The 57,671-nt window shown below is 50.7% G+C and carries 53 protein-coding genes and 2 pseudogenes (2 of these 55 cut by a window edge); 25 read left to right on the top strand and 30 right to left on the bottom strand.

Features of this window, described 5'->3' with window-relative positions:
• From ACWAU4_RS15325 to rlmM, 6 genes are all read left to right on the top strand, one after another.
• Positions 1-14: the 3' portion of a transcriptional regulator GcvA gene (locus ACWAU4_RS15325; protein ID WP_025012011.1), read on the top strand. It extends 898 nt beyond the left edge of the window; only the last 14 of its 912 coding nucleotides appear in the window; its start codon lies beyond the left edge, outside the window; the stop codon is at positions 12-14.
• Between the two features lie 76 nt (positions 15-90).
• Positions 91-726 carry an imm11 family protein gene (locus ACWAU4_RS15320; protein ID WP_044734882.1) on the top strand — a complete coding sequence of 212 codons (636 nt, stop codon included), beginning with the start codon at positions 91-93 and terminating at the stop codon, positions 724-726.
• A gap of 6 nt (positions 727-732) precedes the next feature.
• Positions 733-1,224, top strand: coding sequence for a hypothetical protein (locus tag ACWAU4_RS15315; RefSeq protein WP_025887271.1), 492 nt, complete (start codon positions 733-735; stop codon positions 1,222-1,224).
• A 123-nt stretch (positions 1,225-1,347) separates the two neighbouring features.
• The gene (locus ACWAU4_RS15310; protein WP_208124941.1) at positions 1,348-1,992 is read left to right on the top strand and encodes an alpha/beta fold hydrolase; all 645 of its coding nucleotides are present in this window, start codon (positions 1,348-1,350) and stop codon (positions 1,990-1,992) included.
• 2 nt (positions 1,993-1,994) lie between these two features.
• On the top strand, positions 1,995-2,384 hold the full coding sequence (locus ACWAU4_RS15305; protein WP_025887273.1) for a DUF423 domain-containing protein: 390 nt from the start codon (positions 1,995-1,997) through the stop codon (positions 2,382-2,384).
• Positions 2,385-2,753: 369 nt separating this feature from the next.
• Positions 2,754-3,836: a 23S rRNA (cytidine(2498)-2'-O)-methyltransferase RlmM gene (rlmM, locus tag ACWAU4_RS15300; RefSeq protein WP_107352811.1), complete on the top strand. Its 1,083-nt coding sequence runs from the start codon at positions 2,754-2,756 to the stop codon at positions 3,834-3,836.
• A 37-nt stretch (positions 3,837-3,873) separates the two neighbouring features.
• Here the strand turns inward: rlmM and ACWAU4_RS15295 are convergent, their stop codons facing one another.
• A complete protein-coding gene (locus ACWAU4_RS15295; protein WP_025012006.1) occupies positions 3,874-4,182 on the bottom strand; it encodes a hypothetical protein in 309 nt (102 codons plus the stop codon).
• 265 nt (positions 4,183-4,447) lie between these two features.
• On the opposite strand from ACWAU4_RS15295, the gene ACWAU4_RS15290 reads away from it, so the two are divergent.
• Positions 4,448-5,701 carry a valine--pyruvate transaminase gene (locus tag ACWAU4_RS15290; protein WP_025012005.1) on the top strand — a complete coding sequence of 418 codons (1,254 nt, stop codon included), beginning with the start codon at positions 4,448-4,450 and terminating at the stop codon, positions 5,699-5,701.
• A 357-nt stretch (positions 5,702-6,058) separates the two neighbouring features.
• On the opposite strand, the gene ACWAU4_RS15285 is transcribed toward ACWAU4_RS15290, so the two are convergent.
• From ACWAU4_RS15285 to ACWAU4_RS15275, 3 genes are all read right to left on the bottom strand, one after another.
• Complete coding sequence (locus ACWAU4_RS15285) at positions 6,059-6,634, bottom strand: hypothetical protein (RefSeq protein WP_208124940.1); 576 nt, start codon at positions 6,632-6,634, stop codon at positions 6,059-6,061.
• 101 nt (positions 6,635-6,735) lie between these two features.
• Complete coding sequence (locus tag ACWAU4_RS15280) at positions 6,736-7,200, bottom strand: hypothetical protein (RefSeq protein ID WP_025890172.1); 465 nt, start codon at positions 7,198-7,200, stop codon at positions 6,736-6,738.
• Between the two features lie 63 nt (positions 7,201-7,263).
• A complete protein-coding gene (locus tag ACWAU4_RS15275) occupies positions 7,264-7,548 on the bottom strand; it encodes a DUF6881 domain-containing protein (RefSeq protein WP_025890171.1) in 285 nt (94 codons plus the stop codon).
• 121 nt (positions 7,549-7,669) lie between these two features.
• On the opposite strand from ACWAU4_RS15275, the pseudogene ACWAU4_RS15270 reads away from it, so the two are divergent.
• Positions 7,670-8,284 (top strand): annotated as a pseudogene (locus ACWAU4_RS15270) (IS4 family transposase); the annotation flags it as partial.
• Between the two features lie 96 nt (positions 8,285-8,380).
• Positions 8,381-9,456 (top strand): IS3 family transposase gene (locus tag ACWAU4_RS15265; protein ID WP_208124939.1). Its coding sequence is split into 2 segments (ribosomal slippage): positions 8,381-8,630 and positions 8,630-9,456, totalling 1,077 coding nucleotides; the frame shifts between segments, so codons are not numbered across the junction.
• Positions 9,457-9,770: 314 nt separating this feature from the next.
• Here the strand turns inward: ACWAU4_RS15265 and ACWAU4_RS15260 are convergent.
• Complete coding sequence (locus ACWAU4_RS15260; RefSeq protein WP_159352934.1) at positions 9,771-10,748, bottom strand: transposase; 978 nt, start codon at positions 10,746-10,748, stop codon at positions 9,771-9,773.
• A gap of 88 nt (positions 10,749-10,836) precedes the next feature.
• On the opposite strand from ACWAU4_RS15260, the pseudogene avtA reads away from it, so the two are divergent.
• Positions 10,837-11,091 (top strand): annotated as a pseudogene (gene avtA, locus ACWAU4_RS15255) (valine--pyruvate transaminase); the annotation flags it as partial.
• 302 nt (positions 11,092-11,393) lie between these two features.
• On the opposite strand, the gene ACWAU4_RS15250 reads toward avtA, so the two are convergent.
• The 3 genes from ACWAU4_RS15250 to ACWAU4_RS15240 form a co-directional block, all read right to left on the bottom strand.
• Entirely contained in the window at positions 11,394-11,963 is a 570-nt protein-coding gene (locus ACWAU4_RS15250; RefSeq protein ID WP_044735888.1) for a hypothetical protein, read from the bottom strand.
• 90 nt (positions 11,964-12,053) lie between these two features.
• Positions 12,054-13,670, bottom strand: a complete 1,617-nt coding sequence (locus tag ACWAU4_RS15245; protein ID WP_208124938.1) for an ATP-dependent nuclease — start codon at positions 13,668-13,670, stop codon at positions 12,054-12,056.
• Positions 13,671-15,819: 2,149 nt separating this feature from the next.
• Positions 15,820-16,827: an isocitrate dehydrogenase gene (locus ACWAU4_RS15240; protein ID WP_025011991.1), complete on the bottom strand. Its 1,008-nt coding sequence runs from the start codon at positions 16,825-16,827 to the stop codon at positions 15,820-15,822.
• A 255-nt stretch (positions 16,828-17,082) separates the two neighbouring features.
• Between ACWAU4_RS15240 and ACWAU4_RS15235 the strand changes: the two genes are divergently transcribed.
• Positions 17,083-19,935 carry a S9 family peptidase gene (locus tag ACWAU4_RS15235; protein ID WP_454290318.1) on the top strand — a complete coding sequence of 951 codons (2,853 nt, stop codon included), beginning with the start codon at positions 17,083-17,085 and terminating at the stop codon, positions 19,933-19,935.
• A gap of 495 nt (positions 19,936-20,430) precedes the next feature.
• Here ACWAU4_RS15235 and ACWAU4_RS15230 read toward each other — a convergent pair whose 3' ends face one another.
• From ACWAU4_RS15230 to ACWAU4_RS15185, 10 genes are all read right to left on the bottom strand, one after another.
• The gene (locus ACWAU4_RS15230) at positions 20,431-20,997 is read right to left on the bottom strand and encodes an imm11 family protein (protein WP_208129229.1); all 567 of its coding nucleotides are present in this window, start codon (positions 20,995-20,997) and stop codon (positions 20,431-20,433) included.
• A 690-nt stretch (positions 20,998-21,687) separates the two neighbouring features.
• A complete protein-coding gene (locus ACWAU4_RS15225; protein ID WP_025889106.1) occupies positions 21,688-22,107 on the bottom strand; it encodes a DUF3192 domain-containing protein in 420 nt (139 codons plus the stop codon).
• A gap of 181 nt (positions 22,108-22,288) precedes the next feature.
• Complete coding sequence (locus ACWAU4_RS15220) at positions 22,289-22,564, bottom strand: hypothetical protein (protein WP_304716377.1); 276 nt, start codon at positions 22,562-22,564, stop codon at positions 22,289-22,291.
• Positions 22,565-22,570: 6 nt separating this feature from the next.
• Positions 22,571-22,855, bottom strand: a complete 285-nt coding sequence (locus ACWAU4_RS15215; protein ID WP_454290317.1) for a hypothetical protein — start codon at positions 22,853-22,855, stop codon at positions 22,571-22,573.
• A gap of 50 nt (positions 22,856-22,905) precedes the next feature.
• The gene (locus ACWAU4_RS15210; protein WP_454290316.1) at positions 22,906-23,445 is read right to left on the bottom strand and encodes a hypothetical protein; all 540 of its coding nucleotides are present in this window, start codon (positions 23,443-23,445) and stop codon (positions 22,906-22,908) included.
• 115 nt (positions 23,446-23,560) lie between these two features.
• Positions 23,561-23,977 (bottom strand): DUF3192 domain-containing protein, encoded by a 417-nt coding sequence (locus ACWAU4_RS15205; RefSeq protein ID WP_101059837.1) that lies wholly within the window; start codon positions 23,975-23,977, stop codon positions 23,561-23,563.
• 20 nt (positions 23,978-23,997) lie between these two features.
• The gene (gene xni / locus ACWAU4_RS15200; protein ID WP_190532677.1) at positions 23,998-24,780 is read right to left on the bottom strand and encodes a flap endonuclease Xni; all 783 of its coding nucleotides are present in this window, start codon (positions 24,778-24,780) and stop codon (positions 23,998-24,000) included.
• Complete coding sequence (gene ppnN / locus ACWAU4_RS15195; RefSeq protein WP_025011997.1) at positions 24,777-26,132, bottom strand: nucleotide 5'-monophosphate nucleosidase PpnN; 1,356 nt, start codon at positions 26,130-26,132, stop codon at positions 24,777-24,779. Before ppnN ends, xni begins: the two co-directional genes overlap by 4 nt.
• Positions 26,133-26,167: 35 nt before the next feature.
• The gene (locus ACWAU4_RS15190) at positions 26,168-27,724 is read right to left on the bottom strand and encodes a GGDEF domain-containing protein (RefSeq protein ID WP_025889111.1); all 1,557 of its coding nucleotides are present in this window, start codon (positions 27,722-27,724) and stop codon (positions 26,168-26,170) included.
• Between the two features lie 160 nt (positions 27,725-27,884).
• The gene (locus ACWAU4_RS15185) at positions 27,885-30,032 is read right to left on the bottom strand and encodes a tetratricopeptide repeat protein (protein ID WP_221055281.1); all 2,148 of its coding nucleotides are present in this window, start codon (positions 30,030-30,032) and stop codon (positions 27,885-27,887) included.
• 128 nt (positions 30,033-30,160) lie between these two features.
• On the opposite strand from ACWAU4_RS15185, the gene ACWAU4_RS15180 reads away from it, so the two are divergent.
• Positions 30,161-31,975 carry a M61 family metallopeptidase gene (locus ACWAU4_RS15180; protein ID WP_422790463.1) on the top strand — a complete coding sequence of 605 codons (1,815 nt, stop codon included), beginning with the start codon at positions 30,161-30,163 and terminating at the stop codon, positions 31,973-31,975.
• A gap of 60 nt (positions 31,976-32,035) precedes the next feature.
• Here ACWAU4_RS15180 and ACWAU4_RS15175 read toward each other — a convergent pair whose 3' ends face one another.
• The gene (locus ACWAU4_RS15175) at positions 32,036-33,223 is read right to left on the bottom strand and encodes an MFS transporter (protein WP_083390402.1); all 1,188 of its coding nucleotides are present in this window, start codon (positions 33,221-33,223) and stop codon (positions 32,036-32,038) included.
• Between the two features lie 93 nt (positions 33,224-33,316).
• Here ACWAU4_RS15175 and ACWAU4_RS15170 point away from each other — a divergent pair, with 93 nt between their 5' ends.
• Entirely contained in the window at positions 33,317-34,204 is an 888-nt protein-coding gene (locus ACWAU4_RS15170) for a LysR family transcriptional regulator (protein ID WP_071239249.1), read from the top strand.
• A gap of 50 nt (positions 34,205-34,254) precedes the next feature.
• Here the strand turns inward: ACWAU4_RS15170 and rdgC are convergent, their stop codons facing one another.
• Positions 34,255-35,166 (bottom strand): recombination-associated protein RdgC, encoded by a 912-nt coding sequence (gene rdgC, locus ACWAU4_RS15165; RefSeq protein ID WP_025889123.1) that lies wholly within the window; start codon positions 35,164-35,166, stop codon positions 34,255-34,257.
• Between the two features lie 292 nt (positions 35,167-35,458).
• Between rdgC and ACWAU4_RS15160 the strand changes: the two genes are divergently transcribed.
• The 4 genes from ACWAU4_RS15160 to ACWAU4_RS15145 all read left to right on the top strand — a co-directional run bounded on the left by ACWAU4_RS15160 (position 35,459) and on the right by ACWAU4_RS15145 (position 40,306).
• Positions 35,459-36,391, top strand: a complete 933-nt coding sequence (locus tag ACWAU4_RS15160) for a porin (protein ID WP_054745024.1) — start codon at positions 35,459-35,461, stop codon at positions 36,389-36,391.
• Positions 36,392-36,897: 506 nt separating this feature from the next.
• Complete coding sequence (gene phoB / locus ACWAU4_RS15155; RefSeq protein ID WP_025011640.1) at positions 36,898-37,587, top strand: phosphate regulon transcriptional regulator PhoB; 690 nt, start codon at positions 36,898-36,900, stop codon at positions 37,585-37,587.
• Between the two features lie 74 nt (positions 37,588-37,661).
• On the top strand, positions 37,662-38,963 hold the full coding sequence (phoR, locus tag ACWAU4_RS15150; RefSeq protein WP_208124929.1) for a phosphate regulon sensor histidine kinase PhoR: 1,302 nt from the start codon (positions 37,662-37,664) through the stop codon (positions 38,961-38,963).
• A gap of 371 nt (positions 38,964-39,334) precedes the next feature.
• Positions 39,335-40,306, top strand: a complete 972-nt coding sequence (locus tag ACWAU4_RS15145; protein ID WP_028781002.1) for a PstS family phosphate ABC transporter substrate-binding protein — start codon at positions 39,335-39,337, stop codon at positions 40,304-40,306.
• A gap of 47 nt (positions 40,307-40,353) precedes the next feature.
• Here ACWAU4_RS15145 and ACWAU4_RS15140 read toward each other — a convergent pair whose 3' ends face one another.
• Positions 40,354-41,256 carry a LysR family transcriptional regulator gene (locus tag ACWAU4_RS15140; RefSeq protein ID WP_025011643.1) on the bottom strand — a complete coding sequence of 301 codons (903 nt, stop codon included), beginning with the start codon at positions 41,254-41,256 and terminating at the stop codon, positions 40,354-40,356.
• 222 nt (positions 41,257-41,478) lie between these two features.
• Here ACWAU4_RS15140 and ACWAU4_RS15135 point away from each other — a divergent pair, with 222 nt between their 5' ends.
• The 3 genes from ACWAU4_RS15135 (at position 41,479) to ACWAU4_RS15125 (ending at position 44,642) form a co-directional block, all read left to right on the top strand.
• Entirely contained in the window at positions 41,479-42,432 is a 954-nt protein-coding gene (locus ACWAU4_RS15135; protein ID WP_028781001.1) for an AEC family transporter, read from the top strand.
• A 92-nt stretch (positions 42,433-42,524) separates the two neighbouring features.
• Positions 42,525-44,186, top strand: a complete 1,662-nt coding sequence (gene recN / locus ACWAU4_RS15130; RefSeq protein ID WP_093983584.1) for a DNA repair protein RecN — start codon at positions 42,525-42,527, stop codon at positions 44,184-44,186.
• Positions 44,187-44,444: 258 nt separating this feature from the next.
• Entirely contained in the window at positions 44,445-44,642 is a 198-nt protein-coding gene (locus tag ACWAU4_RS15125; RefSeq protein WP_052658105.1) for a hypothetical protein, read from the top strand.
• On the opposite strand, the gene ACWAU4_RS15120 is transcribed toward ACWAU4_RS15125, so the two are convergent.
• Genes ACWAU4_RS15120 through ACWAU4_RS15110 form a run of 3 tightly spaced genes read right to left on the bottom strand, consistent with a single transcriptional unit; the run spans position 44,639 to position 46,363 of the window.
• The gene (locus ACWAU4_RS15120; RefSeq protein WP_044734864.1) at positions 44,639-44,854 is read right to left on the bottom strand and encodes a hypothetical protein; all 216 of its coding nucleotides are present in this window, start codon (positions 44,852-44,854) and stop codon (positions 44,639-44,641) included. The two genes, ACWAU4_RS15125 and ACWAU4_RS15120, sit on opposite strands and share 4 nt — an antisense overlap.
• Before the next feature lie 16 nt (positions 44,855-44,870).
• Complete coding sequence (locus tag ACWAU4_RS15115; protein WP_044734863.1) at positions 44,871-45,134, bottom strand: hypothetical protein; 264 nt, start codon at positions 45,132-45,134, stop codon at positions 44,871-44,873.
• Between the two features lie 14 nt (positions 45,135-45,148).
• Positions 45,149-46,363 carry a hypothetical protein gene (locus tag ACWAU4_RS15110; protein WP_202880034.1) on the bottom strand — a complete coding sequence of 405 codons (1,215 nt, stop codon included), beginning with the start codon at positions 46,361-46,363 and terminating at the stop codon, positions 45,149-45,151.
• 194 nt (positions 46,364-46,557) lie between these two features.
• Here ACWAU4_RS15110 and ACWAU4_RS15105 point away from each other — a divergent pair, with 194 nt between their 5' ends.
• Together ACWAU4_RS15105 and ACWAU4_RS15100 are read left to right on the top strand one after the other, a co-directional pair.
• The gene (locus tag ACWAU4_RS15105) at positions 46,558-47,040 is read left to right on the top strand and encodes an AHH domain-containing protein (RefSeq protein WP_208124928.1); all 483 of its coding nucleotides are present in this window, start codon (positions 46,558-46,560) and stop codon (positions 47,038-47,040) included.
• 2 nt (positions 47,041-47,042) lie between these two features.
• A complete protein-coding gene (locus tag ACWAU4_RS15100) occupies positions 47,043-47,633 on the top strand; it encodes a hypothetical protein (RefSeq protein WP_045283866.1) in 591 nt (196 codons plus the stop codon).
• Positions 47,634-47,778: 145 nt separating this feature from the next.
• Here the strand turns inward: ACWAU4_RS15100 and ACWAU4_RS15095 are convergent, their stop codons facing one another.
• From ACWAU4_RS15095 to barA, 5 genes are all read right to left on the bottom strand, one after another.
• The gene (locus tag ACWAU4_RS15095) at positions 47,779-48,420 is read right to left on the bottom strand and encodes an imm11 family protein (protein WP_208124927.1); all 642 of its coding nucleotides are present in this window, start codon (positions 48,418-48,420) and stop codon (positions 47,779-47,781) included.
• A 32-nt stretch (positions 48,421-48,452) separates the two neighbouring features.
• A complete protein-coding gene (locus tag ACWAU4_RS15090; RefSeq protein ID WP_052678930.1) occupies positions 48,453-48,788 on the bottom strand; it encodes a hypothetical protein in 336 nt (111 codons plus the stop codon).
• Between the two features lie 267 nt (positions 48,789-49,055).
• Positions 49,056-49,430, bottom strand: coding sequence for a DUF3319 domain-containing protein (locus tag ACWAU4_RS15085; RefSeq protein WP_107005307.1), 375 nt, complete (start codon positions 49,428-49,430; stop codon positions 49,056-49,058).
• A gap of 1 nt (position 49,431) precedes the next feature.
• Positions 49,432-50,031, bottom strand: a complete 600-nt coding sequence (locus ACWAU4_RS15080; RefSeq protein ID WP_028781512.1) for a YjaG family protein — start codon at positions 50,029-50,031, stop codon at positions 49,432-49,434.
• A complete protein-coding gene (gene barA, locus ACWAU4_RS15075; protein ID WP_025011654.1) occupies positions 50,021-52,804 on the bottom strand; it encodes a two-component sensor histidine kinase BarA in 2,784 nt (927 codons plus the stop codon). The genes ACWAU4_RS15080 and barA overlap by 11 nt, the downstream gene beginning before the upstream one ends.
• A gap of 99 nt (positions 52,805-52,903) precedes the next feature.
• Between barA and rlmD the strand changes: the two genes are divergently transcribed.
• The 3 genes from rlmD (at position 52,904) to mazG (ending at position 57,510) form a co-directional block, all read left to right on the top strand.
• Positions 52,904-54,241 (top strand): 23S rRNA (uracil(1939)-C(5))-methyltransferase RlmD, encoded by a 1,338-nt coding sequence (gene rlmD / locus ACWAU4_RS15070; RefSeq protein WP_107005308.1) that lies wholly within the window; start codon positions 52,904-52,906, stop codon positions 54,239-54,241.
• 126 nt (positions 54,242-54,367) lie between these two features.
• Positions 54,368-56,578 carry a GTP diphosphokinase gene (relA, locus tag ACWAU4_RS15065; RefSeq protein ID WP_044734857.1) on the top strand — a complete coding sequence of 737 codons (2,211 nt, stop codon included), beginning with the start codon at positions 54,368-54,370 and terminating at the stop codon, positions 56,576-56,578.
• Positions 56,579-56,700: 122 nt separating this feature from the next.
• A complete protein-coding gene (gene mazG, locus ACWAU4_RS15060; RefSeq protein ID WP_311043268.1) occupies positions 56,701-57,510 on the top strand; it encodes a nucleoside triphosphate pyrophosphohydrolase in 810 nt (269 codons plus the stop codon).
• Positions 57,511-57,636: 126 nt separating this feature from the next.
• Here mazG and ACWAU4_RS15055 read toward each other — a convergent pair whose 3' ends face one another.
• A protein-coding gene (locus ACWAU4_RS15055; protein WP_232786079.1) for a hypothetical protein crosses the window boundary here: on the bottom strand, positions 57,637-57,671 show its final stretch. The gene runs 112 nt beyond the window's last position; only the last 35 of its 147 coding nucleotides appear in the window; its start codon lies beyond the right edge, outside the window; it ends in the stop codon at positions 57,637-57,639.

Here is a 57,671-nt window from a genome sequence, read left to right as displayed (position 1 = left end):
TGTTACCGGGATAAGTCGGTAACACGTTTCTCTGCATATACAGGAAGGCACTACAAAGAAGTGAAAGCTTGCAGTTTATAGGGAACTTTGATGGAACTGGCTTACATAAACGAAAACACGGAAGAGAGTGATGCCATGTTTAGTTGCTCTGATAACAGAGGGCACCTGTACGAAGACATGGACTACATTCCAGTGAGCGCATTGAGTGCGGTTATTTGGGAGGATGAAGACAGTTATTCAGAAGCTGTTTTCGATATCACAAATTCAGGGGATTTAAGCGTTACCAAACCTATAGCAGACGTTTTTATGAGCTTTGACCCATATGGCGTCGCTTTTTTGCCCAATAAATTACAGTGCATGGATGGTCTGTCGACTCAGCAGCGATATATTATCGCGATAAATAACGAGTTGGATGTATTGGATGAAGACAAGTCAGTTATAAAAAACGTTATCAGGCATTATGATCCCAAAAAGCACGGCTACGATGTGCCATTGGAAGAGCAGAAGCCTTTTCATTCAATCATAGTTAGTAAATTGTATCTTGATCGAGAAAAACTCGAGTCTTATCCCATGAACCGCAGACACATTTTCAGGGTTAAAGGTACCAATAGCTTTTTCTTTTCTTCAGAAGTATATGATGAACTCTATAATATCGCTCTACAGGGGTTAGCTTGTGGACTGACCGCTTTTAAGTTTGATGTCGATGATGAAGCACCAAGGAGATAATAGTAAGTGAAAGATGAATACTCGATACTCACTAAACAAAATATGGATACTTTCCCATTCCAACAAACACCTGCACCAGTAGGTGCTGCAGCACCGGATCTGTTATTGGAAATGACCTTTTCTCCAAAGCTGTTCATTATTGGTGATATAGCATCCAAACTGGAGCCATTGGTGCAGCATGGTGTTGAATGGCTGGATGCTCGTGTTGACAATTCGCCAAGTCAACCTTCGGATGAACAACTCGAGGTATATGACAACTATCGAATGCCTTATATCCAGCAGACGTACAGATTGACTGATAAAGAAAAGCAATTTGGTAAGTTGAATTGGTTAGATACTGATTCGACAGAGTTCGATTTTTCTAAACTGGAAAATATCCCTGTGGAACAAAGGTTGATATTTAAACTGGAAGAGGACTTTGGCTTGGTGTTTATTCATAAAAGTGTGATTGATTTATTGAAAGAACATGTAAAAACGGTATGGGTAAGAGATATATAATTACCGTTTGTTCGTTTTCTACGCTATTTTTTAATAAATTGATTTGTCAGGGAAGTACGGTATTTAATATTGTGGTTTATTCGAATCCAAGCATGAAAATTATTGTATCTTCGGACAGGGCTGATGATGAATTTGAATACTAACTGGCTGCTGGATAAAGGTAAAAACAGTGACACTCTGGTGTTGTTCGCCCATGGCGCCGGTGCCGATATGCACAGCGACTTTATGGCAGATTATGCCACACTGTTGTCCGCCAGCGGCCCGAGCGTGCTGAGGTTTAACTTTCCTTACATGGTCAAGCGCGGCGAGGATGGCAAGCGGCGCCCGCCGGACCGGGCACCTGCGCTGTTGCAGTCCTTCGAGCAGACCTTGGCAGCAGCGGTTGCCGAGTTTGCGCCCAAGCGACTATTTTTGATGGGCAAATCCATGGGCGGGCGGATGGCGGTCATGTTGGCGACCAATGATAAACTGGCGATGACCCCCAGCGGCGTTATCTGTCTTGGTTATCCGTTTTTGCCGCCGAAGAAAACCGAGCCCAGACTTGAGCCCTTGTGGGAGTGTGCCTCGCCTCTGCTTATTTTGCAGGGCGAGCGCGACAGCTTCGGCAAGCGCGAGCAGTTGGCCTCCTGGGCGCTGCCCGAGCAGGCCAAAGTACGCTTTATTACCGACGGAGATCATAGTTTTGTGCCGCGCAAGTCGTCCGGAACGGATCTTAAGGCTAACCTGCAGGATGCCGTGAAAGAATCACTTTTATTTATCGGGAGTTAGTTATGCGTAAGGGGTTATTGTTACTGGCGGCCATCAGTGGTTTCTTTGCCGTTGCTCTGGGAGCTTTTGGCGCCCATGGACTCAAGACCATTGCACCTGCCGAGTTGATCGCCATATTCAACCTGGGGGTGGAATATCAGTTTTATCACACCTTTGGTTTGATAACCCTGGCCTTTGCCGGTCACTGGTTCAAGTCGCGTCTGATTGACTGGGCGGCGGGGCTGTTTATCGCCGGGATCTTTATGTTCTCCGGCTCGCTGTATCTGTATGCTCTGACCGGCACCAAGTGGCTGGGCATGGTAACCCCTCTCGGCGGCAGCTGCTTCCTGGTGGGCTGGTTATTGTTGGCGGCAGCGGTATGGCGCCACCGCATGGATGAAACCGGGCTCTAAGTTTGGTTGGCTAAAGCCATTATTTACTAAAGCCATTGTTTGCTTAAAACTGTCACCTGAAGAGATAGCCCTCTAGAGAGATAGCTATTTAAAGAGATGGCTATTTAAGTAGATAGTCCGCAGGCCTGCCTAGGTAAACACCCGCCCAAGTGGCGGGTGTTTTGTTCCCAATTGCCGAAGGGCAGGGGGAATAGGCCGATATGTGCTGCAGGCCAAGCTCAATTTAGCCCGAGCTTTCTTACAAGCCTGGCATGCTCGGCTTTTCATTCTCACCGAGTCAGGCAACTCCTATTCAAAATGCTATGGTATACTCGCGCCTTCGCCAGTTGCCGGAGGCTTTCCGGTAAGATTCACTGTTTGGAAATACCAATGAACAACCTGTTTCTGTTTTGTCGTGCCGGCTATGAAAAAGAGTGCGCGGCCGAGATCCAAAATCGGGCGGCGCTGCTCAATGTCGGTGGTTTCGTCAAGGCCAATAACAACGATGCCTATGTGATCTTTCAATGTTTTGCCGAAGGGGAAGCCGACACCCTGGCACAGGAACTGGCGCTGGACTCATTGATCTTCGCTCGGCAGATGTTTGTCTGCGGCGATCTGCTCAGTGACCTGCCCCCCGAAGACAGGGTAGGGCCAATTACCGCCGCACTTGAAGATGTCAGCAGGGGCGGTGAGCTCAGGGTCGAAACCCCGGATACCAACGAAGCCAAAGAGCTGCTGACCTTCTGCCGCAAGTTTACTGTGCCGCTGCGTCAGTCGCTGAAACAGAGCGGTACTCTGCTGGCCAAGGAAAACCCCAAGCGACCGATAATCCATGTGTGCTTTGTGGCACCGGGCAAGGCGTTTGCCGGTTATTCCTACAGCCATAACTCGTCACCGTTTTTTATGGGGATCCCCAGGCTCAAGTTTCCCGCCGATGCGCCCAGCCGCTCGACTTTGAAACTGGATGAGGCCTTCAATCACTTTATTCCCGAACCGCAGCGGGAAGAGCGTTTGCGCAGCGGCCTCAACGCCGTGGATCTCGGCGCCTGCCCCGGTGGCTGGACCTATCAGCTGGTGCGCCGCGGCATGTTTGTATCGGCCGTCGACAACGGCCCCATGGAGGCGGGTTTGATGGAAACCGGCCAGGTGACTCACTTCCAGGCCGACGGTTTCCGTTTCGAGCCCAAGCGCAAGAACATCTATTGGCTGGTGTGTGACATGGTGGAAAAACCAGCCAGGGTGGCCGAACTGATGGAAGCATGGGCCATCAATGGCTGGTTCAAAGAGGCTATCTTTAACCTGAAACTGCCGATGAAGAGCCGTTACAAAGAGGTAAGCACCATATTGGAAAATATGCAGGCCATTCTCAAAGAAAACGGCATCACAGAGTTTAAGCTGGCCTGTAAACACCTCTATCACGACAGGGATGAAGTGACTGTGCACCTGTGGCTGCGGCCCAACTCTCCTTGGTGAGTTGGTACTCGAGGCCCCAAGCGGGCCTTGATGCTTTTCAGCTCAAGGCCAACTGCTGTAGCACGGCATCCGGGATGTCATACTGGCCGCAAACCCACTCAAGATTGCCGTCAACAAAGCCGAGTAGCTCCCGGGTCAACATCAGGTTATAGACGGCATCGGCCACTAGGCTAACGTACTCGGCTTTCTTTCTCGGTGACAAGTGATGGTGGCGCCGGTAATCCTGCAGTGCCTGTTCCAGCTTCTTGCCGGCAACGCCCAGGGAACCGGCTTGTTCCCGCATCAATTCCTGTTCCAGCAGACTCTGCTGTTGCTGCTTTAGTTCACTCAGTTTTGAGGCTGACACCCGCTACTCCTCTGGCTGCTTGTCCTGTTTTTAAGTGTGTGCCCCTGATAATGGATCAACAAGTCGATGTCGGCGAAATGTTCGCTGGCGCACAAAAATCTGCTCTCAAATGACCATGCAACTCTTACTTGGGCGCTTGCAGCCATTTAAGCTTGGTAAATATTGAGTTGTATCACGCAACTAAAAAACTTTTAAGGTGTAATCTGCCGCGGTTCCTGCTACTAAATAAGTTCTGTTTCTTGATATGAGTCTGCGGATAGAAGTAATGCAGTTTTCCAAGTTTGGTGACAAGTTTAACCGTTATACAGGTATCACCCAGTTGATGGATGATCTCAACGAAGGGCTACGCACTCCGGGGGCGATTATGCTGGGTGGCGGTAACCCGGCGGCCATCCCCTCCATGCTGGACTATTTTACCGAGCTTAGTGCCGATATGTTGGCCAAGGGCGAGTTGCTCGCGGCCATGACCAACTATGATGGCCCGCAGGGAAAAGATGTCTTTCTCAATGCCTTGGCCAAGCTGCTGAACGATACCTACGGTTGGTCGCTAACCAAAAACAATATCAGCCTCACCAACGGCAGCCAGAGCTCCTTTTTCGCGCTGTTTAACCTGTTTGCCGGTACCACAGCCGAGGGGCAAAAACGCAAGATTTTACTGCCGCTGGCTCCGGAGTATATCGGCTACAGTGATGCTGGTCTGGAAGATGAACTATTTCGTACCTTCAAGCCGGAAATCACCAAGCTGGATGGCGGCTTGTTCAAATATCACATCGACTTTGAAAGGCTTAAAGTCGATGCCGATATCGGCGCCATTTGTGTTTCGCGGCCGACTAACCCCACAGGCAATGTGCTGACAGATGAAGAGGTTGATAAGCTGGATAAGCTGGCAAGAGCGCACGGGATCCCGCTGATCCTCGACTGCGCCTATGGCTCACCTTTCCCCAATATTCTGTTTGAAGATGTGACTCCTTTCTGGAACGACAACACTGTGTTGTGTATGAGTCTCTCCAAGCTGGGGCTGCCGGGGCTGCGCTGCGGCATAGTGATAGCGAACGAAGCCATCACCCAGGCGCTGACCAATATCAACGGTATTATCTCACTGGCTCCGGGCAGTATGGGCCCGGCGATGGCGACAGAGATGATAGCCTGTGGTGATATGCTACGGCTCGGCAATGAAGTAGTGCGGCCTTTCTATCTGCAGCGGGCGCAGCAAACCGTGGCCATGTTGCAACAGGCTCTGCCGGACCCCAGGTTCAGAATTCATAAACCCGAGGGCGCGATTTTCCTCTGGCTCTGGTTTGAGGGCCTGCCCATCAGCGCCATGGAGCTTTATCGACGCCTGAAAGCCAGGGGCGTATTGGTGGTGCCCGGGGAGTATTTCTTCTTCGGACTGGCCGAAGAGTGGCCACACGCCGGTGAGTGTATTCGGATGAACTATGTGCAACAACCTGAATTGATGCGTCGCGGCATTGAAATCATCGCTGAAGAAGTCAATAAGGCTTGGGCGCAGCTTGGTTAAAACCAAGGCTACTATCGCAGAGTTGCTTGCTGTGAGTTTCAAGCAACTCTGCTGTAGCGTTATGAATCGCCACTAGTTTTCCAGACACCTTTTAGTTAGATAAACTCGCTAATTGTTTAGCTGAATCCCAGCGGTTCCCAAGCATTTCTCCCCAATCGAACTTTGCGTCTGAAGTTTGACTTTCGCACTCACTTCAATAGCTTAACGTCCCTCAAAGGGCATGCAAGAAGATTTCTCTCAGTGGAAACATCGGTGTTTCTGTAATCTAGGTAACTAGAGGCTTTCACTCAGCGAATAATGGGTGTTTTTGTTGTTTTCTTAAAGTGCGCATTTTTTGCGTCACTTTTCAGCGACTTTTTATACACCGTTTTCACAATATTTCTCAATGAAGGCCTCAATCATCGCATCAAATGATTCAAAAGCTGGATTGTGTGGGTGAACTCGGCCTTTAAACACGTTTTTATCACTTTTATAAATTTCTAATGATTCGTTAAGTTTTTCGCAACCATGAGTTTTGTCGTTATCCGTTAAATAAGCATTTCCCATGGAGAATAAGGCCTTGGATACACCCCAGTAATCTCCGTCTTGTTCAAAAGCTTTAGCTGCCAACTCGAAGTGTTTGATTGATTTTGATGCGGTAGGGTCGTACTCATTGTATTTTTCATAAAAGTCTTTCCGGTCACGATAGCTTCTACTTTTATAAAATAAGCCTAAAAATATATGAGCTTCAGCCAAACCATAAATATCTTTTGATTCTTCGAAGTCAGCTAGTGCCTCGAAGCCAAGCTTTTCAGCCGCTATGCCTCTGTCTTGTATTCTCATTAGTTGATATGCGTAACCAAGCTTAGTCATTGGATCATTTGTATATGGAACCCCGGCCGCTGAGCAGCCGAGTAGAATCAAAGCGAATAGTGAAACGATAGTTAGTTTCATGCCAAAATTTCCTTTGGTTTACAATGCCATGGTTTTGCGACGGACCGGAACGCCAGCGTAGATGTGTCCGACAACAGCCACTTGTTGAAGTTTTGAGGACACTATTCATTTACTGCTAGATGGTAGGTTGTAAAACACCGACCTGATAACTCTGTTTTATAAACTTTAGTGGACATTTTATTCAACACCTTGTATTCGCGCCTACTTTCGAGTAAATGGAATAGTATTTCTTTATGCCCTAGCTCTTTCGCCCAGCACATTAGCTTTTTGAAAATTGGTATGCCAAACCCCCAGAATTTTTGTGAGATAACAATCGCCAATTCAAAACCATTATCATCAGGCTGAATGCCACACCAACCTGCCAATACTCCACCAATATAAACCGCCCGGATGCGACAACCATGTATGGCATCTGTATTTATTTTTTCATTCATCCACGCATGGAGGCTTGTTTCGTCAAAATACGGGTGCTCGATCAAATGTGTTCTCAGAGAATCTTGATTGACCACGTCCATGAACTCTGTAGGGTTCACTTGATTAAAATGCAAAAATTCAATTTCACTCATATGCCGATACTTCTAACGCCTTTAGCAGGCGCGCCGTATTTTGGCGTCGCCAGCCTAAACTTGTTAAGAGCTACTTGGCACATGCTTGTGCCAGAGCAGCTCGAACTGTTCTTTTGATGTAGACTTTCCCTGGAACTCTTCTTGGGAGTTTATTTCTTCTAAGGAGGGCACCATATCAATACCCAGTCTCGTATTTAGGCTTTCTATTGATTCGAAAGCAAAGCCAACCGAACCATCAGGAAAGAACTCCAATTTTCTTATTTCGTAGCCATCTGGTCCAATTTCAGAAACAAGCCTCGTAGGCTCATAATTGAAATCATGTTTCCATTCTACGTCTATGTATCTCATAGGCCCTTAATGCCCCGCTCTAGGGAATCCCCAGATAATTCCCTTTTTATTCAATTCAGTAGACACGCATGGTGTTGATTGATCTAATTGATTTCGCCAAAAAACTACCAGATCCAACACCATGCGTGATGTCCATATCTTACACGATTTACTCAAAAAGCAATGCCCGCAAATACATCAAAAACGGCTTAATTCTCTGATGGTTGCTACAGAAGCGTTACTTGATGGCAATCAATTGTCACTCACTCAGCTTGGTCGCAATATCTCTGGTGCGGTGGCGCCAAAGCACAACATCAAATGGATAGACAGGCTACCCGGCAACCCGCATCTACACTCTGATAAATTCGCTATTTATCAATGGTATGCCAAGTTACTCTGTGTTGCTAATCCCATGCCGGTAATCCTCATTGATTGGTCTGATGTCCGTGAACAACTGCGGATGATGACATTGCGAGCCTCTGTCAGTGTGCAAGGGCGCTCGGTTACCCTGTATGAGCGTACTTTCAAGTTTGCCGACTACAATGCTCCACGCAGTCATAACGCCTTCTTGGCTGAGTTGGCACAGGTGCTGCCATCCCATGTTTGTCCACTGATTGTCACCGATGCGGGTTACCGCAATACCTGGTTTCGGGAGGTGGAACGATATGGTTGGTTTTGGCTTGGCCGTGTCCGAGGGGATGTCGGCTTTCTCCAGGCCAATTATGCCCAATGGCAGTCGAATAAGTCGCTTTATCCCCCCCCGCCACGGCGAAAGCCCGTGACCTTTCCCCCGAATTTAAGACCATGACATTGATGAGATTTCCAATACACTAGAGCCAATGGAGATCTCAACATGAAGAAACGTTACACCGAAGAACAAATCATCAAGGCCATCAAACAGCATGAGGCAGGAGCAAAAGTCGATGACATTTGCCGTGAAATGGGCATATCCACTGGCACTTTCTATAACTGGCGCAGCAAGTATGCCGGGCTGGAAGTGAACGAAGCGAAGCGGCTGAGGGAGTTGGAAGCGGAGAACAACAAGCTCAAAAAGATGTTGGCCGACAAGATGCTGGAAGTCGAAGCAATGAAGGATGTGCTGTCAAAAAAGTGGTAACGCCAGCGGCCAAAAAGCCTGTTGCTCAACACTTGATTGAGGGATTCAGCCTCAGTGAGCGAGTAGCCTGTAAGCTGGCTGGGCTTAGCCGGACTGCATTTCGCTATCAACCCAGGAAAAAGCCAGACAATGGGCTCAGACAGCGACTGAAGGCGCTGGCGACGCAATATCCTCGCTATGGGTATCTGATGCTACATGGTTTGCTCAGGGGGGAAGGCTGGGTCAAAAACCGCAAACGAACCTATCGGCTCTACACGGAGGAAGGCTTGCAGGTCAGGACGAAGAAGCGCAAGAAGTTAACCCGGCCAAGGCAGCCCATGGAGGTGCCAACAGCCCCCAATCAACGTTGGTCTATGGACTTTGTGTCAGACCAACTCAGCAATGGTCGCCGCTTTCGGGTACTGAATGTCGTGGATGATTATTCGCGGGAAATGGTCGGTCAATTAGTCTCTGTGGCCATTAGTGGTAGGCAGGTCGCCAGATTCTTGGACCAATTGATGGAAGAGCGAGGCAAACCCAAGAAGGTTACTTGCGACAATGGGACAGAATTTACCAGCAAGGCAATGTTCTTCTGGAGTAAGGAAACGGGCGTCACACTGGGCTTTATCCAACCAGGAAAGCCGACGCAAAATGCCTTTGTGGAAAGCCTGAATGGCAAATTCAGGAATGAATGTCTGAATCAGCATTGGTTCAGAACCTTAGACGAAGCCAGATACGAAATCGAGCTATGGCGTGAACACTACAACCATGTTCGCCCTCATAGTTCACTGAACTATATGCCGCCTGTTGCGTATGCCAAGCAAGCAGCATAAGCTGGAAAATCTCATCAAGAGATTGGTACTAATCTCGGGGAAAGATCACCCGGCATATTGGTTACGTAATAAGTAAAATAAAAATAAAAAAAATCAAGCCACCCATTGTAAAACAATAACTTAATCTTCTTTCAGTCTGCGTTCAAGCACCAGTAGGGGATTTGAGCACCCGGAGGTAGAAAGATATCCGTGAGTTGCAGAGGTTTGATGAAATCGAACATATTTCACGCAAAAATGCGAGATTTGAGCTGTGCTAGCCCTACCCATGGTTCAGGGGATTTCAATGACTGCGGTTGAGTTAAATAGCGTGGGGTTCAGGCCGTTTGAAAGTACTGACAGCTGGTTGCAAAATGTCGTCGTCGCTTCTCCAAGTGTTCGCAGTAACAGCTGAGCTCTTGCAAGGTGCCCACCGGGCCACGAAATAGTTTTCCAAATTCAGTGGTAAGCTTGAGCCAGTTCTCATGAGGGATATTCAACCGCGTCAGTAACTTGGCACTCTTTTCACCTATCGAACCACGTTTATCATCGCGAATACAGCGCCCGGTATCATCCACCAATTCAAGATAATCTTTGAACCCAAACGCAATACCACTGGGCTGGTTGTCGCACTCATTGCCAATAAAGGGCAGTAGCTTGGCGGGTTGTTCGCATTTCAAAGCTGCCTGAATACGTAGCCGAATGCTGGTATGCTCTGACTGCTCAGGCGTACCGGCCATCTTAGCTCTGATGGGGTTGAGGTCAACGTAGGCCATGCAGGTTAACACCGCTGCTTCATCCAGTAAGGCTTGTGACTTAAATCTTCCTTCCCAGAATCGGCCGGTACAGTTATCTTCCTGATTGGCTTGACGCGCTATCGGTTCATTGAGACAACGCATAAACCAGCTGATGTCACATAACCTGCTGCGATAAATCGCGATAGTATTCTTCAGCCTGGGGACTTCATACGCTTCAATCAGCTCACCCTGGGTGAATTTGCGGGTTAACTCGTCACCTTTGAATAACTTATGCCATTGCTCAAGCACTTCTCTATCTGTCCATCGGTTTGCTATCTCTATATCGATATGCAACACCAGATGCAGATGATTACTCATGATGGCGAATGCCGCCACATCAATGGCAAAAACAGCTTCCAGTTCAAACAATAACGATTCCACCCAACCACGGCGGTGGTCATAATTTTTACCCGAGTAGGCATCATCACCACACAAGAAAGCTCGCCGTACCACGCGGCTGCAACAGTGGTAGTAAGGTGTATCTTCAAGGCTGATTTGAGTTCGGCGAGGGCGCGGCATAATAACCTCCTTGTTAAATGCTTAAACAAAGCATAGTCGGTGGCTAACTACCGCGCCATTAACGCAGGGTGTCCATATTCTCTCCGATAAACCCGAGGGCGCGATTTTCCTCTGGCTCTGGTTTGAGGGCCTGCCCATCAGCGCCATGGAACTCTATCGACGCCTGAAAGCCAGGGGCGTATTGGTGGTGCCAGGGGAGTATTTCTTCTTCGGACTGGCCGAAGAGTGGCCACACGCCGGTGAGTGTATTCGGATGAACTATGTGCAACAACCTGAATTGATGCGTCGCGGCATTGAAATCATCGCTGAAGAAGTCAATAAGGCTTGGGCGCAGCTTGGTTGAAACCAAGGCTACTATCGCAGAGTTGCTTGCTGTGAGTTTCAAGCAACTCTGCTGTAGCGTTATGAATCGCCACTGATTTCCTAGACACCTTTTAGTTAGATAAACTCACTAATTGTCAGAAATTGTTTAGCTGAATCCCTGCGGCTCCCAAGTATTTCTCTCCAATCGAACTTTGTTCGACCTCCATCGTGCCTGAAGTTTGACTTTCGCACTCACTTCAACAGCTGAACGGTCCTCAAAGGGAAAGAATAATGTGCTCTCACCGCATGCCAGTAACAGGGACGATTAAAGTCTTTACTCAGCTAATACTGGGTGTCTTTATTGTTTGTTTGAAGCCCATCATAAAAGTCAGCCAAAGCCTTATGAACCTCTCTCTTTTGAACTGCTACTCGTTTTCTAAGGTCGACGACCTCATCATATGTAGGTACTTCCTTGTCAAAAACTATTCTGTCACGGAGTTCTTTTTCGAGAGAGTTGAATTTACCAAGAGCTTTTACGGCAACATTAGCTTTTACAAGCCTCAATCTAGATATCGCAGATTTCTGATATGCCCATCCTTCGACTAAGGCCTGATCTCGTTCATTTATAGATTTTTTTTGCTTAACACTAAAATCATTCCCTTCTTCATTATTGTTTTTTTGATGCTTCGTGATACCTGCTATCTTTGCAATGTATGAGTCAAAAGAGCGAAAATACGTTTCAACATCATCAGATATCTGTTCAAGTAACTTTGTTTTATGTTCCAGCATAAACTTTTGCTTTTCAGATCTATGTGAAGTCTTAACACCTAAGTACGTAAAGACTCCTGTTATCAGCGCCCCTAAGCCTATTTTTACAGCTGTATCAGCGACATCAATCCATTCTTTGGGCAAAACACTCTCCTTTGTAGACTTAACGCTCCACTCACCGGAATTTTGGGAGCGTAGCGAGTAAAATTTCCGTGTGGAGTGGCTTGTTAAGTTTCAAAACGACAACTCCCATGCGCGTACAAGTGTCTCAAATACAGATTTCATTTCCGTTTCGAATTGTTCTTTCGTAATTTCATCACCTACTCGTCTTGACAGACTTGTTTTCTGCTTACCGGTCATACTTGCAACTTGCTGTTCCGTTCTTTTCCAGTCCAAGTGATTTGGATAGCATTCTTCCAATGAGCCGTGTGCTAAAACTTTAATCTGCCCTCGCTTATTAAATTTTCTAAACTCCTTCATGAACTCATCAAAGCCGCCTTGCGCCTTTTGAGTTGGTGCATCGCACAAAACAACTATCTTTTCTTCGAATATAGAACTCTCAAGAGGTTTAAATGCCTTTCTTATTGCATTAATTGATCGCTTAGCTTGATGAGTATCTCCTTCAGCAGAAATTATTTGAATTGTCGGTCTGTCGGAATAAAAGCGTTTAATTACACGGGTTAATAATTCAACCTCGCTCGGTCCTTCTACTATTAAAAAGTTACGAGGAAGCAATAGATCAGACGGGCTTCCACCCAGTAATTCAAAGACAACGTAGGGCTTATCCAGTTGATCGACATACTTAAAATTAGTAATGCTATCTTCTTTCTCTACTTTATAAATTTTTTGTGATGGATGCTCGTCTGCTACAAATACCGATGAATGGGTATTTATAAATACTTGATCGAGCTCAGAGCTCAATGTTAGGAGTACTTCTTTTAATTTCCGCTGTGCGGTTGGGTGTAAATGAAGTTCTGCTTCATCAATGAAGAATAAAAAAGATTTGCCTGCATCTTCTCTACCTTTTCTGTAATCTGCATACGCCTGGATAATGGCAAGCATAAGAGCCCTCTGCATGCCATCACCTTTTTCAGATGCATATGTTTCTACACCATCATCAACTCTAGTCTGGAAGTTTTTTAGCAAGTCATTGAATTCTGGACTTGTTACTTCGAAACTAACCTTTGTACATTCAGCAAACTGTTTTTCCAAATGGGTTTTAACATTGTCGCCTAAACGATCAAACTCCAACTTTACAGCTGATCCTTCATCATCAAACAACTCATCAAACTTGTCTCTAAAAGCTCTGTATTGAGGATTGTCTTGCAGAATCTCTTCAAGAACAGAAGACAACATAATACCAACCGGAGTCTTCGCAGCATATTTTGCCACTTCATCAAAATATTGCTTGGTATGTATATATTCGAACTTTGGTAGAAAATCGTTAAACGCTTTATCAAAACCTGCTGGATTTTTAGCTAATTCTTCTCCATTTATTATTATTTTTCTTTTGCTAGGCTCTTTGCTTGATCTTTCAACAACTAACTTATCGTTGCCGTTTAACACACCTAACATTTTAGTCTTATTGGCATCATTGCGCATATTTTCAGCGCCATGCAGTGCACCTGTAAACTCAATTTTTACTGAAATGGTTTTTGATGTATCTCCTTTTGGGTGTAAATCCTTCATAGACACACCCTTAGAAGTTCCATTGAAAAACCATTCAACCGCTTCGAAGAAATTAGTCTTTCCTGCGTTATTTTGACCTACAAAGATATTGAAGTTATCACAATCAAAATGAGCTTCGCCGATAGACCTGAAATTGCTTATAGATACTTTAGATATTTTCATCGTTCCCTGACCTCTGATTGAAACTTAACAGCTGTATAATACGCATGCGCGTTTTAGTCCTCGGAGGAGTGTAAACGTGCATCGCTATCTATTTGTATTTGCTGGATATAATACCATTTAGTCCTAATATCCCTTGCAGCTAAACGCGCATGCGCGGTTTCTAAACTTATTATCTACCAGCTGTATTTTTTAACATTATGAATTTAATGGTATTTCCTGCAATGTTACGGAAATAACGTGCAAGCTTAGCTGCAAATTCCCGGCATTTTGCCCGGAACGTCAATAATACTGTATAAAAATCAGTTCTGAGGTGCTTGTCATGAGCGCCGCAAACGCTACAACCCGGGCCCTACAACCCAAGCCCTACAAAAAACGTTAAGTAAAGCCATGGCTACCGCACGGGTTCAAACTCTGTTCGTCCCTGCATTCCGTTGAAAACGGAAAAGTGCTGCTGCTTCTGGCCTCAAGCTTAAGAAAGTGCTAAAGCTAAGCGTTTGAATTGGTTATACAATACCCAGTACTGAATTTGAAAACAATTAGCCAAAGGTCAAGTTTTTGACAAAGGCCACAAAACCCTGATTTGGGTTGTTTTTGAAGCAGAATTGACTGGGTGTTTGCATTATTCTCTGTTTTTGACAGTCATAGTCCCACTTAGTACTGGCCGAGCTTCCGGCCACGGTGTAGCCAATCACCTGCGGTGCGCCTTTCGCACAGGCGATCCTGTGACACGCTGCGAGTACGTCCTTGTAAGCTCTGCCTCGCCATCCCTGGCTCGGAAGGTCTCAGTCCCCGCCTGTGCCTGGAAAATAGGTGTATGTCTGCAAACTCTTCAGATGTTTCAAGCTACTCAGAGCTAACAGAATTGCACCAATTCCCCCCTCGGTGTCGCCGACAGCCGTTGGCGCAAATAACGTGGCTAAGCAGCGGCCCATCACCTGCGGTGCACCTTTCGCACAGGCGATCCCGCGACACGGCGTGAATACGTCCATGTAGCCTCGACGAAAACATCCTGTTTTCAACGGTCACAGTTCCACCTGTGCCTGGAAAATAGGTGTATGTCTGCAAACTTTTCAGATGTTTCAAGCTGCTCAATGCTAACAGAATTGCACTAATCCCCCTCGGTGTCGCCGACAGCCGTTGGCACAAATAACGTGGCTGAGGCATGGATGCCGAAGCAGCGCCAGTCGAATCAGGGATGAGCGTCTGAAGCGGTAGTTATTTGCGCCATTAGGCCGAGGAGCTTTCGACACCGTGTGGGGCGGCAAGGGAGATCCAAGAGGGGATTGCTGCTGATCCCCTCTTGGTCGGGTGTGGGGTGAAACTCCACGACTTTAGGCCGCTGGCACAGCGGCTATCATAGCTTTAAGCCAAAACTCACCAATAAACTAGGTCTTAGCTTCTGGCTAAGCAGCTGCCAATCACCTGCGGTGTGCTCTCGCACAGGCGATCCTGTGACACGGCGTGAATACGTCCATGTAGCCTCGACGAAAACGTCCCTGTTTTCGACGGTCACAGTTTCGCCTGTGCCTGGAAATAGGTGTATATCTGCAGACATTTCAGATGTTTCAGGCTACTCAGTGCTAACAGAATTGCACCAATTCCCCCCTCGGTGTCGCCGACAGCCGTTGGCGCAAATAACGTGGCTAATCAGCGGCCAATCACCTGCGGTGTGCTCTCGCACAGGCGATCCTGTGACACGGCGTGAATACGTCCATGTAGCCTCGACGAAAACGTCCCTGTTTTCGACGGTCACTGTTCCGCCTATGCCTGAAAGTGGGGGGTATGTCTGAAGACACTTCGGATGTTTCAAGCTACTCAGCGCTAACAGAATTGCACCAATTCCCCTTCATAAGCCAGTGGGGATTTCGGCTACGTCGGGGTGTCCTTGCCCGGTGTGGTTTGGCGAGAGTTGCGTAGCAACGTGCTTCGAGCGAGAGCCAGGGAAGGCGAACTGGCCCTTGTGCATGGATGCACTTGCTCCACTACTTTAGGCCGCTGGCACAGCGGCTAACATAGCTTTCAGCTCAAAATAGCCAAAAACATTGGTTGGGCCTCCGGCGGCGGATGTTTCCCATTGCCTGCCAACGCAGGCATAAAAAAGGATGACCTTGGGTCATCCTTTTTAGCAACTTACTGAGTTGATATTAGATCAGAGTCTATCCAGCACCGCTTGGGTGAAGTCAGTGGTGCCATGAGTACCACCGAGATCGCGGGTAGTGCGGTCGCCTTCTTCGATAACCGCAGAAACGGCAGCGCGAATGGCGGCGGCTTTATCTGACATACCCAAGTATTCCAACATTTGGATAGATGCCAGGATCACTGAAGTTGGGTTCGCCAGGTTTTTGCCGGCAATATCCGGGGCACTGCCGTGAACCGCTTCAAAGATAGCGGCGTTGCTGCCGATGTTGGCGCCCGGGGCCATGCCCAGACCACCCACCAGACCGGCGCAGAGATCAGACAGAATGTCACCGAACAGGTTGGTGGTGACTATCACGTCGAAGTTTTCCGGGTTCATCACCAGCTTCATACAAGTGGCGTCAACAATCATCTCTTCGGTAGTGATATCCGGATAACGCTGGCTGACTTCACGGGCCACTTTCAGGAACAGGCCTGAAGTCGACTTCATGATGTTGGCCTTGTGGACTATGGTCACCTTCTTGCGACCTTCCTTGCGAGCCAGTTCATAGGCGAAGGTAGCAATCTGCTCGGCACCCTGACGGGTAATGATACTGGTGGCTTCGGCAATGGCGCCGTCTTCAGACAACTTTTGTCCCAGGCCTGAGTACATACCTTCAGTGTTTTCACGCACTGTGATGATGTCTATGTTCTCATATCTGGCTTGGGTGCCCTTGAAAGAAAGCACAGGACGCACGTTGGCGTACAGGCTGAACTTCTTACGCAGGGTTACGTTGATGGAGGTGAAGCCTTCGCCAACAGGCGTTGTCAATGGGCCTTTGAGGGTGATACGGTTCTTCTCGATGAGATCCAGCGTGCGCTGAGGCAGAAGCTCACCGTGTTTTTCCAGAGCAGTCAGACCGGCATCGGCAAATTCATATTCAAAGTCGCACCCCGCCTTATCGAGAATTTTCAGAGCTGAGTCGATAATGCTGGGGCCGATCCCGTCACCAGGGATCACGGTAATAGTTCTTTTTGACATGGAGAGGTCCTTCCACGGTTGGTCGTTACTGCTATTTATCAGACCATGTCAGTGACACGGTTTTCGACTGAGAATTTTGTGATTTAGATCGCCGCTATTCTATACACATTCAACGCATTTTCACAGGAAATAGTGAGCAATCTCACGCTTTTTTCTGTAGGCTGACTTGCTAAAAAGTCGGCGTCTGACCATGATGGAACGCCAACAAAATAAAAAGTCTACTTTAGTCTAACAACAATGAAAAAGAGGACGATCTTGAAGTTAACGCCCTTAGCATCGCTGCTGTTGCTGTCAGCCGGTTTCGCTACCGCAGTCAGTGCCCAGAGCAGCCCCTCACTGACCCTCAAGGATATAATGCAGTTTGAGTCGATTACCGATCAGGTTCTCGACCCTCAAGGCAAGGTGCTGGCCTATAGTGTTGCGCCGGATCGCGGCGACAGCCGTGGTGTGGTTAAGTCACTGGCCAATACCAAGGTTTATGATGTCGCCGGTGGCTCCAAGCCGCAGCTGTCAGCCGATGGCCGTTACACTGTCTTTACTCTGGCGCCTTCGCTGCTGGAATCGGAAAAGCTTGCTCCCAAGGCGCGCAAGAAGCTGAAAAAAGGCCTGTTGCTGCTGGATAACACCACAGGTGAGCAGCGCCGCTTTGAGCGGGTCAAGTCTTATGCCTTCAGCGAAGATGGTACTTTGCTGGCTATCTGGTATGAAGCCGATGAAGAAAGCAAAGAGAGCGCAGAGGCAAACGGCATTGATGCCAAAGAGGCCTCAGCCAAAGTAGCCACTCAAGCATCCGCCCCCGATGCTCCAGTAGCCAAAACGCCGAAACTGGATGCCGGCAGCAGTTTCGAGCTGTTGTCGCTGGCAAGCGGCAAGTCACAGCGTTTCGAGCATGTTACCGCCTGGCAACTGGCTTATAACGGCAGCGTGCTGGCACTGGCGCAAAACGACAGTGCAAGTAATAGCCACAGCATCTCTGTGCTCGATACCCGCAGCTTTGAACTCAAATCGGTCAGCAGCCAAGCCGACAAGCAGTTTGGTGCCCTGACCCTGAGCCGTGATGGCCGCTATCTTGCCTATACCCGAGGTGATGCGGCGCTGGATGCGAACGAGCGCCCCTATGCCTTGTCTCTCTACGACAGAGAGTCGGGCAAACTGAGCCAGATATTGCCAAGCAAGGGCGACAGTAAGGGTTGGCTCATTAATCGCCATGCCAAGCTGAGCTTTTCGGCCGACGGTGAGCGGCTGTTCTTCGGCCGGGTGCCCGAGATAAGCAAGCAGCTGCAAATTCCCAAGGTGGAGCAGAGCAGCGACCTGTACGACACCGCGCTGGTAAGTGCCCAGCGGGATCTACGCCTGTGGCACGGCGATGATCCGCTGATCAAGCCCAATGAAGTTAAACAGTATGAAAAAGAGCAGAGCCGCACTTATCTGGCTGTGCTGCATCTTGGTTCGCGCAACCTAGTGCAACTGGCCGACCGCAAGGTGCCGGACATTGAGCTGAGCGAACACAAGCGGGTGCTGCTGGGGAGCTCTGATATTCCCTATCGCAAGATGATCACCTGGGCCGGTTTTTACCGGGATTTTTACCTGGTGGATATCAATACCGGTCACAAGACCCGGGTATTGACCCAACAGCCAAGCGGCAGTGCGCCAACCCTGTCACCGGCCGGTAAATACCTGGCCTTTTATCAGCAGGGCGGCATCTATCTCTATGATGTGGCCAGTGGTCGCAAACATAACCTCAGCAGCAAGCTCAAGGTCAGCTTCGCCGATGAAGATCATGATTATCCATCTGCGGCGCCCGGCTATGGCTTCGGCCCCTGGCTCGAGGATGACTCAGGCCTGCTGGTGTATGACAAATACGATATCTGGCAGTTTGATACCCGCTCCCACGACGGTTTTATGCTGACAGGCGGTGAGGGCCGCAAGCAGCAGCAAAGTCTGCGTATTGAAGCTCTGGCCCAGCCAGACAAGGCTTATCCGGCCACTGTGGCGCGCAACCAGGCTGTGTTGCTGCAGGGCTATAGCCACAAGACCAAGGCCGACGGTTTTTACCGTGCGGTTATCGGCCGGGCTCAACTGACGCCGCTGTTTGCCAAAGACAACAAGCTGTCTGTGCTGGCCAGAGCCGACAAGGGTGATACCTTGCTGTTCAGTCAGGAGCGTTACGACAGCTATCCAGATCTCTACAGCTCGGCTTTGCTTGAGCCAGCCAAGGCGGTCAAGCAAACCGACTTTGATGCCCAGCGCCGCAAACTGCCTTGGGGTAAGTCAGAGCTGGTACACTGGCGCGACGGTGATGGTCGTGAAATGGACGGCGTGTTAATCAAGCCTGCCAACTATCAAAGTGGCAAGCGTTATCCTGTATTGGTATATTTCTACCGCTTTATGAGCGATCGCCTGCACGCCTTCCCGGACATGAAAATCAATCACAGGCCCAACTTTGCCTGGTATGCCGCCGATGATTACGCCATCTTTCTGCCGGATATCCGCTTTGAAGTCGGCTATCCTGGTATCAGCTCGGTCAAGGCATTGACCGCCGGAGTGCAGAAGCTTATCGACATGGGGATCGCCGATCCGGATGCCGTCGGTATTCAGGGCCACTCCTGGGGCGGTTACCAGACAGCTTTTGCCGTGACCCAGACCAATATCTTCAAGGCCGCAGTCAGTGGTGCCCCGGTAAGCAATATGACCAGTGCCTACAGCGGCATACGTCACGGCACCGGCCTTGCCCGTCAGTTCCAGTATGAAACCGGCCAGAGCCGTATCGGTGAAAGCCTGATGCGCGCGCCGCAGAAATACATAGAAAACTCCCCCGTGTTCTATGTCGATCGTATTCAAACGCCGATGATGATCATGTTCGGTGACAAAGACGATGCCGTGCCTTGGGAGCAAGGGGTTGAACTGTACCTGACAATGCGCCGCGCCGGAAAAGATGTGGTCCTGCTGCAGTATCAGGACGAGCCGCACCATCTGAAGAAGTATCCCAACAAGCTGGATTACAGTGTGCGGATGAAAGACTGGTTCGATCATTACCTCAAGGGTGCCAAGGCCCCCGAGTGGCTTGAAAAGGGTGAAGCTTATCGCGAGCCCAAGGCGGAAGACTGAACTCCCTTTCTGCCCAAATAACTCACAGAGGCGGACCAATTGGTCGCCTCTTTTTTCTGTTTATAGGGGAGGGGCAGGGCGATACGTACTCAAGCAGACTTGGGATGTTAAGTGTTGTCTTTGGCAGTCGTTGTTGGGCAAAAGCGAGCCCGCCTTGTGTACCGACTGATGCTTACTCATTATTGTCTGCAGTAATTAAGGTTTTATTGTTTGTAGAAAGGCGTTTTACTTGCTCGGAAATTACATTGTCAAATTTTATCGATAGCAACTCCCAGAAGACCAAACATGTTGCCTGAAACTTCATCGCCATAAAGGTAAATCTGGCTATCATTTGACTAATGAATCTCCATTTTATTCAACTGCACAGATATCCTTTCTCTTGCTTTATATCTATTTAGCCAATATTTGCCAGAATTTAGCACTGCGCGCGACATTCTTATCTTGCTCAATTTTCTCAAAACAGATACAGCTAAAGAAAAAAGATACCCAATGTTGTTAAATATTTGGGCACTCTTCAGATGTGTCAAATGTGTAAGCAATTAAACTGGTCTTGATTTTACCTTCTTCATATATGTTGTGAAGTGCATCAAATATTTCTTTTGAAAAGAAAATTTTACTCATTCCTTTGGGCTTGAATACGTGTTGTCTACATGGTGGAAGCGATTTTATTTTATCTTCGGAAAGATAATGCTGAGTCATTGCTTTGGAAATGTTTTTGCTTTTGTCAACTACATCAACAATATTGTTTACAGCTATTAAGTAACGCCCGCTAGATGTATCCTGGCCGGCACAAGCGAGTTTGGCGGGGTAAAAAGCTATGCCATACGGGTCAAAGCTCATTATAACATGAGCAATTTCCTTGGTAACATTAAAGCAACCTAGCTTTATTAAGTCTAAAGCATCAATATGATCCAGGTCGTTATCTTTCCAAACTATAGGCTCTGAAATAGACGTAGGGTTAAAGTCATTATCCTTGTTATAAAAGAAAGATCTTTTATCATCGTACTCAAAGAAAGAGTCTCCTTCATTAAAATCTTCGGTAATATATGCAACTTCCATCATTTTGTCCTCAAAATTTCATCAATCATAAACATTTGCTGCTTACAAAAGTCTCTTTTGCCTGACCAGCATCTTGATCAATGCTCTTATCGGGGCCACAGTCTTGACTTAAACAGCCCTTTCTTTGGTAAATGTTCACCGACAGAAGGTTGACACGCATAATTCTGCTGGAATTGGGTAATTCGTCTTTTCGTGCTGGCTTGAAAGAAAAAAGAAGCAAAAGACACCCAATATTAACTAAAACAAGAAACAAAGACATCCAATATTAACTGTAGTTTGCTGAAAACTGAGATATTCAATATCAGAAAGTGTTTCACAGCGGAGAAAATGCCGGGATAGCAGGGGAGTGCTGTAAAGTCGGCGTACAGCGCTGTACAACCTGCTCCAGCGCCCATTCAGTGGTTAACCTTGAGCACTAAATGCAGTGAGTGGACATGACCGCAAAGGGGCACAGAACAATGGCGAATGCTACTGCCAGTTTCAATCGATGCGATTCAACCCAGTCTTGACTGTGTTCGTAGCTATTGCCTGAATAATCATCAATCCCGGATAAAAAGGTGCGGCGTACGCAAGGTGGCAAACTCTTCGGGAATGAATTATGAATTTGAACATTTTTTGCTGGGCAGAAGGGGAGCCAGAACAGGTTGATTCTACCCTTGGTTTTCCGTTCCTTAAACTGCGGTTTTTCTGCCGTTATTCGGGTTGAGCGGGGGCCTTGGATAGCACTTGCTGCGGAGAATGTTGCTGCAGATATTGCTGGTAAGTGTCTTCGCCCCAGGCCAGCAGTTGCCCATCTTCGAATAGCAGTGGGGTGCATTCATCTTTGGTGGTCTTGCCGTCTGATTTACTGTGATGGGTGCGGTAGAAGAGAACCTGCAGCGAATGACCATGGGTTTGCTTGGCTTCGCTGAAGTCGGCTTTGCCCAGGGTTTGGGTGACTTCTGCCAGTGTTTGCCCCAGTTGCAGCTCGGAAACCATAGACTGGTTATAGGCTTGCCTGTCTTCCCAGCTCATGTCTTCCGGTTTGGGCTCATAGAAGAGAATGACCACGGCAACAAAGGCCAGATAGGCGATAAAGATGCTGCCGATAACTACGGGTGCCTTACTTTTCATGCTGTAATTCCGTTTTATTGCTCAACCTGGGTTCACTCCAGAGCAAGACGGCTCACTCTGTATTGAGTGATATAAGATACTCGCGATAGCTCCAATGTAAACAGTATGTTTGTAATATGTTTTGTCTGTACGCGATTATTGCCCGGCTGCCAGGCCGGGCAAAGGTCACAGAACACCTGGTTTAGATGGTGAAGCCAAAGCCCATGTCCCATTCCAGCAGCGGCACCAGATGTAACCCGTTGGCATTGAGTGCTATGAGTCTCTCAGCCACGGACTCATGTACTATGTAGATAGATCTCATGCCTTTGACTTCGAACATCCGTCGTTTGGCAAAAGGGATGGCCAGCAGTTTGTCGGCGTCCAGGCGAATATTGATGGCGGAAACCGAGTCGTCCGCTTGCCGGCGGATAGATTGGCTGTTGTCAAAGTCATAGACAGCGAGGCTGTTGTTGAGCATTACGGCTCAATAGAGGTGTTCGTTCTCATCGGCAGGGCAGTAGCAGACAGGCAACAGCTGCAGCCGGTAGATGTCCAGATAGTCGAGTTCTCGCTTTATGGCATTCGTTACCATAGGCATACCGTCGAGATCCATGGCGTCAATCAGGGGAGTATTTTCCTCCTCATCGGCCGGCGATTCGGCATAGATGGGCTCGCGCAGCGAGGTAGGACCCCGGTAAATAAGATAATGCTCTCTACTGCAGACGGTATAAGGGGGATGGCATATCGCCGCTGCCACAATACAGGACAAAATACTCGTTGTTGATATGAATCATGTCCCCCCCGGTTTCTTCCTTGGCGTTATTCGCTCCAGCGCACCCAGACATCTTTCAAATTGGCCGCGGTCAGCTTGTCCATTACGCTGTTGTGTACCAGTAAGAAGGAGGGGTCTTGGTCAAGTTTGAACAATAATCGCTGCTCAAGCGGAATGGCTGCCAATTTGGCCGGATCCAGCACCGGGGTTCGTATTGCGTCGATGGCGGGTGATTCAGAGTTCCAGATGGTGTGGTCGATATCGAGCACATCATAGCGATTGAAGACATGAAAATAGGCATAGAGCACTTCATCAATGAAATCCAGTTCGTCTATTGTGCCTATGTCTATCTCGGCATACATATCTTCATCCGGCTTGTAGGGGTTTTTAATACGCTCAACCCCGAAAGGCTCCATTGACGAGAGTATGTCGGCGAAAAGTTCAGCAAAGAACAGGCGAGGGCACTGGGCAAAATCCACCACCAGATCCGGCCCAAATTCCACCGGGCGTTGGGGCGTGTTGGCTTTTATCAGCCAGTTCCGCTCCAGATAGAATTGGCGGCGGTGGAAAATCAGGTAGTCATTCATACTTGTTTACTTCATTAAACTGTTTTGCCGGGAATGCAGCATGTCAGTTGGAAAAGGATTATTAAAATAACGAGCAGCCAATAAGGCTACCAAGGCTATGTGTGAGCTCGTTTTGCTATTCCTGTGTCTGTTTGGGTGTTGTCTGCTGGGGCTGTATATGTTGCTGCAGATACTGCTGATAAGTGTCTTCCCCCCAGGCCTGGAGCCGGCCATCGGCAAACAGCAGAGGGGTACATTCGTCTTTGGTGGTCTTGCCGTCGGATTTTACATGCTGGGTGCGGTAGAAGAGCACCTGCAGCGACTGGCCATGGGTTTGCATGGCTTCGCTGAAATCGGCTCTACCCAGGGTTTCAATGGTTTGTTCCAGCGTTTGCCCCAGCAGTAACTCAGTGACTTTAGACTGGTTATAGGCTTGCCTGTCTTCCCAGCTCATATCTTCCGGTTTAGGTTCATAGAAGAGGATGACCACGGCAACAAAGACCAGATAGGCGATAAAGATGCTGCCGATAACTACAGGGGCCTTACCTTTCATACAGTTTTCCATTTTATTGCTTAAGTTGAGCTCTTGGAGCCTTGGTTTTCTTTGACTCTATACTGGTTCAAACGAATATTGAGTTCGAGATCCGTGCGCAGTTTTGCCAACCGATAACTGAGGCGGGCCATCTCCTTGCCTTCGGTTAACTTTTTGGCTTGCTTGGCTCCCAAAGTATCGAGCGCATTGTAGACATTGGCCAGGGTGCGAAAGCTTCTGAGCAGTTCGCCGGCCGTCTTGGGACCTATTCCCTGGATGCCGGGGATCTTGTTGCCGCTGTCGCCGCTGAGGGCCATAAAGTCCAGCAGCTGGCTCTGTTCTATGCCGAGTTTTTGCTCCAGTGCGGCAATATCCATGGCGGCGCCATTGAAGTGATCCCACAGCAGCAAACGCGGTAATCTCAGCTGGCAAAAGCCTTTGTCGGTGGAGACGATAATCGCCTCACCACCGCGTAGGCACAACTTGCTTGCCAGGGTGGCGATAACATCATCGGCTTCCGATAGCGCATTGATGGAGCCAATCCCCGCTTCTGCCAGTGCCTGTTTCAGCGCCGGCAGGCCATCGGCCAATGCCTGGGGCATGGGCTTACGGCCTTTCTTGTAATCCGGATACAGGCGTTTGCGCCAGGACTCTTCATCGCCGTCCCAGACAATGGCCACATGGCTAGGGCAGTGCTGGCGAATAAGCTTCTGGCAGGCATTGCGGCTGCGCTCGGTCAGCCCTTGCATGTCGGCTTCATCCGGCTGCGCCGCATGCAGGCGGCGCACCAGATTCATACCATCAATAATCAGCAGTCGGTTCATTTCATTATTTGATAACAGGGCACATAGGCGGTGCCCGGTAACTTCATTCTTTGTTGGCTGACAAAGGCGCCCAACAGTTTATCCATCAAGGCCATCAGCTCGGGATCGCCCTTGAGCTTGAATGGACCATGACGCTCGATGTTTTTCATGGTTTCCGCCTTGACGTTGCCCGCCACTATGCCGGAAAACGCCTTGCGCAAGTTGGCCGCCAGCTCAGCCTTATTGCTCTGGAAGTGCAGGTTAAGGTTTTCCATCACTTCATGGGTGGGCACAAAGGGCAGCTGGAATTCAGGCTCTATCTTGAGGCTCCATTGGTATTGGTAGGCATCACCGGTTTGCTTGCGGTGACGTTTAACCTCTTCCATACCGGCACGCATGATGCGCGCCACCTGGGGGGCGTCGTCTATGATGATTTGGTATTTCTGCTGCGCCTGCTCGCCCAGCGTCGCGCCGATAAAGGCATCGATTTCGCGGAAGTAGGCTTCGCTTTCCTTGGGGCCGGAGAGCACCAGCGGGAAAGGAATATCGGCATTTTCGCGGTTGAGCAAAATGCCAAGCAGGTAGAGCAGCTCTTCAGCGGTGCCGGCGCCGCCGGGGAAGATGACGATACCGTGCCCCAGGCGCACAAAGGCCTCCAGGCGTTTTTCTATATCCGGCAGAATTACCAGTTCATTGACTATCTGGTTGGGCGGCTCGGCGGCGATAATGCTTGGCTCGGTCAGGCCTATGTAACGGGCGTTATGAATACGCTGCTTGGCATGGCCGATTGCGGCGCCCTTCATTGGCCCTTTCATGGCCCCCGGACCGCAGCCGGTACAGATATCCAGCATTCTCAGTCCCAACTGGTAGCCCACCTCTTTGGTGTACTTGTACTCGGTATCGTTTATCGAGTGGCCGCCCCAGCAGACTACCACATTGGGATCCTGCATCGGGGTAATGGCTCTGGCGTTTCTCAGAATGTCGAACACCACGTTGGTGATATGGCTGGCGTTGGTGAGGTTGATGTGTTTCAGGCCATCGTACTTGTTGCTGACATAGATGATGTCCCTGAGCACGGCAAACAGGTGCTCCTGAATGCCGACTATGATCTGCTCATCGACAAAGGCGCTGGCCGGCGGGTTAACCAGCTCCAGCTTGATGCCACGCTCACGGCGCAGCACGTTGATTTCAAAGTCATGGAATTGGTCGAACAGTTCCTTGGCGTTGTCAGTTTGCTGCCCCGAGGCCAATACGGCTAACGAGCAGTTACGGTAGAGTTGGTAAAGGTCACTCTTGGCACTCTGTTTGAGGCGGTCCGCCTCCAGTTGCGACAGTTGATCCATACTGCCGCGGGGACTGATCCTGACTATCATGACGACTCCTTGAGCTGAAACAGGAGTCATTGCTGTCAATCTATAATGACTCTGTCACGGCTTTCATGTTTGGCTTTGTAGAGGGCCGCATCGGCGCGTTCGAAAGTTTCCTGGATGTGTTCGCCATCCAATATCTGCGCGGCCCCTATGGATACTGTAACTGTAATACGCTGATTTTTAAATTTAAAAGGAATATTTTTAATTTTTTCGCGCACTCTGTTCAATAGTTGTTCTATATCCTTGGGTGAAACATCCGGAATGATGAGAACAAACTCCTCACCGCCATAACGGGCAACAAACTCAGTGTCACGCAGGGAGTTCTTCAACGCCATGGCGATAACCTGCAGTGTCTTGTCACCTGTGGTATGGCCAAAGCTGTCGTTGATGGACTTGAAGTGATCTATGTCGGCTACCGCCAGCCACAGTGGCTGTTTGTTGCGCTGGAAGTGGCGGTATTCCTGCTCCATCCGCTCCTCCATGGCCGCGCGGTTGGGCAGCTGGGTGAGGGTATCGAGCATATTGAGCTTCTGCTGCTCGAACAACCTTTCCTTATAGGTGGTGGCTTCACTGGAGAGGTCGCTCAGCTCTTTACGCATGGTTTCCATCGACTTGCGCAGCAAGGCTTGCTCTCTTTGCTCCAGCGCTTCCTTGCGGGCCAGGCTGGCGCGAATGGCGGCCAGTTGCTCGCTGATCTGCTGCTTGAGCTCGGTAATATCCTCAATATCCACCAATGACTCGCCGACATTGTCTACCTGGGCGTTGAGTTCACGATTCAGTTGGCTCTTGAGCTGATGGCTGCGCTGGGATTGGTTATAAGAGTCGCTGACCACTTCACGCACGGCGCTCAGGGCGTCGTTGAGGGCAAACAGAAACTCCTGTGAGGCGGTTTTTTCGCGGGCTATGTTATCCAAAAGCAGAGAGAGTATGGTTTGATAGGCCTCCAGCAGGGCATCGATATCTATCTCGGCCGAGGCCAGCTGCTCTTTGATTACCAACACCTGGTCACGCTGATCTTTGCGAAACTCTATGTTGGAAATCATCTGCGCCAGCTCGTGACCCAGTTGTCTGTGCTTGGGTAGTACCGCGATGGGGGACTCAGATTCAAACTGGTTGTCCAGCAGTTGTTCGTAAAACCCCACCAGTTGCTCGACCTTGGGAATATAATCCCAGACGGTATGGAAAGGTTTGCCCAGCTCCTGCTTGAAATAGCTGACCTCTTTTTTGAGGCGCTCAGGCATGGAGTCGACTCGTTGCAGTTGGCGGCTGAATTTGCTCAGGCTGGAGCGGCCTTCTTCCAGTTGGCCCATCACATGATGGTATTGCCCCTTGAGCAGACGCTCAACCTCGACCAGATCCGGCAACACATCATCGATACGCTCGTAGGTTCCCAGGTTATGTCTGAGCTTGGCCAGTTTATTGTCCAGCTCCAGGTTTTGCCCCTTACAGGCCAGACTGAGGTGACCAATAAACTGCAGCAATGCCTGCAGCTTGGCATTTCTGTCCTCATTCATTTCATCCAACGCGGCTTTGGTGGAATGCAATTTCTGCTTGAGTACACCTAGTTGCGACACCGTTGCGTTTGAGTCCTTCATTCCTGTAATTTTCCTTCGATGCGCGATCGAATCTATAGTCGGGTCATGAGTGGCTCGAAAACCCCACGACTCCAGTTCCAGACACTTCTAAATGGTATCGCAATCCGGCAGGAGTGCAAATCTGCCATCCAGTTGTTGTGACAAAGTTTTGTCGTTCAGATCAAATTATTGACACAGGTTCGGCTCTGGACTGCTGTTGTGACTCCGGCCAGCAGATCTTATCTTTCTCACCATTGGTCTCCACTCTTATCAGGCCGCGGATAATACTCTTTTGCAATTGCAGATAGAGCGGGGCCGAGAAAATGGCGGCCGGGGTGAAGTCCAAAGTACTGAAACCGACATAACTGCCTTGGCTGTTTTTCAGGCTGATGGCACCAGCAAGGGCCAATTGCGCCGTTTCAAACAGGACTTCCACCGACAGCTTGATATCCGGGTTACCCAGGAGCGGCAGCGGAATATAACCCAGCGCCGGTTTGAGCATCTGCCCCTGGAATTGCCAGGCACTGAGCCGGTGGTAAAGTTTGGCTGGGCCCGTGTCTTCGGCAAGGGTCAGGGCAAATAGGCCGGGTCTGAGCAGGAATACCTTGGCGCCGGTGAGGGCGGCAATCTCCTCGGCTTGCTGCACCAGTCTCGGCGCCGCGAGGCTGTTGCCCAAGGTGAAGTCAGAGTTGAATTCCTGCTCCAGAGACAATAGCGCCAGGCCTTTGGTTTTACTTGAAATACTGCCAAGCAAGGCACGATAGCCGGGCAGGCCGCTCATGGGCTCCAGTTGCATTTTCGCCTTTTGAGCCTGGTTCTTTTTCGCCATTTGTTTGCGCAATCTATACTGCTGCATCGCCAATGCCAGCAACAGCAGGCAGAGCCCCAGGCTGATTGCCAGCAGAATATTACGGGTATGCAGTGCTTCTTGTCTTTGCAGTTGATCTTGCCTGAGTTGGCCCACTTCCAGTTTCAGCTTCTGCTCTGTGACGGCGGATGAATTAACGTCCGAGGTGGTTTGCTGCTCTTTTTCCAACATGGCCTGTTGCAGTTGGATGCTTTCCTCCTGGCTTGCCAGTGCCTGCTGAAACTTACCCTGCGCCTTGTAGGCCGCGGTTTGGTAGCCAAGGGCTTCTATCTGCTCATCCGGCAATTCCAGCAACTTGGCCAGTCGCAAGGCTTCTATGGCGTGCTGCATGGTCAAAGGCCAATCCTCCATGGCCTGGCCCACCTCGGCTATCAGCATTTCGTTATAAACCAGGTAGTGGTTGCTCTTTCTGTCCTTGAATATTTCGTTGGCCTGGAACAGGTAGTCGAGCGCGACCTGATAGTCGTTCAAATGGAAATAAGCCTCACCCAGGTTGTGGAAGTTCAGCCCCTGGGCGATGAAGTTCTTCAGCTCGGCATCTATCTGCTGGGCATTGAGGTAGTAGTCAATCGCCTTGTTCCACTCGCCTGTGTTGCCATACACCATGGCGATAACCGTCATGGTATGGGACAGGAAAGAGCCGGAACCCATGGCTTTATAAGCGTCGGCGGCGCCGTGGGCGTATTCCAGCGCTTCATCCCACTGTTCCATGTCCCGGTACAGCTTGGCCAGGTTAAGCTGCAGCAGTGCCTTTTGATTGGGATGGTTGTAACGGCTGGCCAAACGGAAGGCCTCGGTATAGTGCTGCAGCGACTTGGTGCGCTGGCCGTTGATATTGTAATACTTGCCCAAAGCCGCTTCGGCATTGGCTATCAGGTAGTCATTGCGCAGCCGGTAGGCGGTATCTCTGAGCAGGTTGTAGGCGTTCAGAGACGGAATAGCCTGTTTGGCTATCAGGTTAACTGTACCCAGATCTTCGTAGATGACATACCTGAGCAGTTGGCTGCGTTTGTCCTGGGCATCGCCCAACTGCTCGAGCGCCTGCTGATTGAGGGCGACGGTTTGTTCATACTGTTGGTCGACCCGGCCGAGATAACGGCCTTCAAGATTATAGAGGGCGGCTTTTTCATAGTCGCTGCGGGCGATGATCTTCAACTGCTCAATGATATCTTGTGCCTGTTCCAGCCGCCCGGGAACCAGCACTTGGGCATCCAGATCCAGCCGAGCCAGCAGAATGAGTTTGTCCATCAGCTGATCCGGGGCAAAACCCACTTCCAATGCGCTGGACTGAAACTGTTCAAGCGAAGGATATTGCAACGACTCGGGCAGTGAACTGACCACAGTGCTGTGGAGCTGCCTGGGCTGCTCCCTGAAACTTATCTCTATATCATCCAGTTCGTCGGCGTGCGCCAGACCCATAAGCAGCATGGATGCGATGAACATAACCCTGAAAAAGTACATATATTTGCCTCTGTCCCATTCTGCGGGGACTTAATTGTTAGCTTTTATTAGCAACGGGTGAGGTGACCGCCCCGAATTGTTATACTCGGCCGATTTTATAACAACAATGACATAAGAAGGAATTACGAGTGAAATCCGCTGTTTTGTCAATCATATCTTACTCTTCCCTACTGACAACACTGGGTATGGCATCTTCAGCCTGGGCTGACGTCGATTATCAGATAGATCTTAAAAGCCCGGAACATCATCTGGCTCAGGTCAAGGTCACTTTCCCGCAACATTCAGGGCAACAGCTCAAGGTCAATCTGCCGGTTTGGCGCACCGGCAAGTATCAGGTATTGCCGCTGGCGGACGGGGTTCGCCGTTTTCATGCCACGGACGAGCAGGGCAACAGCCTGCCTTGGAAGCGCAGTGCCAGCGGTGAATGGACTGTGGTTTTGTCCAAGCCAACATCGGTCACCGTCAGCTATCAACTCTATGCCAACGAGTTGGGGCAAAGAGTCAGGCATATTGATGCCAGCCATGCGTTTCTGGATGCCAGCGGCGTATTCATGTACAGCCCCGAGTTTCGCCAAGAGCCGCTTAAGGTAACACTGGATGTGCCGGCCGACTGGCGCAGTTACTCAGGAATGGCAGCGGCGGATAAGCCCCATTCGTTTGTGGCCGCCAACTATGATGTATTGGTCGACTCGCCGATTGAAACCGGGCTCAGTCAGCATCGCGCCTTCAAGGCCGATGGCAAACAATATGAACTGGTGGTCTGGGGCGAGGGTAACTATGACCTGGAGCAGATAGAAGCCGATCTCGGTAAGTTATCCGGTACGGCGGCGGCCATTTGGGATGACTATCCCTTTGAGCGTTATGTTTATATGGTGCACGCCACCTCGGGGGCCCGCGGCGCCACCGAGCATTTGAATTCAACCATTATCCAGCTGCCGAGATTCAACTTCCGTGAGCGCCAGGATTACCTGCGTTTTATCAGCACGGCTTCCCATGAGTTTATTCATACCTGGAACGTCAAGGCCTATCGCCCGGAGGGACTGGTGCCCTACGACTATCAGCAGGAGAATATGACCGAGCTGTTATGGATGGCGGAAGGCTCTACCAGCTATTTTCAAAACCAGTTGTTGCTGCGTGCCGGGATCATGACGCCGAAAGAGTTTATGGAGGACCTGGCCAAGCGGGTCAATGCCAATCAACATAAACCGGGGCGGGAAATTCAGTCGGTGGCCGAGGCCAGTGCCGGTCAGTGGGTCAGCACAGGCGGCGATTACGCCATCAACCACAGTGTGAACATCTACTCCGAAGGTTATCTGACTTCGCTGGCACTGGATTTCTCACTGTTGCAGAACACAGACAAAGAGGTGTCCTACCGGGATGTGCACCGGAGTCTTTATCGTGATCACAAGGTCCCCAAGGGATACAATGTCACGGATGTGAAGCGTATTTTGAAAAACTTATCCGGCAAGGACTATGAGCCTTGGTGGCAGAGCCATGTCAATGCCCCCTTGGTGCTGGACTTTGACAAACTGCTGAGTCAGGCAGGGCTTAAGACCGCCTATGGCCAAGACAGTAAGGAGCAGGCCTTTGCCGGTATGACACTCACTTCCGGCTCTTTGGTGTTGCAAAGTGTTGAGCGTGGTGGCCCAGCTTGGCAGGCGGGCATAGTCGCCGGCGATCAGTTGCTGGCTATCAATGGCTTGAAAGTCAGCGCCGAAGGTTACGCCAAACGTTTGGCCGACTTTAAGGCGGGTGATGAGTTGACTGTGACCCTGTTCCACGACGATAAGCTCATAGAGCGGCGTGTGACTCTGGCCTCAGAGCAATCCGGCAAGCTGCAAATTAAGCCTAAGGAAAGAGTCAGCCGCGCCCAGAAAGCCTTCTTCAAGGCCTGGCTTGGCATAGACTGGCCGTTTGACGCTCAGGGTAACTATAAGTCCTGAGTCTGATTGTCCCGAAAACGCCGGCGCATCTTCACTTGCGCCGGTGTTTTTTTATGGCGCTTATTTTATCTCAGCGCAGGGGACTTCTACCCGGGAGCTTGCAGACAGAAGCCGAGGCAGACCCAGGCTCAGTAATCCCAGTAGCGCAATCAGCATGGCAATCCAGATGGGGGCATAGAGGTTGGCTCCCCGGGCGAGCGCATAGCCGCTGATAAAACTGCCTCCCATGACACCCAGGGTGATAACCGAAGTATGCACAGTATTAACCAGTGCCCGGCTGCCCTGGGGAAGCTGCATCAGACGGCTCACCATGGCGGGGTTCATGCTGACACCACTAAAACCTATTCCCAGTACCGCCACCGCTGCCAATAGTGGGTACTCACTGCCTTGGGCCAGCAGCAACAGGAATAACGCCTGCAGCAGCAATCCCAGCGCCTGGAGTGTTAAGTCGTTGCGGCCACATAAGCGGGACACCAAATGATTGCCCAGCAACATACTCAAGCCATAACCAAAGAGTAAAAGGGTGATAGTTTGACTACTGAAACCCGCCAGCTCGGACAGAATGGGGACAAAATAGCTGAACGCAGCATAAGTGGTACCGATAATACAGAAACTGGTGGCATAGATGGCCCAGAGTCTGGCGCTGGCAAAAGCCTTGAGTTCCTCCTTGAGTGGCAGTGGCGGCTGGGAAGGCAGTGAAGGCAAGAAGCGAACACTGAGCAGTGCGGCCATTAAGCCGCAGAGCCAGACCAGAAAGAACCCAGTGCGCCAACCAAAATACTCGGCACTGAGGCTGGCCATAGGCAGGCCCAATATAGTGCCGAGCATGATCCCGGCCAAGAGCACTGCGATGGCGCGCATTTTTTGCGCTTCGGGTACCAGCTCGCCGACTCGGCCGACCGTGATCCCAAAGAAAGCGCCTGCGGCTGCGCCTATGATGATCCGGGTGACCACAAGCAGCCAATAGTCCTGCGCCATAATCGCAACCCCTTGGGCCAGTAAAAACAGACTGTAGAGAATGAGCAGGGCCTGTTTCGGCGGCCGGCCAGATAGGCAGAGGGTTAGCACAGGGCCGGCCAGCGCCATGGCGCCGGCGTAAAAGGAGACCAGATAACCCACTTCGGAAACCGACAGGGAAAGTGAGGCGGACAACTGTGGCATCATTCCGAGCACCTGCAGCTCGCAGCTGATAAGGCTGAATATACCCAGTGCCAGCAGATAGATAGAAAAAGGCAGTGACTTTGACATGATTTTTTAGCTGAAAGATTAAGGTGGTTGCAGTATTACTTATGATTTAAGTTTGATAAATTTCATAAATTCCTTTTAGAAATGAATAAAGTCATGGATCTTAATGCGGTGCGTCAATTTATCAAGGTGGCGGAATGTCTGAGCTTTACCGAAGCCGCGGTGCAGCTGGGACTGACTCAGTCGGGATTGTCCCGGGCTGTCAGTCGCCTGGAGCAACAACTGGGAGTCAGACTACTGCACAGAAATACCCGTAGCCTGAGCCTCACCCCAGATGGACAACTGTTTCTCGCCCGCTGCGCGCCACTGGTTTCCGGGTTAGAAGAAGCCAGGATTTCGCTGCAGGAGAATCTTTGTCTGCCCAAGGGATTGCTGAAGATCAGTGCCCCATCGGCCTTTGGTCGAGTCGTGGTATTACCCATAGTGTCAGGTCTGTTGGCCCGTTACCCTGAGCTCAAGATAGAGATGGAACTGACCGACAGGTTGGTGGATCTGGTTGATGAAGGATTCGATGCCGTCATCCGCACGGGTGAAATCAAGGACTCACGCCTGATTGCCAGACCGCTGAAGGCACTTGAATGGGCGACCTTGGCTTCGCCCGGGTATCTTGCCTCTCACGGTACACCCGATACGCCCGCCGCGCTGAGGCAGCATAACTGTTTGCGGGTGCGAAGTCCGCTGAGCGGTAAACCTGTCAGTTGGCGTTTCAGTGAAGGTGGCAGTCAACTGGAGTATGATTTTGACGGCAACCTGATACTCGATCACGGTGACCCTTTGCTGGAAGCGGCCTGCCTGGACACGGGAGTGGTACAACTGATGCGCTATTTTGTTGATGATGCACTGCAGCAAGGCAAATTGCAGGAAATCCTCCCAACCTATGCACCTCGTCCTCATCCTCTTTTTCTGGTTTATCAACCCTCAAGGCAGCACTCTGCCAAACTCGAAGTGTTGCGGCAGGCACTGCTCGACCAGTGGGGCGGTTAGCTGGAGACAGAAAAGGCGCCATCAGGCGCCTTTTTACTTGGAGATAGCGATTACAGGCTGTCTTCAACGCCGCCCAAGGCGTCGACCAGTGCCAGCATCAGCGCAACCAGTTCGCTGCTCATCAGCTCAAAGTCGGCGTCCAGTTTGGCCAGCGGATCCTCACCGGCAACATCATCGGTGGCGGCGCGGAACTCTTCCGAGAACTTGAGGCGACGCAGTCCGGCATCGGATTGCAGCACAAAGGCGATGGACTGACCGAAGTGCAGTGCCAGTTTATGCACCTGCTTGCCAGTTTCCAGGTGAGCCAGTACTTCCTCTTCGCCCAGATCCTGCTGCTTGAAGCGCACGGTTGCGCCATCATCGGCGGCAGACTTGAGCTCGGCTTCATCCTGAATGGTGAAGGGGGCAGGGGCATTGCCTTGCTTGAGCCATTCGGTCATTTGCACTTCAATCGGTGTCTTGGTGCTCATTGGTACCACAGGCAGGCTGCCGAGCGCCTTACGCAGCAAGGCCAGCAGTTCTTCGGCCTTGGCGGCGCTGGAGCTGTCTACCAGGATCAGTTGCTCATCCAGCAGCAACAGTGCCTTGATTTGGCTGCGACGGGAGAAGGCTCTTGGCAACAGAGTGGTGGTGATTTCATCCTTGAGCGCATCTTTCTCTTTCTTGGTCAGCTTGCGGTTTTCTTCCTCTTCCAGCAGCGACACCTTTTCTTCCAGCGCTTCTTTGATGACCTGAGAAGGCAGCAGCTTCTCCTCTTTGGTGGCACAGATAAGGTGGCGGTTGTTGGCGCTGTGAACCAGGGTGTGCCCCAGTTTGCCCAAAGCCTTGGAAAAACCGAACTTGCTGATGTCCTGACTGGAGCAGGGAGAAAAGGTGAAGCCCTCAAGGGCCGTCTCCAGTGCCTCTATATCGGTGGAAAATGGTTTGTTGAAACGATATACGGTGAGATTTTTAAACCACATGACAGGCGCTCTTTGAAAAATAAAGCCGCAGTGTAAGGCATGAATTCCTCTAGGTAAACCCGCCCTGCTAGCACAGATTTTTTCGCTCTGGGCAGATTTAACCAAAATGTCATATAGCCCTTTGCTTGCCGCGAGGCCCCGTGGTGATGGGCTTTTACCGGTGGCAGGGCAGGTCTTTGATGCCAATGAAGCCAACAGGTTAAAAGATGAAATAAAACTGCAACAGACTCGTTGCACACTTTCGCTCGTTCCAAACCAATAACCAAGACGAAGAGAACGTCGAAAGGAATTAATGATGAACGCATTTTGCAAAACACTACTCGCTTCAGCTATCGCTTCAGTCTCTCTGGCCTCTGCCCACGCAGCCGAGCCGCTGACCGTTTACGGCAAGCTGAATGTTACTGTTCAGTCCAACGACGAGGCCGGTGCTGACGATTCTGAAACCACGGTTCAGAGCAATGCCTCTCGTTTTGGCGTGAAGGGCGAATTCGATCTGGGTAACAACCTGGCAGCATTCTATACAGTGGAATACGAAGTAGACACAGGCGATGATGCCAAAGACAACTTCCTGGCCCGTAACCAGTTTGTTGGTTTGAAAGGTAACTTCGGTGCCATCTCTGTGGGTCGTAACGACACCATGCTGAAAGTGTCTCAAGGTAAAGTGGACCAGTTCAACGACTTGTCAGGCGACCTCAAGAGCCTGTTCAAGGGTGAAAACCGTATCGAGCAAACAGTGACTTACCTGTCGCCTTCATTCGGTGGTTTTAAAGTCGGTGCCACTTACGCTGCCGAAGCCGCCAAGTCACAAGACGGTGAAGATGGTTTCTCTGTTGCCGCCATGTACGGTGACAAGGATCTGAAAAAGAGCGCAGTATTCGCCTCTATTGCCTACGACTCTGAAGTTAAGGGCTACGATGTTCTGCGCGCCACAGTACAGGCCAAGCTGGCCAACTTCATCCTGGGCGGTATGTACCAGCAGGAAGAAAAGTCAGTGGACGGTGACAGCAAGAACGGTTACCTGCTGAGCGCGGCTTACAAGATTGACGCGGTGACCCTCAAAGGTCAGTGGCAGGACATGGAAGACAAGGGTGATTCCTGGTCTATCGGTGCCGACTACAAGCTGGGTAAGCCTACCAAGCTGTTTGCCTTCTACACCAATCGCTCCATGGAAGATATGGACGATGATGACAAGTACATAGGTGTTGGTCTGGAACACAAGTTCTAAACGACCACAGCTGCAGCGAAGGAGGCCTTGGGCCTCCTTTTTGTTTGCACTGTTTGTAGGCAGGAGGCGTATTGAGGTAGCTCTTTGTCGCGCTGCTGTTGGTTCTTGCCTTCGGCCTTTGCGGATGAATCCAGCCAACTCAGCCGAACGGCTCTTGGGCGCGTTCCTGCAGTGTGAAAACAGTTGTCAGGAAATTGTGTCAGTGCCGTGTACCTGAAAGATAATTCGCGCCTGGCCTAACAGGGAGCCGCGGCAGCACTTGGTTAAGTTAAGGCTAACTTATTGTTTGTTGTAGACTTGTAATATAAATTCAGCTGCAGTGAGATTGTTGCTCGTGGCGGTCAATAACGGCTCTTTGGTAAGCTTTTCATTCCAGTTTCAAGTGTTTAATCGGGAAAATTGTGACAAAATAGCGGCGTTAAAGGTGTCAGAGTCGGCCCTTTTCATAATTTTGTAATAAAACTGTCCAATAATGGCCACGTGGAAATTCACTGACAGAAACCGTTATGACTGCAAGGATTTTAATAGTAGAAGATGAGTTGGCTATCCGTGAGATGCTGACTTTTGTTATGGAACAACACGGGTACACCACCAGTGCCGCCGAGGACTTTGACTCTGCGCTGGCACTGCTCAAGGAACCTTATCCGGATCTTATTCTGCTGGACTGGATGTTTCCCGGTGGCAGCGGTATTCAGTTTGCCAAGCGATTGAAGCAAGATGAGTTTACCCGCCAGATCCCCATTATCATGCTCACCGCCCGCGGCGAGGAAGAGGACAAGGTCAAAGGCCTGGAAGTGGGAGCCGATGACTATATTACCAAGCCGTTTTCCCCCAAGGAGCTGGTGGCTCGCATCAAGGCGGTTCTCAGGCGCGCCGCACCAACCCGCCTGGAAGAAACCATAGACGTGCAGGGCCTGACCCTGGATCCTGTCAGCCACAGGGTCACAGTGGGGGATTCTGTGCTGGAGATGGGGCCGACCGAGTTTCGTTTGCTGCACTTCTTTATGACTCACCCGGAACGGGTCTACAGCCGTGAGCAGCTGCTGGACAATGTCTGGGGCACCAATGTCTATGTCGAAGACAGAACCGTGGATGTGCATATTCGTCGCTTAAGGAAAGCCGTGGAGCTGTCCGGGCACGATAAACTGATCCAAACGGTTCGCGGCGCAGGTTACCGCTTCTCTACCCGTATCTAGCGGGGTAACAATGGGCATGGGCCGGGTTTTGCGTTATCTTGTGCAACCATCGGCCTTTTGCCTGGGCATTTTCTATGTTTGATTCCTATTCGGGTTATCGGCTGTTTTCCCGTTTGATGCTGTACCTGGCGGCTTGTTTGCTGCTTGGGTTGCTGCTTGGTCAGTTGCTCTTGGTACTGTGTCTGGGCGCTTTTCTATTATTGGGTTGGCACTATCGCCAGCTTATCCGGCTCAATTACTGGTTGTGGCGCGATCGCCGCTTAACGCCGCCGCAGGGCAGTGGCAGCTGGGAAGGGGTGTTCAACGGCATCTATCGCCTGCAGGGCAAAAACCGCAAGCGGGTGAGTCAGTTGGCCGGGCTGTTGGGAAGGTTTCGCCAGGGGGCCGAAGCACTTCCCGATGCGGCCGTGGTACTCGATTCAGAGCACAATATTCTCTGGTGTAACAAGTTGGCGCAGCTGCTGCTTGGCTTTGTCTGGCCGCAGGATAATGGTCAGCGAATAGATAACCTTATCCGGCATCCCGACTTTTCGGCCTATTTGAAGAAGGGCCATTACAAGGAGCCGCTGGAGCTGCCGTCCCCGGTTTCGGATAAGCGTCTGCTGGAAGTGCGCTTGATGGCCTATGGCGACAGGCAGTTGTTGCTGATTGCCCGGGATATCACCCGGGTTAGGCAACTCGAGGGGATGCGCAAGGAGTTTGTTGCCAATGTCTCTCATGAGCTGAAGACGCCGCTCACTGTGCTGCAGGGATATCTTGAGATGATGCAGAGCATGGCCGAACCCGACTCACCCAATGTCAAGGCGCTGGAGCTGATGCAACAGCAGACAGGCAGGATGCAGTCCATGGTGGAGCAGCTGTTGGCTTTGTCGCGGATTGAAGATGCCGCCGATATCAACCTGGAACACACAGTGGATATGAAGCAGTTGATGACCACCTTAAAAGAGGAGGGCGAAGCGCTCTCCCGTGGTCGCTACCAACTGAGCTTCTATGCCGAACCTGGGCTCAATACCCATGGCAATGAGTTGCAGCTGCGCAGTGCCTGCTCCAATCTGTTGTCCAACGCCATACGCTACACAGAGCCGGGCGGCAGTATTGAGGTGCGCTGGCAACGGGTGGCAACCGGCGCCATGTTCAGTGTTAAAGACAGTGGTGAAGGTATTGCACCGCAGCATATCAGTCGCCTGACCGAACGCTTCTATCGGGTCGACAATGCCCGCTCGCGGCAAACCGGTGGCAGTGGTCTGGGGCTGGCGATAGTGAAACACGCCCTCAGTCATCACCACAGCGAACTCAAGGTAGCCAGTGAGCTTGGCAAGGGTAGTACCTTCAGCTTTGTGATCCCGCAGCATCTGCTGGAGCAGCAAGCTTCCTGACGCGTTTGACTGCATTAACCCTATTAAGGAGCCTTTGGCTCCTTTTTGCTGTCTAGCGGGAAGAGGTAGGCTTTGTGCACTCTTTTTCAAGCCTGTGGCAAATGGCAATCTCACGGTCATGATTAAGCAAAGGCTTTAGTATATCCAAGGAAACTGTTGGGGCGACATTGTCAATCGAGGGTCCTTTATGCCGAAATGGCTTCAAGGCGTGGCTGGGCGTTATTTTCAGTCTGTTATTTTCGATACCCAGTTACAGCGTATTTATTTTGGCTTGTCATGCAACTGTCATTTTTAAGTCATAGACTTGTCATTGTGGCAATTGATACTGGCTGCGTTTTAGAAACCAAGTTCGGTAAAAACTGGAGCAAATAATGAAATTGAAACAGCTTGTCGGCGCGGTAACCCTTACGGCCGCTGGTGTATTCTCTGCAGCCTCTATGGCTGCTATCGATCAGTCACTGCCAACCTACGAGAAAACAAGTGGTGTTTCCGGTAACTTGTCTTCCGTCGGCTCTGACACTCTGGCCAACATGATGACTCTGTGGGCTGAAGAATTCAAACAGATGTACCCTAACGTCAACATCCAGATCCAGGCTGCCGGTTCTTCAACTGCGCCTCCAGCCCTGACCGAAGGGACTTCTCAGTTCGGCCCAATGAGCCGCAAGATGAAGCCAAACGAAGAAGAAGCGTTTGAAAAGCACTATGGTTACAAGCCTACTGCGATTCGTGTAGCCATCGATGCCCTGGCGGTTTTTGTTCACAAGGACAACCCAATCAAGGGCCTGAGCATAGAGCAGGTTGATGCTATCTTCTCCTCTACCCACAAGTGTGGTGGCAGCGATATCACTCGCTGGGGTGATGCCGGTCTGGACGGAAGCTGGTCTGCCAAAGACATTCAGCTGTACGGCCGTAACTCAGTATCCGGTACTTACGGTTACTTCAAGAAGAAAGCCCTGTGTAAGGGTGACTTCAAAGCCAATGTGAACGAGCAGCCAGGCAGCGCCTCAGTGGTTCAGTCTGTATCTCAGTCGCTGAACGCTATCGGTTACTCAGGCATAGGTTACAAGACAGCCGGTGTTAAAGCCGTGGCTCTGTCGAAGAAGGGCACTGACTATATCGCTGCAACACCAGACAATGCTGCCAGCGGTACTTACCCACTGTCACGCTACCTCTACGTTTACATCAACAAGCATCCAAACAAAGAGCTGTCACCCATGCAGCGCGAGTTTGTCCGCTATGTCTTGTCCAAGCAGGGGCAGCAGGTTGTTGAGAAAGACGGTTATGTTGCACTGCCAAGAAGTGTGATTGCCAAAGACCTGGAGAAGGCTGGTATCCGTCTGTAAGACATACCCCTTCGAAGAAAAGCCCGCATCGCGGGCTTTTTTGCGTTTCAGTCCATGGAAAACAGCGCCGGGGCCCGCTGCTGCATGAACTCGATAAAGAGTTTCACCTTGAGTGGTTGCTGGCTGCGTTGATGATAGAGCAGGGAAATACGCCGTTTTTCTCCTTTCCACTCCGGCAGCAATACCTGTAGCCGCCCGTCTTTCAACTCCTGTTTGCAAAAGAGCTCTGGGCCATAAAGAATCCCGCCGTCATTCAAGGTTGCACGGATGGCACCGTGGAGATCCGTCAGGGTCAGGTTGGCCGGGCCGTCATAATAGAAGGCATCGCCATCGGGATGGCGCAACGACCAGTTGAACAGAGGCCAGACCTTGATCACCTTATGTTGACTGAGCTGCTGCGGATGATTGAATACCGGCGCCTTTCGAAGATACCCGGGGGAAGCCACCAGGCGATAATCCAATACCCCGAGAGAGCAGGAGACCCAGGAGGAGTCCGGCTGGGTGCCGCCGACTATGGCAACATCTATGCCTTTGTCGATGAGATCCACCACCTCATTGCTTTGGGCGATATGCAGTTTGATATCCGGGTAGCACTCGCAAAATTCGTTCAGTGTCTCGATGAATATCATAGAGATTATCGAGATGGGGGCGGCAATTCTCAAGGTGCCTTCGGGTTTGTCGGCGCAGGTGCCGCTGGCCAGGGCATCAAACTGGGCTATCAGCTGCTGATAGCGTTGGAACAACTCCAGTCCCTCTTCGGTCAACCTTAGTTTGCGGGTGGTACGCATCAGCAGTTGTTTATCCAGCACAGACTCCAGCTTGGCCAATTTGCGGCTGACGGTCGCCACCGGCATATCCAACACTTTGGCGGCCTGGGAGAAACTGCCGGCATTGACCAGATGTACAAACAAGTAGAGCAGTTGCAGTTCGGGGGCCTGATTGTCACTCATTGCGGTTCCTCAATGTGCCAAGGATATGTTTAAAACGCTTGTCTGCCGGTTTCTACGACCATAGCGCAATGGCTGGCGGATAACGACTATGGTATCTTGCCGGCGTCTCTGCCGAACTTACTTCGCTGTACTGATAAGGGCAGGCAAGATACAGAATTCCCCGCCATTTTCGCAGATCCCCGGCGGGAGTACGACAGCCAAAGTCAGCAAAATGGAAGAAGTATGACTGGAATCATTACTCCGCTGATCTCTGTGTTTGGCATTATGCTCGCAGGTTCACTGGTACAGAAAAGCAAAATCCTGCCGGATGGTACGGATGCGGCGCTCAATCAATATGTTTACTACATAGCTTTTCCGGCCATTATGATGATAGTGCTGGCAAGAACTTCTTTCGAGGAGATCTTCCAGTGGCATTTCATCGTCGGTTTCAGCGTGGCAATGATGCTGACCTACCTGCTGGTGTTGCTGATTTCCGGCTGTTTCAGGGCGGGTCAAGGGGTAGGGGCAATTCGCGCCTTGAATGCCACCTTTGGCAATACCGCCTTTATCGGTATCCCCATGATGATGATAGTCTACCCGGGAAACCAGCTGGCGCTGGCCGCGGCGGCCATTGCCAGCCTGTTGTCTGTGGTGATGTTTGCCGTGGCACTGGTGTCGCTGGAGCTTGCCAGAGATACAGAAAATAAGGCGCATCCTTTGCTGATAATTGTTGAAGCGCTGGCGAAAAACCCGATTGTTATCGGCAGCGCCCTGGGCGTTGCCGTCTCGGCGTCCGGTATGGCTCTGCCGGATGGGATAGAGATGATGATAAGCCAGATAGGCGCCACCTCCAGTCCCTGCGCCCTGTTTGCCATAGGTATGGTGTTGGCCAAGGCGACCCGGGTTCGCGGCGCCACCCGCTTACCTGGGCCTTGGCAGTTGGCCGAGCTCTTTGGCATCAACGCCTGCAAGCTGCTACTGCAACCTCTGCTGGCTTATCTATTATTGAAAGCCATGGGGATCAGCGGCACCAATCTGCAGATGGGGGTTATTCTTGCGGCCCTGCCTACGGCAGCGAGTGTATACTTACTGGCGCAGCGTTATGACACCAAGGCCGGGGTCAGTGCCCAGGGGATATTAGTGGGCACGCTGATCACCTTTATCAGTTTGCCTTTGATAGCGGCATGGGCCGTCTAGGGAAGAACACAGGGAATAATTAATCGACAGATATTTACTGTATAAAAAATCAGTATATACTGTTTATCAATACAGTGTTTTGGGAATTCATTATGCTTTGCCAACTCAGCATCAATAACTTTGCCATAGTGCGTTTTCTGGAGCTGGACTTCCGTCCGGGAATGACCAGTATTACCGGCGAGACCGGGGCGGGTAAATCCATTGCCATCGATGCCCTGGGGCTTTGTCTCGGTAACCGGGCCGATGCCGCCAGTGTGCGCCCCGGTGCCAGCAAGACAGAAGTCAGTGCCCGTTTCTCTCTGGCGGATGTCCCTCTGGCCAAGCGTTGGCTGGAAGATAATGATCTTGAACTCGAAGATGAATGTATTCTCCGGCGCACCATTGGCAGCGATGGCCGCTCCCGCGCCTATATCAATGGTAACCCTGTGCCGCTGACTCAGCTCAAGGCCTTGGGGCCCTTGCTGGTGGGGATCCACGGCCAGCATGCCCATCACGCCATGCTCAAGACAGAGCAGCAACTTTACCTGCTGGACAGCTATGCCAATCATAAGCTGTTGCTCGATGGTGTCAGCAGTGCCTATCAGCGTTATCGCCAAATCGAGCAGGAACTGCGGCAACTGGTACTGTCGCAGCAGGAGAGAATCGCCCGCAAGCAGTTACTCAGCTATCAGGTGGAAGAGCTCAACGACTTTGCCCTCGGGGAGCATGAATTTGCCGAGATAGAGCAGGAGCACAAGCGTCTGGCCAACAGTACGGCGCTGATCGAGTCCTGTCAGTTGGCCTTGATGCTGCTCAGTGAGGGCGAAGAGGCCAACATAGAGTCATTGCTGAACCGGGCTGTGCATATCAGCGCCGAGCTGGAGAGTGTCGATTCTGAGCTGGCCAATGTTGGCGGTATGCTCAACGATGCCCTGATCCAGGTGCAGGAAAGCAGCAGCGAACTACAGCGCTATCTGGACAAGCTCGAGTTGGACCCTGAACACTTTGCCATGCTGGAGGCGCGACTTTCCAAGGCGATGCAATTGGCGCGCAAGCATCAGGTGATGCCCTCAGAGTTGTATCAACACCATCAGCAGTTGCTGACCGAACTGGGTAGCCTCGACTCAGATGAGCAGAAGCTCGAAGAGATAGAGCAGCAATTGGAAGCCAGCAAACAGAATTACCTGACCCAGGCGCAAAAACTCAGTCAGAGCCGCAGCCGCTATGCCAAAGAGTTGGACAAGTTGGTCACGGCTTCCATCCATGAACTCAATATGCCCAAGGGCAAGTTCAGCATAGCGGTGGAGTTCAGCCCTGAGCAGATGTCGGTCAACGGCAGTGACAGGGTTGAATTTCTGGTGACCACCAACCCGGGGCAGCCACTGCAGAGTCTGGCCAAGGTGGCCTCTGGGGGCGAGCTTTCCCGTATCGGCCTGGGTATTCAGGTAATAACCGCCCGTAAGGTGGCAACCCCGACACTGATTTTTGACGAGGTGGACGTGGGGATTTCCGGACCAACGGCTGCCGTGGTGGGCCGCATGTTGCGCACCCTGGGAGAATCGACCCAGGTATTGTGTGTGACTCATCTGCCGCAGGTGGCAGGTAACGGCCATCAGCATATGTTTGTTGCCAAACATGCCAAGGGCAGTGGTACTGAAACCTCCATGGTGGCACTGGATAAAGAGCAGCGGGTACAGGAGCTGGCTCGGTTGCTTGGCGGCGATACCATCACCAGCAATACCCTGGCCAACGCCCGCGAGCTGCTGAGTAGTTAAGCTTCAAGGCAGTTAACAAGTCAGTTAATTCAAGAACGGCGCCCACATGGGCCACCTGTTGTACGTGTCAGATCCCAAGCTCAGTGATCAGGACCGGCGATAGGAAGCGCCCTGGCTCGCAGCAAGGGGCGGGTAACTTTCGTAATATTTTTTATCAACATTCCGGATGGCAAAGAGAAGGGGATCCAGGTGATCCCCATCGGCGACTTTTCTTCCAAAGATCAATTTGCCAGCGCCAAGAACATCAGCGCTTAGGATGTGTTGACGGCCAACCGCTTTCCGGCCGGGATGGCGGGGATTATTCCACAGGGCGCTGCAGGGCTTGGTGACCCGCTTAAAACCAACGATGTCTATCAGAGCAACGAGGTACTGCCACTGGCGCGTGATATTGTGGAGTTCATCAACAGCGCCCCCGAGCTGGCCAAGCTGGGATCACTGAGTGTGCGTGAGCCTTAATTGGGTTTCTTCCACATCAGCCCCTGGGGGATGAATGGGTCAACAACCGGCTGCTCCATTCCAGCGTGGATCCCCAAGTTTGTCAGCGCCACAGCAAACTCGGCATAGTGGCCGCGAGTTGTGCCGCTTTCTTCGCCGTAACGGGCGCCATGGTGCCAAATGGCCAAGTTGCGTTTAATACCATGCTCAAAGGCCTGCTTGCCCTTGAGCATGTCATCAGTCTATGAGTCAATCACCGATTAGCTGCCATTTGCCACTTTGGGCTTCTTCCTGTGACAACAAAACCTTATCATTGGTTTCGAATGCCTTTTGCTCAAAGTTAGCCTTCTGATTAATCATTTTCTTTTCACCGGATATAGTTAAGGTTTGCCGAACCTCACCATCACAAATCAGATTGAGTTTCTTGCCAATAACATCAAATTCATTCTCATAACCGGAGCAAGCCAAGATTGTAACTCCTTCCGACAGTTCAAATTTTTCCTGTACATTCATTTTTATCACCACAGTTATAATCCCTTGTCTCTAAGTATTTTTAGTATTTGAATATCTTCATCACCCAGGCCTAACATTTTTTGGTGGTTAATCATAAAATCTTTGACATGAGTTTCAGCACTTCCTAAACCGCTAGTTCCTAAACGATCAGTAATACCAAGCCTTGACTGTGTACCATGTAGAAACTCCTCAATCATCGCGGCCTTACTTGGGTTCTCGCGAAGAAGAATGTGGGTGTTATTGACCCCACTTACTGATGCTTCAGCTCCAAAGTAATCCAACATACGTAGTTCTTCCGAACCAGGTTTGGCAATCACAACATCTCGCTTCTTAGAAATGGCAGATATTAGTTCTGGTGATGCGGGTTCAACTCCCATCAAATCATCAGCACTACGCATGTTGATTTTGTTGAAATCTAACGCAGGACTCTTTTGAGTATTCTTAACGGCGTCAATCAGGGTATCTTTTATCTCTTTGGCATTCGTGACTATTTTCTTTCGATTAACAGCAGCTTCTGCTACTAATAAAGCCGCATCATAACCAGCCATGGAAAGTACCGCTTCAGCTCCAGCCTGCTCATTATCAGCAAGTGGCAAAGTTGGATTACCTCGATAGCGTTCTCCCAATTCTTCAGGGGTCAGGACTTTGCCTGAGGCTTCATCTTTGGCCTTAATTATACCCTGGTCGGCAAACCATTCGGCCTGGGCAGCCCGTTGGTTGTCAATATAATCGTTGATAACCTGTTTTGCACCCCCCATCATGGCGTTAATGGCTTTGGTTATCCCGGTTTCTTTCAGCTCAGCCGGGGCTTCCGGTGCTGGGGTGATGTTGGGCTCTACAATGGGCTCTGAGGCTTTGGCATAGTTGCCATGCCCGAACTGAGGCCGGGGAGGTAAACGCTTGACGCGTTCCCTGAAAGTGGACGATACAAAAGGGCTGATATCACCAAAGAACTGTATGCTGCCGAAGTCATCGTCTCTGTCACCTAACAGGAAGAAGTCACCGCTTTCCAAACGCCAAGCGATGCGACTTAAAGCACTGTCAATTTGATGTTGGCTAGGGGCATAGGAAATGCCGCAATCACTCAGTAGGTTGTCCAAGCCAAAGACCGTTTGGTTGAACCCTGGTTGACTGGATAGGGATCTCCGAATGTAGCCAAGAGCCCTCTCTGGTTGGATGATTCTAGGGATATCGTTTTGGTAAGCATCACGGTAATGCACAACTCGCATTTATCTCTCCTTGATAAAAAATCTTCCTGACTTGCGAGCTATCCGATGAATGTACCACTTTTCTGTGAGAATGTTCTCGTTATAATAACGCAGACACCAGTATTGGTTGTGACCTTTCCCCGGAATTTAATACCCGTGAATGCGTTTAGAGTAAAACGCCATAAAGACGGTAAAGCAATGACAGAGAAAAACTGATGTTAAGGCGTATGGGACAATACTGTGGTTATGATATAAACTACCCCAAAAATTCTGTTGTCCTACCAGCAACAGAAGAAGCTACGTGCTACTTAGAAAAGCCATTGCATAATGGTCCGCATGACTGGGGAAGTCGAACAGGAAAACCTTATAACTACACAAATCAGTGTGCAGCGCTTACTCATCGGATTATTCGAAGTGAAATTAAGGATAGGATGAGAAACGGAAGTTGTGGTAAAACTACTAACTCTACACTAATGAGTAAATTTAATGAGTCAAGCAATGAGATTCTTACATTTTTGAGTAATTTTATTTGGCCGTTATCGCAACAGGGTATGAACTTTAATCCCGGCTCCAAGCCTTATTTTGGGTGCCAAAATTCTGGTAACGGAATGCCGTGTAAAGCTCCTTCAAAGCATGTCCTTTTGCAACTGATATCCAAGACACAAATCGTAAATTATGACCTTAAAATAGGGCAGTAAACATGACTGATGTTAATAACGAATACGTAGTATTGCATTGCGGTACATATGAGGTGCCATCTCCTTCTTGTGTCTGTAGCAGATACCATTATTTAACAGCTATGGCTCCTACCACATTCAAGGCACCTGTTAGAGCAGAATCACCCGCCGAGCCCGATGAGGGAGTTCCGCTTATTGACGCAATGGAACTTGATGGCTTACCAATGGTTTCTTCAGTGGTAAAGCGAGTATTAGAGTATCAAGACCTCTATCAGCTTCAGTTAGTACCAGCTATGTATACACATGCTGATAATACGGAGCATTTATACTGGGTAATGATGCTTGATAATGAAATTAAGGCTTACGATTTTGACAACGGACAATTTATTAGCCGTGGGGATAATGACAAAGTATCCGCGATTAATATTCGCCTCGATGCCAATAAGTTGCTAGCAATTCCACTTAATAAGCGTTTGATGTTTGAGATCTACGGTATGAGGGGAACTTATATTTTGCATAGAAGTGTCGCTGAAAAGCTGAGTGTTATAGGGGCTAAAGGGCTACACCTTGTTCCTCTCTTAGATTGGGACATGGGTTTTGGGTTTACGGTTTAAGGAATAATAGCAGTGCTTAACTATCAATTAGTTCATCGAGATAAAGAGTTTCAGAGAAACAATCGTTTGGTCCAAGCTAATAAAAAGCGAATGTTTTTGATCTTTCCCCGAGATTAGAGTCAAGAGAGCACCCTCAACTGTATAATCAAGACTCTACAAACTGAAGGCCCATAACCCAATCAGACACTTTTACAAAGTTGAGCGTATCCACGTTGTGTTTCTTAAACGCTTTTACCACTTTCTCATGCATCATAATGTGAGGAGTACTGCTGAATTTAGGCATAAAAACCAAGCGATCTTCTTCTGGTATCGCTTCTAACTTTTCATCACTCAAGCAGTATTGTTGAATTTTTTGTCCCTCTCTATTGGGGTTTCTTTTTCTTATGGCACATCTATCTAGGTCCAGCACATCCATTTTTTCAAAGACGTTAAACACCCAATATTCTTCATGGAACTTACCGTTGTCATCCACAATTACCCCTGGGTAACATTGGCAAAACTTATTATCAATGTTGCCAAGTGACTGTTTGATAGCATCAGTAAACACAGGGTAAGTTGAATCTAAATGTGCTTGTTTGATAGGCCGTGAAACGCCCCTTGACAAATCTTCATCGCGATAACAATTTTCAAAAAACATCGGCTCGCCACCAGTAAGTTTGGTGTATTCGTAATCTCGCATAGCTGAATGTTTTTGTGGCTTGAGATACAGTGTGTTGTCATCATAATTTTCGAAAACAATATAGTATTGCTCGTTAAATCGACTCATTTTCCTACCTCTGGTGTCCATCTTGTGCTTCTAAAAGTGATCGTTTTAGTATGCTACTGCACGCGACTAGGTTGATATCGCTTGTCTTTGCCATCACGCTCATTGTTTTTATAGTGTGACCTTTCCCCCGAATTCAAGTCATCAAACTCTTGTGCCAGACCTTGGTATTGTCGCTGCAGCGCCACGAACTCAGTTTCCAGCGTATCATAGTCCCGTTCCAGCGCCTTTTGGGTAAACAAGGCCTGCAGCTTTTGATACTGCTCTGCATTGGGTAATTGCCACTGCGAAGCGGTAAACCAATGGCTGGCCATCTGGGTTCCTGTGGCTTGATTAATCTCTTTGTTGCTGACGGCGGTGCGGGCTTTTTCTTCTTTAAAGTAGTTAATCAAGGGGCAAACACATGCTGACGCACTTTTCATAGTAGCCACAGCTGCCTTTGGCAAAACCTTCAGCACCCTAGTGCTCGCACATAATGATCCGCTCAGTTGCTCGGTGGTTGATTGTAGCCCTGGGTTGAGTGTGTTGAAGTGACCAGGTTGCCACGAACGTATGACCAGAGTAGGGATCCGTGCAGGTGCAGTACATCTTGGCATAAGCTGGGATCGCATCCTCGGTGTTTTGGATAGTAGCTTGACGGACGATTTTCCCCGTCTTTGCTATGACTTACGGCCTTTGGGTGAAGTGTTTTTTCGCTGTGAGCCTTTAATGGCGCTTTTTCCCCCTACGCCGCCTTTTCCCGCCTTTCTCTCTTTGGTTTTTCCTTCAGTGGCTTTTCCCTCAGTCGCTTTGCGGGAAGCCGTTTGAGCCTTTTGGCTCCGGGTCTGCAGTGGTTTATTGGCGGCTGTTTCGGTGTCTGTTGCGTCAGCAATTTTCGGCTGTGGCAATATCCCCAACTCTTCAAAGAAATTGATCTGCCTTCTCAGCTCAAATAAAGAGCCGGTACGGCTGGTCTGGCCTATGGTCAGGGTCCAGCTGTCTGTGAGGCCGTCGGTATTGCTGAGGATATAGCCACGATAAACAAGCTTACGCATCTTATTGAGCGCTGATCCCTATGTTGGATACGCCGCTCATGACGATTTCCTTGCGCAGTGCTTTGACAAACTCCGCCGTTATCTGCGGGTTTTCCTCGATTATTTCCAGCAAGGATCCCTGCAATTCGCGCTCTTCCTGCATCACTTCGTGGTTGAATACAAACTCGTCCAATGCTTCACCATCCAATTCGGGATCGGCTATGGCTTCGATATAGTGGGCCACGGTACCGGATGACAGCTTGGAGATATTGGTGATGTCGTCTTCCACCTTGCTTTCCAGTGCGCCCAGCAGTGAACTGAGTGCCACTGCGGCATCCATCGCCGGGTAGACTCCATAGGCGTCGAATTGGGTCGGCTCCGGGGTGTTTTCTTCCAGTTTTGCCATCTGCAGCTCAAGGTTCAGCTTGAGTTTGCGGTCATATAAAGACTGCCACAACAGGTTGAGCACTGTATCCAATACCTGAGGATCGCCGAATTCACACACCTCGGAAAACAGTTGGTAGTTGGGGTACATACGCTGGCACAGCGCCACGGCAAAGAGTTTCTTTTGTGGCAGTTCCAGCGCCTTTAGGCGTTTAAAGAAGCCCGGTTTAGTTGTCATCGGTTAAATCCATCGAAAGTTGGGATATCACTTGTTTTGCCGCAGATTCTACCTTAGTTAACTCATCAAGTAACTCCAGTATTTCCGGCTCCAGCTCGGCAATGCTGCTGCCCTGCTTGAGACCGCCTTCCACGGTTTGACAGAGTTTTTGCAACGTCGGTACGCCGCAGTAGCAACAGGCACCGTGCAGTTTGTGGACACTGGCCTGCATTTTGGCGGCGTCATCCTGCTCCAGCGATTCCTGGATGTTGCTGGTGGTGTCCGGCATGGAGTCAATTAGCATTCTGAGCATATCCAGCGCCAGATCCTGTTTCTGATTGGCCTGGGTCAGACACAGCTCCCAGTTGAGGGTGTGCTGGTCAAAATGGGTAAACTTGGGCCGGGTAATCCAGCGGCTGATCACTCCTTTCAGTGCAGCTTCATCTATAGGCTTGGGCAGGTAGCCATCCATGCCGCTATTGAGGATCCGCTCGCGCTCCTCATTGATGGCGTGGGCGGTTACCGCAATGATGGGGGTATTGCGGTTCAACGAGTCCTGACGAATGAGCCGGGTGGCGGTAATGCCATCGGTTCCCGGCATCTGGATATCCATAAAAATCAAATCAAAGCTGCGCTGTTTGGCCAGATTCACCGCTTGCTCGCCATTACTGGCAGTGGTCACCCCAGTGACCAATTCATCGAGCAGGGTGTCAATCAGCTTGAGGTTGGCCGGGTTGTCATCCACCGCCAGCACATTGAGTTTGTGGCGTTGCTGCGGCTCAACCAGCTTGGGCAGGGCAGGCTTGAGTTCAGATTCCTGTGGCAGATAAATCATGTTGCGTGCCATCAGGTATTCGCTGGCAGGAATGCTCAGAACAAGGTCTACCACAGGGCGAATATAGCGCTCCAGTGCCTCTTGATCATGGCAGTCGAACAGCGCAATAAGGGCCTCGGTCACTTGTCTGGCACTCTTGAGCACTGCCTGCAGCTGAGTCGGGCCATCGAAACCGTGACAGCCGAGCAGCACATAGTGGAAATGCGCCTTGTCTTGAGCAAGTTCGGCTTCCAATTGCGGCACAGTGTGAACACTGTTGACCTGCATCTGCCATTGTTGCAGGCGGCGGTTGAGCACAGAGCGGGTCAAGGGCCTGGGTTCAAACAACAATACCGTCTTGCCTCTGAGCTGCTCCAGTGGCAGCGGCTCACCTATTGGGAACTGGCTGGTCATCAGTGGCAGGGTAAACCAGAAGGTGGAGCCTTTACCCACCCGGGAGCTGAAGCCTATCTGGCCGCCCATCTGGTTAATGAGGCGTTTGGTGATCACCAGCCCAAGGCCGGTACCGCCGAAGCGGCGTGAGATAGATGAATCGGCCTGGCCGAACGCCTGAAACAGCAACTCCTGCTGGCTTTCTTCAATGCCAATACCTGTATCTGATACCTCACAGTGCAGCAGCAACTTGTCTTCTTTGATGTTGCTGATATCCACCTTCAACAGCACGCTGCCCTGATCGGTAAACTTGATGGCATTGCCCACCAGATTGGTGATGATCTGACCCACCCGCATGGCATCGCCGCTGACGGCATCCGGCACTTCCGGGGCTACATCCACCACAAGTTCCAGCCCCTTCTCGTGGGCAGAGCCGGCCAGCAGCATCATGGTGTCATCCAGGGTTTCCCTGAGGGCAAACGGCATGGTTTCCAGCACCATTTTGCCGGCTTCCAACTTGGAGAAGTCGAGGATGTCGTTAATGATACTCAGCAGGTTGGTGGCACTGCGTTCAATGGTGCGAATATATTCCATCTGGCTGGCGTGCAGCGGCGTTTTCAATAGTTGACGGGCAAAACCTATCACGCCATTGAGCGGCGTTCTCAGTTCGTGAGACATGTTGGCCAAAAATTCAGATTTTATTCTGCTGGCTTCCAGTGCCCGTTTCTTGGCCAAGTCCAGTTCAACGTTCTGAATCTCAATCTGCTCCAGGGTTTCCCTGAGATCCGAGGTCGCCTGATCGATATTCTGCTGCATCTCGTCATGGTATTCCGACAAGGAGCCCGCCATGGCGTTAATCCCCCGTTTGAGCAGATCCAGCTCACCGATGAGATTGCCCTCCAGCCGGGTATCCAGCTTGCCCTCGCGGATTTTGGCCACCACCCGCACCATGTCTGTGATTGGCTGAGTCACATTCTTTACCAAACGGAAGGTGAACAGCAGATTCAGCTGCACCCCGATAAGCACTATGATAAAAGCCGCCACCGCGGCTCTGTGCTGTTCCAGCAGCGCCTTTTCCTTGTTGAGCAGCAAAGAGATATAACCCAGAGGTTTCTCATTGAAGCCGGGAGCATCGTCTACCGCCAACAGACTGCCGGCGGCGAAAATAGGCGCTCTCAGCACCAGACTGTCGCCTACCTGATCGTACTCGGTACGGGCCAGATCCGAGATGGCGCCCTTGTAGCGCATAATCTCAAAGTCTTTGTGATAGTGGGAGGTGACAAACAGCTGGTTGTCGGCATCGAAGATGGCGATGGATTTCACCAAGGTCGACTTGTTGAGCTGAGCCGCGGCGAGCAGGCGTTTGGTGGCCTCGCGGTTATTGGCGGCCAGGCCTACCTCACTGGCGATAGCCAGCGGCTCTATGATATTGCTGCCCTGTTCTATGAGCGTATCTTCAAGCTCATAAAAGCGATTTATGGTAAAGTAACTGCCCAGAAGAATACCGACCAAAATGGTAGGAGCCAGGGCCAATACCAGCACCCAGGATCTGAGGCTGTACTTGGTCATGTTATTCGCACTGTTCATGGGCGGTATAGGTATTCCAGATAGTTTGTTTTACGGCTATAGATAGACTGCCAGATATCCCGGCGTCTTTGCCAGTTTTTTATTGTTTCAGGGGCCTAGATGGCACAATTTTTTAGAGAAAAACCAAACAGATCCAAGAAAGTCTCCGCAAAACTGTCACTCACGGCTTCCGGATTGGATCATCAGGGTGCCGGGATCGGTCAATATCAGGGCAAAGTGGTGTTTATTCCCGGCTTGTTACCCGGTGAGAGCGCCGAGGTGCAGCTCACCGAACAAAAAAAGAACTATGCCAGGGGCAAACTCATCCGCATCACCCAAACATCGCCGGAGCGGGTTGAACCCCAATGCCCCCATTATGCGCTTTGCGGCGGCTGCGATCTGCAACACTTGTCAGATTTGAGCCAGCGGCAGCACAAGCGCCGGGCCCTGGCCGAGTTGTTTGCCAAACTCTCTGGCCTATCCGAGCTGCCGGAGATAGGCGAGCTGGCTTCCGCCCCTTGGCATTATAGACGCAAGGCCAGACTGGCGACCTGGTATGACAAACAAAGTCGCGAATTCACCCTGGGGTTCAGGGCCAAGTCCAGCAGCAAGGTAGTTGCCATTGGCGAATGTCCTGTATTGGCGGCTTCGTTGTCGGAACTGATAAAGCCGTTGGCAGCGCAACTGGCGCACCTGCAGGGCGTGGCTCAGCTTGGTCATGTGGAACTGATTGAAACCGAAGCCGGTCGTTTTGTGGTGCTGAGAATTACCCGGCCACTGGTGAATAAAGACAAGGAAAAGCTCAAGGCTTTTGCCGGGCAGCAAGGATTACAGTTGGTGCTGCAGGACAATCAGGGCGAGTGTGAGTACCTTACGGGCAATCAGCCAAGCTACCGCTTGTCCGGCGCCGAAGGCGATGAGCTGACGCTTAAGTTTAATCCGGGGAATTTTATTCAGGTCAATGGTGAAGTAAACCGCGCCATGGTGGCCAAGGCCATAGATTGGCTGCAACCCAAGGCCGGCGAGCACATATTGGACCTCTTCTGCGGCATGGGTAACTTCAGCCTACCGCTGGCGGCCAGCGGCGCTAGGGTCACAGGTGTCGAGGGCGTGCCCGCCATGGTTGAGCAGGCCAGACAAAATGCCAAACAGGCCGGGCTTGAAGGGTTGCAGTTCTTTTGCGCCGATCTCAGCGCCGACCTCTCGACCGAGCCCTGGCTTGGCAAGGTGGATAAACTGCTGCTGGATCCCGCCCGGGCCGGTGCCTATGAGACGCTTTCTTATCTGAAAAACATCGCGCCCGAGCGAGTGGTGTATGTCTCCTGCAACCCGGCGAGCCTGGCGCGGGACAGCGTCTTGTTGCTCGAGCAAGGTTATCGCCTGGAGCGCCTCAGTGTGTTGGACATGTTTCCCCAGACCCATCACACCGAAGCCATGGCCTTGTTTGTGCGGAATTGATGCTTTTATTGTCTATCGAGTCAATTTTATCAATAAAGGTACTCACGGGGGTTTGACATCCCATCGGGTATGCTCAAGATAGGGAGTCTTGTTGAGTCTGTTAATCGGACACTAAAGGAAGGTGAGATGGTATCTGTTCGCGAAGCACACTTTAAGGATCCTGATTTCAATCTGGATGAGTGGGTTAATCGTTATGTGGCCGACTCCGCCGATGCCGGGCGTTTGTTGGAGCTGATAGCCAAGGTGGAAGCACTGCCTATGGGTAAGTGCAAGCGTCCCAAAGCCGAGCTGCAGGCCAAGGCGCGGGAGATGATAGAGATCCTCGCGCCGCTCAACATGGATATCGAAACTCTGCAGGCTGCCATCTTATTTGTGTTTTTCGAGGTGGGCATAGTCGATGAAGCCAAGCTCACCGAAGACTTTGGCCCCGAGTTGGCAACCTTGGTCAACAGCGTCAAGACCATGGATGCCATAGGTGCACTCAAGGTGGGCAATGACAGCCGCAGCAGCGAACCGCAAATCGACAATATCCGTAAGATGTTGCTGGCCATGGTGGAAGATGTACGCGCCGTGGTGATCAAACTGGCCGAGCGGGTATGCCTGCTGCGGGCCGTGAAAAACGACGATGAAGAAACCCGGGTATTGTTGGCCCGGGAAATTGCCGACATCTACGCGCCGCTGGCCAACCGTTTGGGCATAGGTCAGCTCAAGTGGGAGCTGGAGGATATCTCGTTTCGTTATCTGCATCCCGAGACCTACAAAGAGATTGCCAAGCAGCTGGACGGCAAGCGCCTGGACCGTGAAGTCTTTATCGACAACTTTGTCAATCAGTTGCAAACGCGGCTGGATGAAGAAGGCATTCGTGCCAAGGTCTATGGCCGCCCCAAACATATCTACTCCATCTGGCGCAAGATGCGCGGCAAGCAGCTTAAATTTGACGAGCTGTTTGACGTGCGTGCAGTGCGAATCGTCACCGACCGGCTGCAGGACTGCTACGGTGCGCTCGGTGTAGTGCATACCCTTTGGCACCATATTCCCAGAGAGTTTGACGACTATATTGCCAACCCCAAACCCAACGGCTATCAGTCGATTCACACTGTGGTGGTGGGGCCGGAGGGCAAAACAGTCGAAATCCAAATTCGTACCCAGCAGATGCATGAAGATGCCGAGCTCGGGGTGGCGGCTCACTGGAAATACAAAGAGGGCAATCACTCCGGCAAACAGAGCGGCTACGAAGAGAAAATCAACTGGCTGCGCAAGATTTTGCAGTGGCAGGAAGATGTGGTCGAGAGTGGCAACCTGGTGGAGGAGATCCGGGCCCAGGTCTTCGAAGACAGAGTTTATGTGTTTACCCCGTCCGGTGAAGTGGTGGACTTGCCAGCCGGCTCAACCGTGCTGGACTTTGCCTACTATATCCACTCCCAGGTGGGCCACAAGTGTATTGGCGCCAAGGTCGATGGCCGCATAGTGCCGTTCACCTACCAGGTGGAAACCGGTGAGCGCATCGAGATCATCACCTCCAAGCATCCCAATCCGAAGCGGGATTGGCTTAACCCCAACCTGGGTTATATCAAGACCTCCAGAGCCCGCAGCAAGATCCAACACTGGTTCAAGCAGCAGGACAGGGACAAGAACCTGGTGGCCGGACGCGAGATGCTGGAAGCCGAACTGGCGCGGGTGGGGCTGACACTCAAGGATGTCGGCAGCGCAATTGAGCGCTTCAACATGACCAACATGGATGACCTGTTGGCGGCCATAGGTGGCGGCGATGTGCGCCTCAACCAAGTGGTTAATCATGTACAGAGCCGACTCAGAACTCAGGAGCCTTCTGACGAAGAAGCGGTGGAAGAGCTGGTCAAGAAAGGTCAGCAGAAACCCATAGGCGCCAATCGCGGCCAGATTGAGGTCAATGGTGTCGGTAATCTGATGAGCCATCTGGCGCGCTGCTGTCAGCCGGTGCCCGGTGATGAAATTTTCGGTTTTATTACCAAGGGACGCGGTATTTCGGTGCACAGAGCCGATTGTGAGCAGGTCAAGGAACTGATGCGCGCCCATCCCGAGCGGGTAGTGGATGTGGTCTGGGGCGAAAACTACTCCGGCGGCTACAAAATCCGTATTCGAGTGGTGGCCAATGACAGAACCGGTCTGCTGCGGGATCTCACCTCTGTGCTGGCGGCGGAAAAGTCCAATGTGCTGGCGATGAGTTCCTCATCGGATCTCAAGAACCAGACTGCGGCCATTGAACTTGAGATGGAGCTTTATAACCTCGACGGTTTATCCCGGGTTATTTCCAAGCTGACCCAGATAGACGGGGTAATAGAAGCCCGCAGGCTCTGATGCCGGATTGGTATTCGAGTGACACGAAAAACAGGACGCATAGGTTGCGTCCTGCTGTTTTTTAAGACTTATCAAAGAGTCGTTGGATTGGTAAGCGTATTAGCAACAAAGGAGTAACGGCGGTGGCGGCAGATATCAACGCATTGCTTGAGATTATGGCAAAGCTCAGGGACCCTGAGCTGGGTTGCCCCTGGGACAGGGCGCAGGATTTTGACTCCATAGTGCCCTACACCCTGGAAGAAGCCTATGAAGTGGCCGACGCCATAGAGAGCCGCGACTGGCAGGAGTTACCTTCTGAGCTTGGCGATCTGCTGTTTCAGGTGGTGTTCTATTGTCAGCTTGGCAAGGAAAAGGGCTGGTTTGATTTCGCCACTGTGCTTGAGCGGATATGTAATAAGCTTATCAATCGTCATCCCCATGTGTTTGCCGCCGATACCGACTTGAGTTTTGACTCGGCGCCGGATGCCAAGAACAACTGGGAACGTATCAAGGCGGCCGAGCGTGCCGGGCGCGAGCTGCACTCAGTGCTGGACGATATTCCCAAGGCGCTGCCGGCGTTGGCGCGGGCGGGTAAGATCCAAAAGCGGGTCGCCCGGGTAGGCTTTGATTGGCCCGAGCTTGAGCCTGTGGTCGACAAGGTACAGGAAGAGATTGAAGAAGTGTTGCACGAAGCGCGTCAAGCCACGCCGGATAAGGCCAGGATTGAGGATGAAGTGGGCGACTTGCTGTTTGCTGCGGTGAATCTGGCGCGCCACTTGGGGGTGGATCCCGAGCAGGCTCTCAGAGGGGCCAACAACAAGTTTGAGCGGCGTTTTCGTGCTGTTGAGCAAAAAGCCAATGCCAGTGGCAAGCCGTTTGAAGAACATGATCTGCAGGCACTGGATGCTTATTGGGATCAGGTCAAGCGTGAAGAGCGCGGTGAAATCCAGTAGAAGGCGAAGCCTGGATTAAAAATGCGCGAATGAGATCAGCGCGTAAAAATTATCGTCATTCCTGTTTGGTAAATGGCAGGGGCTTTGATATACTGTCGCCCCGTCCTGGTGCTTTCATTCGAGCACCTATTTATCATTCTTTTTTCTCAGGTTCAGCATGA

It is taken from the genome of Shewanella sp. FeAMO, assembly GCF_053653955.1.
This window is presented reverse-complemented; position numbering and strand designations above follow the sequence as displayed.

Excerpts from the sequence above, each read along its gene's own strand:
- ACWAU4_RS15140 (WP_025011643.1), bottom strand. The coding sequence starts at position 41,256 with ATGAGTGACAATCAGGCCCCCGAACTGCAACTGCTCTACTTGTTTGTA.
- ACWAU4_RS15115 (WP_044734863.1), bottom strand. The coding sequence starts at position 45,134 with ATGAATGTACAGGAAAAATTTGAACTGTCGGAAGGAGTTACAATCTTG.
- relA (WP_044734857.1), top strand. The coding sequence starts at position 54,368 with ATGGTATCTGTTCGCGAAGCACACTTTAAGGATCCTGATTTCAATCTG.
- ACWAU4_RS15100 (WP_045283866.1), top strand. The coding sequence starts at position 47,043 with ATGACTGATGTTAATAACGAATACGTAGTATTGCATTGCGGTACATAT.
- ACWAU4_RS15185 (WP_221055281.1), bottom strand. The coding sequence starts at position 30,032 with ATGTACTTTTTCAGGGTTATGTTCATCGCATCCATGCTGCTTATGGGT.
- ACWAU4_RS15260 (WP_159352934.1), bottom strand. The coding sequence starts at position 10,748 with ATGCCGCGCCCTCGCCGAACTCAAATCAGCCTTGAAGATACACCTTAC.
- barA (WP_025011654.1), bottom strand. The coding sequence starts at position 52,804 with ATGAACAGTGCGAATAACATGACCAAGTACAGCCTCAGATCCTGGGTG.
- ACWAU4_RS15120 (WP_044734864.1), bottom strand. The coding sequence starts at position 44,854 with ATGCTCAAGGGCAAGCAGGCCTTTGAGCATGGTATTAAACGCAACTTG.
- phoR (WP_208124929.1), top strand. The coding sequence starts at position 37,662 with ATGTTTGATTCCTATTCGGGTTATCGGCTGTTTTCCCGTTTGATGCTG.
- rdgC (WP_025889123.1), bottom strand. The coding sequence starts at position 35,166 with ATGTGGTTTAAAAATCTCACCGTATATCGTTTCAACAAACCATTTTCC.
- ACWAU4_RS15105 (WP_208124928.1), top strand. The coding sequence starts at position 46,558 with ATGTTAAGGCGTATGGGACAATACTGTGGTTATGATATAAACTACCCC.
- ACWAU4_RS15210 (WP_454290316.1), bottom strand. The coding sequence starts at position 23,445 with ATGAATGACTACCTGATTTTCCACCGCCGCCAATTCTATCTGGAGCGG.
- ACWAU4_RS15110 (WP_202880034.1), bottom strand. The coding sequence starts at position 46,363 with ATGCGAGTTGTGCATTACCGTGATGCTTACCAAAACGATATCCCTAGA.
- ACWAU4_RS15240 (WP_025011991.1), bottom strand. The coding sequence starts at position 16,827 with ATGTCAAAAAGAACTATTACCGTGATCCCTGGTGACGGGATCGGCCCC.
- ACWAU4_RS15245 (WP_208124938.1), bottom strand. The coding sequence starts at position 13,670 with ATGAAAATATCTAAAGTATCTATAAGCAATTTCAGGTCTATCGGCGAA.
- ACWAU4_RS15275 (WP_025890171.1), bottom strand. The coding sequence starts at position 7,548 with ATGAGATACATAGACGTAGAATGGAAACATGATTTCAATTATGAGCCT.
- rlmD (WP_107005308.1), top strand. The coding sequence starts at position 52,904 with ATGGCACAATTTTTTAGAGAAAAACCAAACAGATCCAAGAAAGTCTCC.
- ACWAU4_RS15145 (WP_028781002.1), top strand. The coding sequence starts at position 39,335 with ATGAAATTGAAACAGCTTGTCGGCGCGGTAACCCTTACGGCCGCTGGT.
- ACWAU4_RS15225 (WP_025889106.1), bottom strand. The coding sequence starts at position 22,107 with ATGAAAAGTAAGGCACCCGTAGTTATCGGCAGCATCTTTATCGCCTAT.
- rlmM (WP_107352811.1), top strand. The coding sequence starts at position 2,754 with ATGAACAACCTGTTTCTGTTTTGTCGTGCCGGCTATGAAAAAGAGTGC.
- ACWAU4_RS15170 (WP_071239249.1), top strand. The coding sequence starts at position 33,317 with ATGGATCTTAATGCGGTGCGTCAATTTATCAAGGTGGCGGAATGTCTG.
- ACWAU4_RS15220 (WP_304716377.1), bottom strand. The coding sequence starts at position 22,564 with ATGCTCAACAACAGCCTCGCTGTCTATGACTTTGACAACAGCCAATCT.
- ACWAU4_RS15175 (WP_083390402.1), bottom strand. The coding sequence starts at position 33,223 with ATGTCAAAGTCACTGCCTTTTTCTATCTATCTGCTGGCACTGGGTATA.
- ACWAU4_RS15160 (WP_054745024.1), top strand. The coding sequence starts at position 35,459 with ATGATGAACGCATTTTGCAAAACACTACTCGCTTCAGCTATCGCTTCA.
- ACWAU4_RS15135 (WP_028781001.1), top strand. The coding sequence starts at position 41,479 with ATGACTGGAATCATTACTCCGCTGATCTCTGTGTTTGGCATTATGCTC.
- xni (WP_190532677.1), bottom strand. The coding sequence starts at position 24,780 with ATGAACCGACTGCTGATTATTGATGGTATGAATCTGGTGCGCCGCCTG.
- ACWAU4_RS15205 (WP_101059837.1), bottom strand. The coding sequence starts at position 23,977 with ATGAAAGGTAAGGCCCCTGTAGTTATCGGCAGCATCTTTATCGCCTAT.
- phoB (WP_025011640.1), top strand. The coding sequence starts at position 36,898 with ATGACTGCAAGGATTTTAATAGTAGAAGATGAGTTGGCTATCCGTGAG.
- ACWAU4_RS15080 (WP_028781512.1), bottom strand. The coding sequence starts at position 50,031 with ATGACAACTAAACCGGGCTTCTTTAAACGCCTAAAGGCGCTGGAACTG.
- ACWAU4_RS15095 (WP_208124927.1), bottom strand. The coding sequence starts at position 48,420 with ATGGACACCAGAGGTAGGAAAATGAGTCGATTTAACGAGCAATACTAT.
- ACWAU4_RS15280 (WP_025890172.1), bottom strand. The coding sequence starts at position 7,200 with ATGAGTGAAATTGAATTTTTGCATTTTAATCAAGTGAACCCTACAGAG.
- ACWAU4_RS15305 (WP_025887273.1), top strand. The coding sequence starts at position 1,995 with ATGCGTAAGGGGTTATTGTTACTGGCGGCCATCAGTGGTTTCTTTGCC.
- recN (WP_093983584.1), top strand. The coding sequence starts at position 42,525 with ATGCTTTGCCAACTCAGCATCAATAACTTTGCCATAGTGCGTTTTCTG.
- ACWAU4_RS15290 (WP_025012005.1), top strand. The coding sequence starts at position 4,448 with ATGCAGTTTTCCAAGTTTGGTGACAAGTTTAACCGTTATACAGGTATC.
- ACWAU4_RS15310 (WP_208124941.1), top strand. The coding sequence starts at position 1,348 with ATGATGAATTTGAATACTAACTGGCTGCTGGATAAAGGTAAAAACAGT.
- ACWAU4_RS15320 (WP_044734882.1), top strand. The coding sequence starts at position 91 with ATGGAACTGGCTTACATAAACGAAAACACGGAAGAGAGTGATGCCATG.
- ACWAU4_RS15085 (WP_107005307.1), bottom strand. The coding sequence starts at position 49,430 with ATGCGTAAGCTTGTTTATCGTGGCTATATCCTCAGCAATACCGACGGC.
- ppnN (WP_025011997.1), bottom strand. The coding sequence starts at position 26,132 with ATGATAGTCAGGATCAGTCCCCGCGGCAGTATGGATCAACTGTCGCAA.
- ACWAU4_RS15190 (WP_025889111.1), bottom strand. The coding sequence starts at position 27,724 with ATGAAGGACTCAAACGCAACGGTGTCGCAACTAGGTGTACTCAAGCAG.
- ACWAU4_RS15230 (WP_208129229.1), bottom strand. The coding sequence starts at position 20,997 with ATGATGGAAGTTGCATATATTACCGAAGATTTTAATGAAGGAGACTCT.
- ACWAU4_RS15285 (WP_208124940.1), bottom strand. The coding sequence starts at position 6,634 with ATGAAACTAACTATCGTTTCACTATTCGCTTTGATTCTACTCGGCTGC.